Origin of the sequence: Paractinoplanes ferrugineus (genome assembly GCF_016862195.1) — a bacterium.
GTDB classification, from domain to species: domain Bacteria; phylum Actinomycetota; class Actinomycetes; order Mycobacteriales; family Micromonosporaceae; genus Actinoplanes; species Actinoplanes ferrugineus.
Genome location: NZ_BOMM01000069.1, coordinates 1 through 57,671 on the forward strand (window position 1 = coordinate 1; position 57,671 = coordinate 57,671).

General features: G+C 70.5%; 48 protein-coding genes and 1 tRNA gene (1 of these 49 running past the window's edge). 14 read left to right on the plus strand and 35 right to left on the minus strand.

Going from position 1 to position 57,671, the window contains the following annotated elements; all coding sequences use genetic code 11:
- Positions 1 to 615 precede the first annotated feature (615 nt).
- The 8 genes from whiA to rsgA all read right to left on the minus strand — a co-directional run bounded on the left by whiA (position 616) and on the right by rsgA (position 12,824).
- A complete protein-coding gene (whiA, locus tag Afe05nite_RS36715; RefSeq protein ID WP_203821919.1) occupies positions 616 to 1,596 on the minus strand; it encodes a DNA-binding protein WhiA in 981 nt (326 codons plus the stop codon).
- Between the two features lie 56 nt (positions 1,597 to 1,652).
- A complete protein-coding gene (locus Afe05nite_RS36720) occupies positions 1,653 to 2,612 on the minus strand; it encodes a gluconeogenesis factor YvcK family protein (protein ID WP_203821920.1) in 960 nt (319 codons plus the stop codon).
- Positions 2,609 to 3,520, minus strand: a complete 912-nt coding sequence (gene rapZ / locus Afe05nite_RS36725; protein WP_438869517.1) for an RNase adapter RapZ — start codon at positions 3,518 to 3,520, stop codon at positions 2,609 to 2,611. The genes Afe05nite_RS36720 and rapZ overlap by 4 nt, the downstream gene beginning before the upstream one ends.
- A gap of 116 nt (positions 3,521 to 3,636) precedes the next feature.
- Positions 3,637 to 5,961, minus strand: coding sequence for an excinuclease ABC subunit UvrC (gene uvrC, locus Afe05nite_RS36730; protein WP_203821921.1), 2,325 nt, complete (start codon positions 5,959 to 5,961; stop codon positions 3,637 to 3,639).
- 92 nt (positions 5,962 to 6,053) lie between these two features.
- Positions 6,054 to 6,590 carry a Rieske (2Fe-2S) protein gene (locus tag Afe05nite_RS36735; protein WP_203821922.1) on the minus strand — a complete coding sequence of 179 codons (537 nt, stop codon included), beginning with the start codon at positions 6,588 to 6,590 and terminating at the stop codon, positions 6,054 to 6,056.
- Positions 6,591 to 6,855: 265 nt separating this feature from the next.
- On the minus strand, positions 6,856 to 9,822 hold the full coding sequence (gene uvrA / locus Afe05nite_RS36740) for an excinuclease ABC subunit UvrA (RefSeq protein WP_203821923.1): 2,967 nt from the start codon (positions 9,820 to 9,822) through the stop codon (positions 6,856 to 6,858).
- Between the two features lie 142 nt (positions 9,823 to 9,964).
- A complete protein-coding gene (locus tag Afe05nite_RS36745; RefSeq protein ID WP_203821924.1) occupies positions 9,965 to 11,761 on the minus strand; it encodes a hypothetical protein in 1,797 nt (598 codons plus the stop codon).
- 25 nt (positions 11,762 to 11,786) lie between these two features.
- Entirely contained in the window at positions 11,787 to 12,824 is a 1,038-nt protein-coding gene (gene rsgA / locus Afe05nite_RS36750) for a ribosome small subunit-dependent GTPase A (RefSeq protein WP_203821925.1), read from the minus strand.
- Between the two features lie 179 nt (positions 12,825 to 13,003).
- Between rsgA and Afe05nite_RS36755 the strand changes: the two genes are divergently transcribed.
- The 4 genes from Afe05nite_RS36755 to Afe05nite_RS36770 all read left to right on the plus strand — a co-directional run bounded on the left by Afe05nite_RS36755 (position 13,004) and on the right by Afe05nite_RS36770 (position 15,572).
- The gene (locus Afe05nite_RS36755; protein ID WP_203821926.1) at positions 13,004 to 13,699 is read left to right on the plus strand and encodes a maleylpyruvate isomerase family mycothiol-dependent enzyme; all 696 of its coding nucleotides are present in this window, start codon (positions 13,004 to 13,006) and stop codon (positions 13,697 to 13,699) included.
- Positions 13,700 to 13,701: 2 nt separating this feature from the next.
- Positions 13,702 to 14,349: an MBL fold metallo-hydrolase gene (locus Afe05nite_RS36760; RefSeq protein ID WP_203821927.1), complete on the plus strand. Its 648-nt coding sequence runs from the start codon at positions 13,702 to 13,704 to the stop codon at positions 14,347 to 14,349.
- A gap of 183 nt (positions 14,350 to 14,532) precedes the next feature.
- Positions 14,533 to 14,982: a sigma-70 family RNA polymerase sigma factor gene (locus tag Afe05nite_RS36765; protein WP_438869537.1), complete on the plus strand. Its 450-nt coding sequence runs from the start codon at positions 14,533 to 14,535 to the stop codon at positions 14,980 to 14,982.
- Positions 14,979 to 15,572: a hypothetical protein gene (locus Afe05nite_RS36770; protein WP_203821929.1), complete on the plus strand. Its 594-nt coding sequence runs from the start codon at positions 14,979 to 14,981 to the stop codon at positions 15,570 to 15,572. Before Afe05nite_RS36765 ends, Afe05nite_RS36770 begins: the two co-directional genes overlap by 4 nt.
- On the opposite strand, the gene Afe05nite_RS36775 is transcribed toward Afe05nite_RS36770, so the two are convergent.
- Positions 15,569 to 16,231: a hypothetical protein gene (locus Afe05nite_RS36775; protein ID WP_203821930.1), complete on the minus strand. Its 663-nt coding sequence runs from the start codon at positions 16,229 to 16,231 to the stop codon at positions 15,569 to 15,571. The two genes, Afe05nite_RS36770 and Afe05nite_RS36775, sit on opposite strands and share 4 nt — an antisense overlap.
- Positions 16,228 to 16,737, minus strand: a complete 510-nt coding sequence (locus Afe05nite_RS36780; protein WP_203821931.1) for a SigE family RNA polymerase sigma factor — start codon at positions 16,735 to 16,737, stop codon at positions 16,228 to 16,230. The genes Afe05nite_RS36775 and Afe05nite_RS36780 overlap by 4 nt, the downstream gene beginning before the upstream one ends.
- Positions 16,738 to 16,856: 119 nt before the next feature.
- On the opposite strand from Afe05nite_RS36780, the gene Afe05nite_RS36785 reads away from it, so the two are divergent.
- Genes Afe05nite_RS36785 through Afe05nite_RS36795 form a run of 3 tightly spaced genes read left to right on the plus strand, consistent with a single transcriptional unit; the run spans position 16,857 to position 19,364 of the window.
- Positions 16,857 to 18,371, plus strand: a complete 1,515-nt coding sequence (locus Afe05nite_RS36785; RefSeq protein ID WP_203821932.1) for an NCS1 family nucleobase:cation symporter-1 — start codon at positions 16,857 to 16,859, stop codon at positions 18,369 to 18,371.
- Positions 18,371 to 19,105 (plus strand): aspartate/glutamate racemase family protein, encoded by a 735-nt coding sequence (locus Afe05nite_RS36790; protein WP_203821933.1) that lies wholly within the window; start codon positions 18,371 to 18,373, stop codon positions 19,103 to 19,105. Before Afe05nite_RS36785 ends, Afe05nite_RS36790 begins: the two co-directional genes overlap by 1 nt.
- A gap of 34 nt (positions 19,106 to 19,139) precedes the next feature.
- On the plus strand, positions 19,140 to 19,364 hold the full coding sequence (locus tag Afe05nite_RS36795; protein WP_239118471.1) for a DUF397 domain-containing protein: 225 nt from the start codon (positions 19,140 to 19,142) through the stop codon (positions 19,362 to 19,364).
- On the opposite strand, the gene Afe05nite_RS36800 is transcribed toward Afe05nite_RS36795, so the two are convergent.
- Entirely contained in the window at positions 19,361 to 19,843 is a 483-nt protein-coding gene (locus Afe05nite_RS36800) for a cupin domain-containing protein (RefSeq protein ID WP_203821934.1), read from the minus strand. The genes Afe05nite_RS36795 and Afe05nite_RS36800 overlap by 4 nt on opposite strands.
- Before the next feature lie 141 nt (positions 19,844 to 19,984).
- Between Afe05nite_RS36800 and Afe05nite_RS36805 the strand changes: the two genes are divergently transcribed.
- Positions 19,985 to 20,164: a hypothetical protein gene (locus Afe05nite_RS36805; protein ID WP_203821935.1), complete on the plus strand. Its 180-nt coding sequence runs from the start codon at positions 19,985 to 19,987 to the stop codon at positions 20,162 to 20,164.
- Here the strand turns inward: Afe05nite_RS36805 and Afe05nite_RS36810 are convergent.
- A complete protein-coding gene (locus tag Afe05nite_RS36810) occupies positions 20,161 to 20,859 on the minus strand; it encodes a GntR family transcriptional regulator (protein WP_203821936.1) in 699 nt (232 codons plus the stop codon). The genes Afe05nite_RS36805 and Afe05nite_RS36810 overlap by 4 nt on opposite strands.
- A 101-nt stretch (positions 20,860 to 20,960) precedes the next feature.
- On the opposite strand from Afe05nite_RS36810, the gene Afe05nite_RS36815 reads away from it, so the two are divergent.
- Positions 20,961 to 21,560 (plus strand): ATP-dependent Clp protease proteolytic subunit, encoded by a 600-nt coding sequence (locus tag Afe05nite_RS36815; protein ID WP_203821969.1) that lies wholly within the window; start codon positions 20,961 to 20,963, stop codon positions 21,558 to 21,560.
- A 28-nt stretch (positions 21,561 to 21,588) separates the two neighbouring features.
- Here Afe05nite_RS36815 and Afe05nite_RS36820 read toward each other — a convergent pair whose 3' ends face one another.
- The gene (locus Afe05nite_RS36820) at positions 21,589 to 22,014 is read right to left on the minus strand and encodes an uL11 family ribosomal protein (protein ID WP_203821937.1); all 426 of its coding nucleotides are present in this window, start codon (positions 22,012 to 22,014) and stop codon (positions 21,589 to 21,591) included.
- Positions 22,015 to 22,138: 124 nt separating this feature from the next.
- Positions 22,139 to 22,918 carry a lytic transglycosylase domain-containing protein gene (locus Afe05nite_RS36825; RefSeq protein WP_203821938.1) on the minus strand — a complete coding sequence of 260 codons (780 nt, stop codon included), beginning with the start codon at positions 22,916 to 22,918 and terminating at the stop codon, positions 22,139 to 22,141.
- A 148-nt stretch (positions 22,919 to 23,066) separates the two neighbouring features.
- On the opposite strand from Afe05nite_RS36825, the gene typA reads away from it, so the two are divergent.
- Positions 23,067 to 24,932 (plus strand): translational GTPase TypA, encoded by a 1,866-nt coding sequence (gene typA / locus Afe05nite_RS36830; RefSeq protein WP_203821939.1) that lies wholly within the window; start codon positions 23,067 to 23,069, stop codon positions 24,930 to 24,932.
- Between the two features lie 251 nt (positions 24,933 to 25,183).
- Here the strand turns inward: typA and Afe05nite_RS36835 are convergent, their stop codons facing one another.
- From Afe05nite_RS36835 to rpsA, 4 genes are all read right to left on the minus strand, one after another.
- The gene (locus Afe05nite_RS36835; protein ID WP_203821970.1) at positions 25,184 to 26,182 is read right to left on the minus strand and encodes a TerC family protein; all 999 of its coding nucleotides are present in this window, start codon (positions 26,180 to 26,182) and stop codon (positions 25,184 to 25,186) included.
- Positions 26,183 to 27,336: 1,154 nt separating this feature from the next.
- On the minus strand, positions 27,337 to 29,451 hold the full coding sequence (gene uvrB / locus Afe05nite_RS36840) for an excinuclease ABC subunit UvrB (RefSeq protein ID WP_203821940.1): 2,115 nt from the start codon (positions 29,449 to 29,451) through the stop codon (positions 27,337 to 27,339).
- 299 nt (positions 29,452 to 29,750) lie between these two features.
- Positions 29,751 to 30,935: a dephospho-CoA kinase gene (gene coaE, locus Afe05nite_RS36845; protein ID WP_203821941.1), complete on the minus strand. Its 1,185-nt coding sequence runs from the start codon at positions 30,933 to 30,935 to the stop codon at positions 29,751 to 29,753.
- Between the two features lie 71 nt (positions 30,936 to 31,006).
- Positions 31,007 to 32,515 carry a 30S ribosomal protein S1 gene (gene rpsA, locus Afe05nite_RS36850; protein WP_203821942.1) on the minus strand — a complete coding sequence of 503 codons (1,509 nt, stop codon included), beginning with the start codon at positions 32,513 to 32,515 and terminating at the stop codon, positions 31,007 to 31,009.
- Positions 32,516 to 32,807: 292 nt separating this feature from the next.
- On the opposite strand from rpsA, the gene Afe05nite_RS36855 reads away from it, so the two are divergent.
- Positions 32,808 to 33,632, plus strand: a complete 825-nt coding sequence (locus tag Afe05nite_RS36855; RefSeq protein WP_203821971.1) for a class I SAM-dependent methyltransferase — start codon at positions 32,808 to 32,810, stop codon at positions 33,630 to 33,632.
- A 58-nt stretch (positions 33,633 to 33,690) separates the two neighbouring features.
- Here the strand turns inward: Afe05nite_RS36855 and Afe05nite_RS36860 are convergent, their stop codons facing one another.
- On the minus strand, positions 33,691 to 34,047 hold the full coding sequence (locus tag Afe05nite_RS36860; RefSeq protein ID WP_203821943.1) for an ArsR/SmtB family transcription factor: 357 nt from the start codon (positions 34,045 to 34,047) through the stop codon (positions 33,691 to 33,693).
- Positions 34,048 to 34,216: 169 nt separating this feature from the next.
- Positions 34,217 to 35,698 (minus strand): hypothetical protein, encoded by a 1,482-nt coding sequence (locus tag Afe05nite_RS36865; RefSeq protein ID WP_203821944.1) that lies wholly within the window; start codon positions 35,696 to 35,698, stop codon positions 34,217 to 34,219.
- 74 nt (positions 35,699 to 35,772) lie between these two features.
- Here Afe05nite_RS36865 and Afe05nite_RS36870 point away from each other — a divergent pair, with 74 nt between their 5' ends.
- Positions 35,773 to 36,468 carry an NUDIX hydrolase gene (locus Afe05nite_RS36870; RefSeq protein WP_203821945.1) on the plus strand — a complete coding sequence of 232 codons (696 nt, stop codon included), beginning with the start codon at positions 35,773 to 35,775 and terminating at the stop codon, positions 36,466 to 36,468.
- On the opposite strand, the gene polA is transcribed toward Afe05nite_RS36870, so the two are convergent.
- The 10 genes from polA to Afe05nite_RS36920 all read right to left on the minus strand — a co-directional run bounded on the left by polA (position 36,469) and on the right by Afe05nite_RS36920 (position 47,684).
- The gene (gene polA, locus Afe05nite_RS36875) at positions 36,469 to 39,162 is read right to left on the minus strand and encodes a DNA polymerase I (RefSeq protein WP_203821946.1); all 2,694 of its coding nucleotides are present in this window, start codon (positions 39,160 to 39,162) and stop codon (positions 36,469 to 36,471) included.
- Positions 39,163 to 39,216: 54 nt separating this feature from the next.
- Positions 39,217 to 39,981 (minus strand): amino acid ABC transporter ATP-binding protein, encoded by a 765-nt coding sequence (locus tag Afe05nite_RS36880; protein WP_275407539.1) that lies wholly within the window; start codon positions 39,979 to 39,981, stop codon positions 39,217 to 39,219.
- Positions 39,978 to 40,979, minus strand: coding sequence for an amino acid ABC transporter permease (locus Afe05nite_RS36885; protein ID WP_203821947.1), 1,002 nt, complete (start codon positions 40,977 to 40,979; stop codon positions 39,978 to 39,980). Before Afe05nite_RS36885 ends, Afe05nite_RS36880 begins: the two co-directional genes overlap by 4 nt.
- A 1-nt stretch (position 40,980) precedes the next feature.
- Positions 40,981 to 41,904, minus strand: a complete 924-nt coding sequence (locus Afe05nite_RS36890; protein ID WP_203821948.1) for an ABC transporter substrate-binding protein — start codon at positions 41,902 to 41,904, stop codon at positions 40,981 to 40,983.
- Between the two features lie 21 nt (positions 41,905 to 41,925).
- The gene (locus Afe05nite_RS36895; RefSeq protein WP_203821949.1) at positions 41,926 to 42,636 is read right to left on the minus strand and encodes an ABC transporter ATP-binding protein; all 711 of its coding nucleotides are present in this window, start codon (positions 42,634 to 42,636) and stop codon (positions 41,926 to 41,928) included.
- Positions 42,626 to 43,498, minus strand: a complete 873-nt coding sequence (locus tag Afe05nite_RS36900) for an ABC transporter ATP-binding protein (RefSeq protein WP_203821973.1) — start codon at positions 43,496 to 43,498, stop codon at positions 42,626 to 42,628. The genes Afe05nite_RS36895 and Afe05nite_RS36900 overlap by 11 nt, the downstream gene beginning before the upstream one ends.
- Before the next feature lie 19 nt (positions 43,499 to 43,517).
- Entirely contained in the window at positions 43,518 to 44,582 is a 1,065-nt protein-coding gene (locus Afe05nite_RS36905; RefSeq protein WP_239118475.1) for a branched-chain amino acid ABC transporter permease, read from the minus strand.
- 59 nt (positions 44,583 to 44,641) lie between these two features.
- Positions 44,642 to 45,592 (minus strand): branched-chain amino acid ABC transporter permease, encoded by a 951-nt coding sequence (locus tag Afe05nite_RS36910; protein ID WP_203821951.1) that lies wholly within the window; start codon positions 45,590 to 45,592, stop codon positions 44,642 to 44,644.
- An 85-nt stretch (positions 45,593 to 45,677) separates the two neighbouring features.
- Entirely contained in the window at positions 45,678 to 46,835 is a 1,158-nt protein-coding gene (locus Afe05nite_RS36915; RefSeq protein WP_203821952.1) for a branched-chain amino acid ABC transporter substrate-binding protein, read from the minus strand.
- A 225-nt stretch (positions 46,836 to 47,060) separates the two neighbouring features.
- A complete protein-coding gene (locus tag Afe05nite_RS36920; RefSeq protein WP_203821953.1) occupies positions 47,061 to 47,684 on the minus strand; it encodes an ANTAR domain-containing response regulator in 624 nt (207 codons plus the stop codon).
- A gap of 144 nt (positions 47,685 to 47,828) precedes the next feature.
- Here Afe05nite_RS36920 and Afe05nite_RS36925 point away from each other — a divergent pair.
- Positions 47,829 to 47,902: transfer RNA gene (locus Afe05nite_RS36925), tRNA-Leu, on the plus strand.
- Between the two features lie 1,196 nt (positions 47,903 to 49,098).
- Here Afe05nite_RS36925 and Afe05nite_RS36930 read toward each other — a convergent pair.
- Positions 49,099 to 49,659, minus strand: coding sequence for an RNA polymerase sigma factor (locus tag Afe05nite_RS36930; protein ID WP_203821954.1), 561 nt, complete (start codon positions 49,657 to 49,659; stop codon positions 49,099 to 49,101).
- Positions 49,660 to 49,778: 119 nt separating this feature from the next.
- Here Afe05nite_RS36930 and Afe05nite_RS36935 point away from each other — a divergent pair, with 119 nt between their 5' ends.
- Positions 49,779 to 50,618, plus strand: a complete 840-nt coding sequence (locus Afe05nite_RS36935; protein WP_239118472.1) for an HdeD family acid-resistance protein — start codon at positions 49,779 to 49,781, stop codon at positions 50,616 to 50,618.
- Between the two features lie 12 nt (positions 50,619 to 50,630).
- Here the strand turns inward: Afe05nite_RS36935 and Afe05nite_RS36940 are convergent, their stop codons facing one another.
- From Afe05nite_RS36940 to gltB, 4 genes are all read right to left on the minus strand, one after another.
- Positions 50,631 to 51,515, minus strand: a complete 885-nt coding sequence (locus Afe05nite_RS36940; protein WP_203821955.1) for an acyl-CoA thioesterase — start codon at positions 51,513 to 51,515, stop codon at positions 50,631 to 50,633.
- Positions 51,512 to 52,954, minus strand: a complete 1,443-nt coding sequence (pyk, locus tag Afe05nite_RS36945; protein WP_203821956.1) for a pyruvate kinase — start codon at positions 52,952 to 52,954, stop codon at positions 51,512 to 51,514. Before pyk ends, Afe05nite_RS36940 begins: the two co-directional genes overlap by 4 nt.
- 584 nt (positions 52,955 to 53,538) lie before the next feature.
- Positions 53,539 to 55,011 carry a glutamate synthase subunit beta gene (locus tag Afe05nite_RS36950; RefSeq protein WP_203821957.1) on the minus strand — a complete coding sequence of 491 codons (1,473 nt, stop codon included), beginning with the start codon at positions 55,009 to 55,011 and terminating at the stop codon, positions 53,539 to 53,541.
- Positions 55,004 to 57,671, minus strand: the 3' portion of a protein-coding gene (gene gltB / locus Afe05nite_RS36955; RefSeq protein WP_438869531.1) for a glutamate synthase large subunit. 1,925 nt of this gene lie beyond the right edge of the window; only the last 2,668 of its 4,593 coding nucleotides appear in the window; its start codon lies off the right edge, out of view; its stop codon occupies positions 55,004 to 55,006. The genes Afe05nite_RS36950 and gltB overlap by 8 nt, the downstream gene beginning before the upstream one ends.

Here is a 57,671-nt window from a genome sequence, read left to right on the forward strand (position 1 = left end):
CCGGCACGGCTCGCGGGCGGAAACGGCACGGCTCACGGGCGGAGACTGCCGCGCCCGCAGGGGGAACCGACAGGCCCGCAGGCGCAGGCGACACGACCCACGGGCGAAGCCGCGCACGGCCTGCAGGAGGAACCGGCACCGCTCACGGGCGTAGGCGACACGGCCCACGGGTGGAACCGGCCGCGTCTGCAAGATGGATCGGCATGGGATCACGGGCAGAGGCGACACGGTCTACGGGCGGAGCAGGCGTGCGCCCTGCAGGAGGAACCGGCACGGACCGCGGGCGGAACCGGCACGGACCGCGGGCGGAGACAGCACGGACCGCGGGCGGAGACGGCACGGCTCATGGGCTGAGACAGCACGGACTATGGGCGGAGACGGCACGTACCGCGAGCGGGAAGGGTGGGGGCGGAGGAGCGGGCGGGCGGAGGAGCGGGCGGGCGGAGGAGCGGGCGGAGAAGGACGACGGCGGGGGTGGGGGCCGCGGGGGCGCATCGCGCGAGAGGCGCGCTGCGGCCGGGGAAGCGGGGAGGTCGCGGTGCTCGGCGGGGCCGGGGCAGCCCGTATCTCCGAAAGAGGGTGAGGGGGACGCCCGGCCTTGGCCCGGGGGTTCGCTCAGCAGGCCATCATCTCGGGGGTGACGGCGGCTTCGGTGTCGGGGATGCCCAGGTCGCGGGCGCGTTTGTCGGCCAGGGCGAGCAGACGCCTTATGCGTCCGGCGATCGCGTCCTTCGTCAGTGGGGGGTCGGCGAGGGCGCCCAGTTCCTCGAGGGAGGCCTGGCGGTGTTCGAGGCGCAGCCGGCCGGCGCTCGTCAGGTGGTTGGGGGCCTCGTCGGCGAGGATTTCCAGGGCGCGGGTGACGCGGGCGGCGGCGGCGACCGCGGCGCGGGCCGAGCGGCGCAGGTTGGCGTCGTCGAAGTTGGCCAGGCGGTTGGCGGTGGCCCGGACCTCGCGGCGGACCCGGCGTTCCTCCCAGGCCAGCACGCTGGAGTGGGCGCCGATGCGGGTGAGCAGCGCGGCGATCGCGTCGCCGTCCTTGATGACGACCCGGTCGACACCGCGGACCTCGCGTTCCTTGGCGGTGATGCCGATGCGCCGGGCGGCGCCGCGCAGCGCCAGGGCGGCCTCCGGGCCGGGGCAGGTGATCTCCAGGGCGCTGGACCGGCCGGGCTCGGTGAGCGAGCCGTGCGCCATGAACGCGCCGCGCCAGGCCGCCACCGCGCAGCACACGTTCGCCGACACGACGTGCGGCGGCAGGCCGCGCACCGGGCGGCCGCGCACGTCGAGCAGGCCGGTCTGGCGGGCCAGGGCCTCGCCGTCCTTGACGATGCGCACGATGTAGTGGCTGCCCTTGCGCAGGCCGCCGGAGGCGAGCACGTGCACCTCGCTGGGGTAGCCGTAGACGTCGGCGATCTCGCGGCGCAGCCGGCGCGCGACGGCACCGGTGTCGAGCTCGGCCTCGACCACCACCCGGCCGGAGACGATGTGCAGGCCGCCCGCGAACCGCAGCAGGGCCGCCATCTCCGCCCGACGGCAGCACGGCTTGGGCACGTCGACCCGGCTCAGCTCGTCCTTGACCGCTGCCGTCATCGCCATCGTGTCGTCACCTCATGCGCCGTTCGTGATCAGTGTGTGCCGCGGTACGCCTGTACTTAACGAGCGGCGCCCAATACTGGCACCAGTGCAACGCCCAACGACTCAGGATCATGCCTCGGGCTGCCGTCCGCAACGGCCAAGGGTGCCAACACCAGATGGGCACCGAGGGTTTCGGCCGCGCGCCGAACCGGCTCAGGTTCACCCACCCACTTCGTGTCGGCGAGCACCGTGTCGGCCCGGAAAGCGGGGAGATACCAGGTCAGGGCGGCCAGGTGGTCGGCCACCGACAGGCCCAGCGTCTCGTTGTCGGCGGACAGGTTGAGCGTCACCAGCTTGCGGGCGGCGCTGGTGACGATCGCCTCGGCCAGCCGGGGCGTGAGCAGATGCGGCAGCACACTGGTGTACCAGCTGCCGGGACCGAAGATCAGCCAGTCGGCGTCGCGGATCGCGTCGAGGGCCTGCTCGCAGACCGGCGGGTCGGCCGGTTCGATGCGGACCGCCTCGACGTGCCCGAGCGCCACCGCGACCGCGTGCTGGCCCCGCACCGTGACCATCTCGCCGGGCCGGGCCGGATCGGCGCCGAGCACGTCGGCCTCGATGCCGACCGCGTGCCGGGCCATCGGCAGCACCCGGCCGTGCGCCCCGACCAGGGACGCGGCGTGGTCGAGGGCGGCCACCGGGTCGGCCAGCATCTCCATCAGCCCGAGCAGCAGCAGGTTGCCGACGGCGTGGCCGGCGAGCGAGTCGCTGCCGGCGAACCGGTATTGCAGCACGTGCGCGGTCAGCTGCCGGGCGGGATCGTCGTCGGCCAGCGCGGCGAGGGCCTGGCGCAGGTCGCCCGGCGGCAGCAGGGCGTCCCGTTCGGCCCGCAGCCGGCCGCTGGAGCCGCCGTCGTCGCCGACCGTGACGACCGCGGTGATGTCGAGTTCCAGTTCCCGGGACGCGCGCCGCAGAGCACGCAGCGAAGCGCCCAGACCGTGCCCGCCGCCGAACGCGACGACCCGGACGGGCGTCACTCCCGCCCCAGGTCGCGGTGCGAGGGGTGGGCGGACAGGCGCATGTCACGCAGCTGCGCGGTCAGTTCCTCGGTGATCGCGACGCTGCGGTGCTTGCCGCCGGTGCAGCCGACGGCCACCGTCAGATAGCGCTTGCCCTCCCGCTCGAAGCCGGGCGCGGTCGAGGCGATCAGCGACGCGTAGTTGCTGACGAACGCGTTGGCGCCCTCCTGGTCGAGCACGTACTTGCTGACCGCGTCCTCCAGGCCGGTGTGGTCGCGCAGGTCGGGCACCCAGAACGGGTTGGGCAGGAAGCGGGCGTCGAGAACGTAGTCGGCGTCGGGCGGCAGGCCGTACTTGAAGCCGAACGACAGCACCGTGATCCGCAGCCGCCGCACGTCCTCGCCGCCGAACAGCTCCTCGACCCGGCGGCGCAGCTGGTTGACGTTGAGGTGGCTGGTGTCGATGATCACATCGGCCTGCTCGCGGGCCTCGGCGAGCAGCTGGCGCTCGGCCGCGATGCCGTCGGCGAGCCGGCCGTCGCCCTGCAGCGGGTGCGACCGGCGCACCGACTCGAACCGGCGGATCAGCACCTCGTCGTCGGCGTCGACGAACACCACCCGCGGCGAGAAGCCGCGTTCCTTGAGCGCGCGCACCGCGCCGGCCAGGTCGGTGGAGAAGGCTCGGCTGCGCACGTCGAGCACCATCGCTGTACGCCGCGCCGCCCCGCCGGCCTGGAACGCGAGCTGAGCCATGTCCAGCATCAGCGCCTGCGGCAGGTTGTCCACCACGTAGAAACCCACATTTTCCAGGGCCCGGGCCACCGTGCTGCGCCCGCCGCCGGAAACGCCGGTCACGACCACCAGGTCGGTGGTCACCTCGTCCGGGTCCACAGCGCCAGCCGTGAACTCCGGCAACGACTCCGTCACGCACGCCTCCCGCGTCGCTTCGCTCGCCCTCGCGAGCGACACAACATCCTAGGCCGAACCGGTTGCCCCGATCCGGACCCCGTCCACTATTCGGGTCAACAGGTCAGCCGGAGCAGTTAATCCGTTTTGTCGTCGGACATGGCCGCTCGCACCGCCGACGTCTTGACCGGCGCCGGCGGCGGCACGCTGCTCCCGGCCCGCCTGCGCGTCGCCCCCGGCCGGGTGCGCCCCGCCCCGCCGGCGGGAACGGACCCCTCCGGTTCGGCCTCGGTCCCGACCTCGGCCGGCCCGCTCGACGCCGGGTCCCGGGTGGGTTGCCCGCCCGCGCCGGGCGGCATGTCTCCGCCGGCCGGGGACTCCGCGCCGGACCGGGTGTCTCCGCCGGCCGGCGATTCCACGCCGGGCTGGGGGTTGCCGGGCTGGGGGTTGAGGGTGGCGAGCAGCGTCTCGGCGGTGCGCTTGCCGACGCCCGGCACCTCGGTGATCTCCTCCACAGTGGCGGCGGCGAGACGCTTCAGCGACCCGAAATGCCGCAGCAACGCCTTGCGCCGGGTCTCCCCCAGCCCCGGGATGTCGTCGAGCTGCGAGCCGGTCATCCGCTTGGACCGGCGCTGCCGGTGGAACGTGATGGCGAACCGGTGCGCCTCGTCCCGGGCCCGCTGCAGCAGATAGAGGGCCTCGGAGGTGCGCGGGAGGATCACCGGGAAGTCCTCGCCCGGCACCCACACCTCCTCCAGCCGCTTGGCCAGCCCGCACAGCGCGACGTCGGTGATGCCGAGCTCGGCGAAGACCTCGGCCACGGCGTTGACCTGCGGCTGTCCACCGTCGACGACGACGAGCTGGGGCGGATAGGCGAAGCGGCGCGGCTTGCCGGTCAGCGGATCCACGCCGGGCAGCTCGTGCGGGGCGGGCTCGCCGTCGCCGTCGCCGGGGTGGGCCGGATCGCCGGGGTGGGCCGGATCGCCGGCGGCGGCCAGGACCTCGTCGTCGGCCGCGGCGGACCCGGGGTGGTCGCGGGGGGCGTCGGCGCCGGGCTGGGCGCGGTAGCGGGCGAAGCGGCGCCGCATCACCTCGCTCATCGCGGACAGGTCGTCGGTGCCGCTGCCGTCGGCGTTGCCGCGCACCGCGAAACGACGGTATTCGCTCTTGCGGGGCAGGCCGTCCTCGAAGACCACCATGGACGCGACCACGTCGGTGCCCTGGATCTGCGAGACGTCGAAGCACTCGATGCGCAGCGGGGCGGTGTCGAGGCCGAGCGCGTCGGCGATCTCGTCGAGGGCCTTGCTGCGGGTGGTGAGGTCGCCGGCCCGGCGCAGCTTGTGGCGCTGCAGTGACTCGCCGGCGTTGCGGGCCACCGTCTCCATCAAGGACTTCTTGTCGCCGCGCTGGGGCACACGCAGTTGCACCCGGCTGCCGCGGTGGTCGGAGAGCCAGTCGGCGAGGGCGTCGGCGTCCTCGGGCAGGGCCGGCACGAGCAGTTCGCGGGGCACGTCGCCCTCGCCCTGCTCCCCGCCGTACATCTGCGAGCAGAAGTGGTGGACCAGGTCGGCGGTGCTGAGGTCCTCCACCTTTTCCACCACCCAGCCGCGCTGGCCGCGGACCCGGCCGTCGCGCACGTGGAACACCTGGACGGCGGCCTCGAGGGGGTCCTCGGCGAACGCGACCACGTCGGCGTCGGTGCCGTCGCCGAGCACCACGGTCTGCTTCTCCATGGCGCGGCGCAGGGCGGCGATGTCGTCGCGCAGCCGGGCGGCCCGTTCGAAGTCGAGGGACTCGGAGGCCCGCATCATGTCGCGCTCGAGCCGCTTGACGAAGGAGTCGGTGCGCCCGGCCATGAAGTCGCAGAAGTCGTCGACGATGGCCCGGTGCTCCTCGGCGCTGACCTGGCCGGTGCAGGGGGCGGAGCACTTGCCGATGTAGCCGAGCAGGCACGGGCGGCCGATCTGGCCGGAGCGCTTGAAGACACCGGCCGAGCAGGTGCGGGCCGGGAAGACCCGCAGCAGCAGGTCGAGGGTCTCGCGGATGGCCCAGGCATGCGAGTAGGGCCCGAAATAGCGCACGCCCTTGCGCTTGGCGCCGCGCATCACCTGCAGGCGGGGGTATTCCTCGTTGAGCGTGACGGCGAGGAACGGATAGGACTTGTCGTCGCGGTATTTGACATTGAACCGGGGGTCGAACTCCTTGATCCAGCTGAACTCCAGCTGTAAGGCTTCAACCTCCGTGCCGACCGTTACCCAATCGACGGCGGCGGCGGTCGTCACCATCTGCTGCGTGCGAGCGTGCAGCGACCAGGTGTCCGCGAAATAGGAGTTCAGGCGGTTCCGCAGATTCTTCGCCTTGCCGACGTAGACCACACGGCCGGTCTGGTCGCGGAAGCGGTAGACGCCGGGCGATTCGGGGATCGTTCCGGGCGCCGGGCGGTATGTCGACGGGTCTGGCACGGGTCAACAGTAATGCTGGGGTCTGACATGATTACCCGACCGGAGGTCCGTTGCCGCCGCCACGGCGTCGGACCTCCGGCCGCTTCGTTTTCTCAGGCCTTGACGATGTTGTCGCCGTCCACCTTGACCTTGGTCTCGGCGAGGGCCTTGGTGGCCGGGCCGGTGGTCGGTTCGCCGGTGTCGATGGAGAATTTGCTGCCGTGGCACGGGCAGGTGATCACGCCGCCGTCCACCTTGCTGACGTCGCAGCCGGCGTGCGTGCAGACCTTGCTGAACGCCTTGAACGTACCGGCCTTCGGCTGGGTGATCACGAGGTCGCCGGAGATGATGCCGCCGCCCTCGGGGATGTCGGCCGTGGACGCGAGGGCGCTGCCACCGGTCGCGCCCGCGGTGCTGCCCGCCCCCGCCGTGCTGCCGGCTCCCTCGGCACTGCCGGCCGGGGCCGGCTGGTTGGAGAAACCGGAGCCGTTCGTGTTGGTGGTGCTGGTGCCGCAGGCGGCAAGCACAGCCGTGGTGCCGAGTGCGCCGGCACCGAGCAGGACGAGCCGGCGGGTCGAGGCCGTGGCCGGACGGCCGGGCGGCTCCTCGGCGGGAAGCACGTTGTCGGTCCTCGTCTGCACGTCTGTCATCGGTTAGCCCTCCAGTGCATGTCCGCGAGAGTGGTCACGCGGCGTCCCAGGTATGTACGCGGTCGCGGCCGAGCCGGTTCAGGCTTTCCGGGAAATTGTCCGCCCGTGCGGCGGCGCTTTCTCCGGTTTTGGACGCCTTCGCCCGGCGCCTTTGCCGGATGTCTACACCTATGACCCGGACGCCGATCGAGCCTATGGGGCCCGACCGGCGCCGTTGCTATGAGTCACCTGTGATCTTGCTGGAACTTTACGCTTCAACCAGCTCTCACACCGCGGCCTTCGCCTTCGCCCGGGTCGCCCGGGGCTTGGCCGGTGCTTTCGCGGCCGCCGGCTGACCGTTGGCCTTGGCCGCCCGGGCCGTCGCCGCGGTCGCGCCGGCCGGCTCGCCGTCGAGGCCGAGCATGTTCCGCAGGTATTGCCCGGTGTGGCTCTCCGGCACCTCGGCCAGCTCCTCCGGCGTGCCGGTGGCCAGCACGAGACCGCCCTTGCTGCCGCCCTCGGGACCCATGTCGATCAACCAGTCGGCGGTCTTGATCACGTCGAGGTTGTGCTCGATGGTGATCACCGTGTTGCCCTTGTCGACCAGGCCGTTGAGCACGATCAGCAGCTTGCGGATGTCCTCGAAGTGCAGGCCGGTGGTCGGCTCGTCGAGGACGTAGACGGTGCGGCCGGTGGACCGCTTCTGCAGCTCGGAGGCGAGCTTGACGCGCTGCGCCTCGCCGCCGGACAGGGTCGGCGCGGGCTGGCCCAGCCGGACGTAGCCGAGGCCGACGTCGACGAGGGTCTTGAGGTGCCGGTGGATGGACGTGATCGGCTCGAAGAAGGCCGCGCCCTCCTCGATCGGCATCTGCAGCACCTCGGAGATCGTCTTGCCCTTGTAGTGCACTTCCAGGGTCTCCCGGTTGTAGCGGGCCCCCTTGCACACCTCGCACGGGACGTAGACGTCCGGCAGGAAGTTCATCTCGATCTTGATGGTGCCGTCGCCGGCGCAGTTCTCGCAGCGGCCGCCCTTGACGTTGAACGAGAACCGGCCCGGACCGTAGCCGCGCACCTTCGCCTCGACGGTCTCGGCGAACAGCTTGCGGATGTTGTCGAACACCCCGGTGTAGGTGGCCGGGTTGGAGCGCGGGGTGCGGCCGATCGGCGACTGGTCGACACCGACCACCTTGTCGACGTTCTCCAGGCCGCTGATCCGGGTGTGCCGGCCCGGCACCATCCGGGCACCGTTGATCTGGTTGGCCAGCACCGTGTAGAGGATGTCGTTGACCAGGGTCGACTTGCCGGAGCCGCTGACCCCGGTGACGGCGATGAACTGCCCGAGCGGGAAGGCCACGTCGAGGCCCCGCAGGTTGTGCTCGCGGGCGCCCTGCACCACCAGCTCGCGGCCCTTGGTCTGGGGGCGGCGGGTGGCCGGGGTCGGGATCGACTTGCGGCCGGACAGATAGGCGCCGGTCGGCGACTTCTGGTTCTTCAGCAGGCCCTCGACCGAGCCGCTGTGCACGATCTCGCCGCCGTGCTCGCCGGCGCCCGGGCCGATGTCGACGATCCAGTCGGCGGTGCGGATGGTGTCCTCGTCGTGCTCCACCACGATCAGCGTGTTGCCCAGCTTCTTCAACCGCACCAGGGTCTCGATGAGCCGGTGGTTGTCGCGCTGGTGCAGGCCGATCGACGGCTCGTCGAGGACGTAGAGCACCCCGACCAGGCCGGAGCCGATCTGGGTGGCGAGCCGGATGCGCTGCGCCTCGCCGCCGGACAGGGTGCCGGCGCCGCGGTCGAGCGACAGGTATTCCAGGCCGACGTCGACGAGGAACCGCAGCCGGGCGTTGATCTCCTTGAGCACCCGCTCGGCGATCATCTTCTGCCGGTCGTCGAGCTCGATGGTGGCCAGCAGCTCGGCGCAGTCGCCGATCGAGAGGTTGCAGACCTCGGCGATGCTCTTGCCGGCGATCGTGACCGCCAGCACCTCGGGCTTGAGGCGGGTGCCGGAGCAGACCGGGCACGGCACGTCGCGCATGTAGCCCTCGTACTTGTCGCGGGACCAGTCGCTCTCGGTGTCGTTGTGCCGGCGCTCGATCCACTGCACCACACCCTCGAACCCGGTGTAGTAGGAGCGCTCACGGCCGTACTTGTTGCGGTAACGGACGTGGACCTGGTCCTCCGAGCCGTACATGATCGTCTTCTGCGCGCGCGACGGCAGCGACCGCCACGGGGTGTCGATGGAGAACTTCTCGCTCTTGGCGAGGGCCTCCAGGATGCGCAGGAAGTATTCCTGGGTCTGCCCGCCCGACCACGGCTGGATGGCCCCGTCGCGGATGCTCCGCTCCTCGTCGGGGATCAGCAGCTCGGGGTCGACCTCCTTCTTGGTGCCGAGGCCGGTGCACTCGGGGCAGGCGCCGTAGGGTGCGTTGAACGAGAACACCCGGGGCTCGAGGTCCTCGATCGCCAGCGGGTGGTCGTTGGGGCAGGCGAGGTGCTCGGAGAAGCGCCGCTCCCGGGCCGGGTCGTCCTCGGCCAGGTCGACGAAGTCGAGCAGGACGATGCCACCGGCCAGGCCGAGCGCGGCCTCGACCGAGTCGGTCAGGCGCTGCTTGCTCGACGACTTGACGCTGAGCCGGTCGATCACCACCTCGATGGTGTGCTTCTCCTGCTTCTTGAGCTTCGGCGGCTCGGTGAGCGGGTGCACCACGCCGTCGACCCGGGCCCGCGCATAGCCCTTGGCCTGCAGCTCGGCGAACAGGTCGACGTATTCGCCCTTGCGACCGCGGATCACCGGGGCGAGCACCATGAACCGGGTGCCCTCGTCCATGGCGAGGACCCGGTCGACGATCTGCTGCGGGGTCTGCTTGCTGATCCGCTCGCCGCAGACCGGGCAGTGCGGGATGCCGGTGCGGGCGAACAGCAGGCGGAGGTAGTCGTAGACCTCGGTGATGGTGCCGACGGTCGACCGCGGGTTGCGGGAGGTCGACTTCTGGTCGATCGAGACGGCCGGGGACAGACCCTCGATGAAGTCGACGTCGGGCTTGTCCATCTGCCCGAGGAACTGCCGCGCGTACGACGACAGCGACTCGACGTATCGCCGCTGACCCTCCGCGAAGATCGTGTCGAACGCGAGGCTGGACTTGCCCGAGCCGGAGAGCCCGGTGAAGACGATCATCGCGTCGCGAGGCAGGTCGAGGTTGACGTCGCGCAGGTTGTGCTCGCGCGCGCCTCGAATAATCAAACGGTCGGCCACCAGCCAGCCTCTCCGTACAGGTGTTTGAAACGAGCCGCGGCAACTCTAGCCATGGGGTATGACAAGTTTTCGCCGGAACCGGCCCTCGTAGGTGCAGCGCCTCTCACATGCCGCACATTCCCGCACTTCAGGCGGCCTAAGCTCACCCCTCTGAGTGAACGGGCAGATACCGTACGTCCCAGATCTCGACGCCGCCGACCAGTTGCGGCTGACCCAGCGTCTCGACGAGCAGGGCCCGGAGCACGTCGACGTTCTTGTCGTGCGGCACGAGCACGACCACGGCCGCCCGCCAGTAGGTCAGGTCCTGCTTGAAGCGGATCTTCATGCCCTCGGTCACCGTGGGCAGCTTGCCGCTCTCCCGCACCTGCCACAGCAGCCGCGACGTCCACCGCGGCGGCGCGTTCCACGAGCCGGTGTCATCGGTGGGCGGGTTGGCCGGGCCCATGAAGTAGCCCCGCGGGGTGGCGTAGCCGAAGTTGTTGAGCGCGGCCCAGCGCTGGCCGGTGCGGCCGGTGGTGACGTCCGGCAACGGCACCGTGACCAGGGTGCGGTCGTCCGGCACGTACTGCTTGTAGGTGCCGGCGGTGATGAACTCCGGCAACGGCTCGGCGCCGACGATCGGCAGCGGTTTCGGGGCGAGCGGCACCATCGCGAGCACCAGGCCGGCGACGAACAGGCGCCGCCCGGTGACCGACATCCGCGGCATCCGGTCGGCGGCCAGCGCCAGCAGCACCCCGGCGATGAAGGTGGGCACCATCGCGAACCGGGTCACGCTCACCAGGTCGATGATCGGCACGTGGCTGACCAGGCCGAACGGCAGCTTGATCGAGGTGTCCTCGCCGTAGACGCGCAGTCGCGGGCCGAACGAGATGAGCAGCAGCACCAACGCCGAGATCGCCGCCGCGCGGGCCGCCACCGACCGCCGCAGCACGATCACCGCCACGATGATCATGACCAGCCCGAACGGGCCGTAGAACGTGTTGTCCTCGGTCGCGCTGACACTCATGTGCCGGGTCAGCGCCGCGTTCCCGGCAAGCGACTGACGGGCGAACCCGACCACCGAGTAGAGGTCGGTGACGAACATGTCCGGCGCGAACGGCTGGCCGTGGTAGTGGCCGCGGTGGAAGAACTGGAAGTACAGCGGGTAGGCCAGCAGGGCCCCGGAGACCACCGCCGCGACGCCGAGACCGGGCAGCAGATGCCGCGCGTCACGCAGGGCGGGACGCGGTCGCATGGCCGCGTACGCGACGACGAAGACGGCCAGCGCGAGGGCGGCGAACAGCAGCGCCTCCTCGTTGATGAACACCTGCACGACGATCAGCGCGGCCAGGATCAGGCCGCCGCGGACGGCCCGGCCGGGCTCCCGCAGCCGCAGCACCTGCAGCACGATGAACGGGATCACGAAGTTGCTGACGAAGTTCACGTGCCCGTTGGCGTGCGACACCATGGCCGGCGAGAAACCGCACCACAGGCCGCCGATCCAGGCCGCGACCCGGCTGCTCACCAGATGCCGGGACAGCACCCAGTACCAGGCCCAGGCGGTGCCGGCGAGTCCGGCGGTGATCAGGAACGCGACCGAGACGCCGCCGCCGAGGAAGTGGGTGACCGGCGCCATCGGCAGACTCAGGGCCAGCAGCGCCGTGTTGGCCATCATGTTGACGCCGTCCGGCACGTTCAGCCGGTAGGTGTAGAACGGGTTGTCGCCGTTGAAGACGACCCGCTCGGCGTGCCCGAGGAAGAACAGGAAGATGCCGTGGTCGTCGTCGTTGCTGGCGAGCACCCGGCCGTTCGGGTCGCGCCAGAGCTGGACCATGACGACCAGCGACAGGCTCACGTAGCTCAACAGCGACCACAGGTCCGCACGCCGGCGGGGCGCCGTTACCTTCTCCTGCGGCTCGGGGGCCGCCGTTTCCTCGACGACCTCGTCCACCGCGCGCATCGCAGCATTCTTGCAGAAGGGCGCTTCACGTACGGCGTCGGCGTTGACCGGCGGCCGCGACCGCCCGGGACTGCTTGCGCGCGCTCTCCACCTCCACCTCGTGGTGCAGCTTGCGCCAGCTGGCCAGCCGGCGGGGGGCCAGCGAGCCGTTCTCGACGGCGGCGGTGACCGCGCATCCCGGCTCGGCGCCGTGCCCGCAGTCCCCGAACCGGCAGTGCGCGGCCAGCTCGGCGACGTCGGCGAAGGCCCGGTCGAGCCCGCCCGCCGTGTCGAGCAGGCCGACGCCGCGGATGCCGGGGGTGTCCAGGACCGCCCCGCCGCCGGGCAGCGGCACCAGGTTGCGGTAGGCGGTGGTGTGCCGGCCCTTGCCGTCGGCGTCCCGGATCGCCTGCACCGGCATCACGGCGGTGCCGGTCAGGGCGTTGACCAGGGTCGACTTGCCGGCCCCGGAACGGCCCAGCAGCGCGAGGGTGCGGCCGCCGGTCACGTACGTACGCAGATGGTCGATCCCGGCCGACCGCCGGGTGCTCACCGCGACCACCGGCAGGCCCGGCGCGAGCTCGGCGAGCTGCCGGACCACCGCGTCCGGATCCCTCGAGGTGTCGCACTTGCTCAGCACGAGCAGGGGTTTCGCGCCCGACTCCCAGGCCAGGGCGAGCAGCCGTTCGACCCGGGCGGAGTCGGGTTCGGGGTGGATCGGCTCGACCACCGCGACCGTGTCCATGTTGGCGGCCAGCAGCTGGCCGGTGGCGTCCTTGTCGGAGGTGCGGCGGATCAGCGCGGTGCGCCGGGGCAGCACCGACTCGATGGTGACCCGGCGGTCCGGCCATCGGCGGGTGACCACCCAGTCACCGGCACACGGCAGGTCGACCGGGTCGTTCGCGGCGGCCAGCAGCACGGCGCCGGCCAGGGTGGCCCGGCTCACGCCGCTCTCGCCGAACACGGTGCAGACCCCGCGGTCGGCCCGCAGCACCCGGGCGGGCGCGGCGTCGGATCGGTCGAACGGACGGTACGAGGATGCGAAAAGGTCATCCCACCCGAGGCGGGACAGATCGTGCGACATGACAAAAGCCCTTTACGGCAAGGGAGGGCGCTAGGCGCAAGCCTCCGGGTGAAGGGACGCAACACGGTCGTAGAGCACGTTCCTCACCTCCCCGCGAGTCGATCGGCGCGTCTGCACACAGACGGTACGACTGCCCGCTGCGCGGCGAAACCGAATTCCGTGCCGATAGGCTGAGCGCCGTGACCATGGATCCGCTGGTGCTGCTCACCGACGTCGACCAAGCCACCGAGGCACTGATCCGGACGGCGTCGGACCTCGACCCGACGGTGGTGTCGACACCCTCGCTGCTGCCCGGCTGGACGGTCGGGCACGTGCTCACCCACGTCGCCCGCAACGCCGACGCCCTGACCCGGCTGCTCACCGGCGCCCGCACCGGCACCGCCGCCGGGGCGTACGCGCCGGGCCAGCGCGCCGAGGAGATCGAGGCCGGCGCCGACCGGCCGCTGCGCGAGCAGATCGCCGACATCCGGTCGTCGCACGACCGGTTCGCCGACGCGTGCGCGGCCATGCCGGCCGAGGCCTGGCCGTTCCGCCTGGAGTTCATCGGCATGTCGGCGGCCGGCATCCCGTGGATCCGGCTGCGTGAGGTCGAGGTGCACCACGTCGACCTGGCCCTGGGCCACACCCCGGCGGACTGGTCCGACGCGTTCGCGCTGCGCCTGCTCAAGGAACTGGTCACGGGCTCGCGAGGCCCGGCCATGGTGCTGCGGCCGTTCGGCATCGAACACGCCCTGACCATCGGCGACGCCGCCGGCGCGCCGGTCGTCTCCGGCCCGACCAAGTCGATCGCCGCGTGGCTGGCCGGCCGGGGCGACGGCGCCGACCTGACCGTCTCGCCCGAGGGCGAGCTCCCGACTCCCACGAGATGGACGTGACCATGCCCTACACCGGAGACGTCACCCGCGGCGGCCCCGCCGCGACCCGCGCCCTCGAGCACCTGAGCATCACCAAGCTGTCGGTCGGCCCCATGGACAACAACGCCTACCTGCTGCGCTGCGGCGACGACCAGGTGCTCATCGACGCCGCCAACGACGCGCCCGCGCTGCTCGAGGTGATCGGCGCCGCCGGCCTGAGCGCGGTGCTCACCACCCACCGGCACGGCGACCACTGGCAGGCCCTGGCCGCGGTGGTCGAGGCGACCGGCGCCCGCTCCCTGGCCCACACCGCCGACGCGGCGGAGATCCCGGTGGTCACCGGCACCCTCGACGACCGCGACAAGGTGCCGGTCGGCGACTGCGAGCTCGAGGTGATCCACCTGGTCGGCCACACGCCGGGCTCGATCGCCCTGCTCTACCGCGACCCGAGCGGCCACGGCCACCTGTGGACCGGGGATTCCCTGTTCCCCGGCGGTGTCGGCAACACCCAGAAGGACGAGACCCGCTTCCGGTCCCTGATCGACGACGTCGAGCACAAACTGTTCGACCGCCTGCCCGACGACACCTGGTTCTACCCGGGCCACGGCAAGGACTCGACACTCGGCGCCGAGCGCCCGCACCTGGCGGAGTGGCGCGAACGCGGCTGGTGATCGCGCCGCACAGGTGGCCGGGCTCGAGCGGAGCGGCCGACGCCGTCCCGGGCGCCACCACGACGGCCGCCACAGTGGAGAGCAGAACGGCGAACGCTCCCGAACTGACTATGCAACAGAACCGGGGTCGGCCGGTGTAATCAGGGTGTGCGGGGATTTCCGGGGGCCGACTTCGAGGCCTATGTGCGTGCGGTCGGTCCTGGGCTGCTGCGGTTCGCCCACGTGCTGACGCTGCAGCGGGCCGAGGCCGAGGACCTTGCCCAGGAGACGCTCATCCGGGTGGGACTGGCCTGGTCGCGGGTGCGGCGGGACGGCAATCCGGTCGGCTACGCCCAGCGCACGCTGCTCAACCTCTTCCTCAACAACCGGCGCCGGCGGGCCGACATCCCGGTGGCGGCGGTGCCGGAGCGCGGGGCGCAGGACGGCCGGCTGGCGGCGGTGGACGCGGCCGATGGCGTACGCGATCTGCTGGCCTCCCTGCCGGTGAAGCAACGGGCCGCGGTTGCCATGCGTTATGTCCTGGATCTGCCCGATGAGCAGATCGCCGAACTGCTCGGGTGCAGTCCGCAGACGGTCCGCTCGCAGGTGTCGCGCGGGCTGGCGGCCTTGCGCGCCCAGGAGGAGCCGAGATGAGCTGGGATATTCCGGTCACCGAAGGCTTTATCAGGAAAGTCCATGAGGGCGTACGCCGGCGCCGGCGGGCCCGACGTGCGGCGGTCGCGGCCGGAGTCGCCGTGCTGGGCGTGACCGGTGGGGCGGCGCTCATCACGGTGGACCGCACGACGGACCGGACGCCACCGCCACCGGCGGCGGCCCCCGCGATCGGTCCGCTGCTCGACGGTTTCGCGATCAGCTGGCTGCCCACCGGCACCGTCCGCACCGGCACCGACAGCTACTTGCGGCGCGGGCTCACCGACACCGGACCGGACGCGTTCACCGTCACCAGCCGTCGCTTCGACCGGGGGGTCGGGATCGGGATGTGGGTGAGCGTGCTGCGTCCCGATCCCGGCGTGGACGACGCCGACGTGGCCGGCTGGGCCGCCGACGGCAAGCAGAAGGAGAAGACCTTCGCGGTGCCGGCCGGCACCGCCTGCCTGATGGCCGACGGCACCGGGCGCGGAGCGGTGATCACCACCCCGGGCGGGGTGGTGATCACCGTCGAGGCGAACGGCGCGTTCACCGCGACCGAGGTCGAGTCGGTCGCGCGCGGGATCGCCCCTTAACCGACGCCCTGGACCGCGTCCTCCAGGACGTGCAGGCCGGCCCCGAACTCGACGATCTCGTCGGTGCTCCACCCGCTGGCGTCCCAGATCTGGGCCTGGAGCCAGATCCCGTTCGGCTGCTTCACCCACAGGTTGCGGGAGTCACCGCCGCCCTCCGGAGTGTTGATCACACCCGGCTTGCCGGCGACTGTGATGTTCGTACCCGCCGGGGTCTGCTTGTCGTCCTTCGACTGGAGCATCACCGCGATCTTGCCGACGAAGTTGTTGATCTCCTTGTCCTTCGTCCCGATCGGGGCGAAGGTCAGCACCGTGTCGCTGGCGCCCTGCAGCTCCCAGCCGGCCGGCACCTTGTCGATCGTGAAGCCCTTCGGCTGCTCGCCCTGGTAGGCGACGAGCTTGGTGGTGACCACCGGCTTGCGGGCCGGGGCGGTGGCCGGGGCGGCCTGCTGGGCCGGGGACGTGGTGGCCTGGTCGTTGGTTCCGTAGGAGACCACGGCGGCCAGCGCGGCCACGGCGAAGACCGACGCGCCGGCCCCCCGCACCGCACGGCGGCGGCGCAGGGCCCGCTTGGCGCGGGTGAGATCGGTGTCCGCCTGCTGGGCCGAGGTTGCGCCGGCCGAACCGGCGATCATGGACAGACGGTCTTGCAGATCCTTCATCGGATCACTCCTGTCAGCGGAAGTTGCATGACCTCCCGGAGCCGGTCGAGGGCTCGGGCGGTCTGGCTCTTCACCGTTCCCTCGGAGCATCCGAGGGCGTCGGCGGTGTCGGCGACGTCCAGGTCGTAGAAGTACCGGAACACCAGCGCGGCCCGCATCCTCGGCGGCAGCCCGCGCAACGCGGTGCGTAGCCCCTCGGTGCGGTCGTCCGGGTCCGGCGACGGGGCGTGCGCGCGGTCCGGCAGCTCGGCCACCGGCCGCTCGTGGCGGCGCCACCACCGGCGTTTCTCGTCGGTCAGGGCGTTCACCAGGGTGCGGCGCAGATAGCCCTCCGGGTTGTCCGCGCGCCGGAACGCCGGCCAGGCGACATACAGCTTCGTCAGGGTGGCTTGGACCAGATCCTCGGCCAGATGTCCGTCACCCGCGGTCAGCAAGGTCGCCGTACGCACCAACCCGGCGCGCTTCTCGAGCACGAAGCTGTGGAACTGCTCGTCACGCTGCGTCATTCACGGGCCCTCCTTCGCTCTCACAGCCACTTGACGATCCGCGGTCGGGAAGGGTTGCACGAGCGAAGATATACAGTTCCGCAAATCCGGGTGAAACAGCGGCTACTTAGCGTGCTTGCATGGCCGACATCACCTCGAGCACGCCAAAGGACCTGGTCGAAGCCGCCGGCATGCCGGTCGGCAGCGGCGTCATCAGAGCGGGGTACGACCCCCGGCTCACCAACGAGGATCTCGCCCCGCTGGAGAACCAGCACTGGGGGTCCTACAACATCTTCGCGTTCTGGATGTCCGACGTGCACAGCGTGGGCGGCTACGTGACGGCGGGCAGTCTGTTCGCCCTCGGGCTGTCCAGCTGGCAGGTGCTCGTCTCGCTGGTAGCGGGCATCACCATCGTCTACTTCTTCTGCAACCTGGTGGCGAAACCGTCGCAGGCCACCGGAGTGCCCTACCCGGTGATCAACCGGGCGGCGTTCGGGGTGCTCGGGGCGAACGTGCCGGCGATCATCCGGGGGGCGATCGCGGTCGCGTGGTACGGCATCCAGACGTACCTCGCCTCGGCGGCCCTCGATGTGGTGGTCCTGAAGATCTGGCCGGGGCTCAGCCCGTACGCAGATGTGGATCTTCATGGGTTTCTGGGGTTGCCGCTGCTCGGCTGGTGCACCTACGCGATTCTGTGGGTGCTGCAGGCGGCGGTGTTCTGGACCGGCATGGAGACCATCCGCAAGTTCATCGACTTCTGCGGCCCGGCCGTCTACGTCGTGATGTTCGTGCTCGCCGGTTACCTGATCTACAAGGCCGGCTGGGGTTCGATCAACCTGTCGCTGGGTGACGTGAAGTATCACGGCTGGGACGCCGTCCCGGTCATGCTGGGCGCGATCGCCCTGGTGGTGTCCTACTTCTCCGGGCCGATGCTCAACTTCGGCGACTTCTCCAGATACGGGCGGTCGTTCAAGGCCGTCAAGACCGGCAACCTGCTCGGGCTGCCGCTGAACTTCCTGATGTTCTCGATCCTGGTCGTGGTGACCGCCTCGCTGACGATCCCGGTCTTCGGTGAGCTGATCACCGACCCGGTCTCGACGGTGGCGCGCATCGACAGCACCTTCGCGATCGTGCTGGGCGCGCTCACCTTCACCATCGCCACGATCGGCATCAACATCGTCGCCAACTTCATCTCGCCGGCGTTCGACTTCTCCAACGTCTCCCCGCAGCGGATCAGCTGGCGGGCCGGCGGCATGATCGCGGCGGTCGGCTCGGTGCTGATCACCCCGTGGAACCTCTACAACAACCCGGACGTCATCCACTACACGCTGGAGACGCTGGGCGCGGCGATCGGCCCGCTGTTCGGGGTGCTGATCGCCGACTACTACCTGGTGCGCAAGCAGCGGGTGGACGTGGACGACATGTTCACGATGGCACCCGAGGGGCGGTACTGGTACAGCAAGGGCTACAACCCGGCGGCGATCATCGCGACCGCGACCGGCGCCGTCATCGCGGTGATCCCGGTGCTGGCCACGAACGCTCCCGGCATGCACACCACCGCCCAGTACAGCTGGTTCATCGGGATGGGCCTGGGCTTCCTGGTCTATCTCACGCTGGCCACCCGTTTCGAAGTGGCGGCGAGGAGCCGGGTCTGATGCGCATCCGGGTCGTCAACCCCAACACGACGGAGTCGATGACCGCGCTGATCGAGGCGAACGCCCGGGCCGTGACCGGTCCGGGCGTCACCCTCGACGCGGTCACGTCCACGATGGGCCCGGCGTCGATCGAGAGCCACTACGACGAGGCCCTGGCCGTTCCCGGGCTGCTCGCGGCGATCACCGCGGGCGAACGGGACGGCGCCGACGGTTACGTGGTCGCCTGCTTCGGCGATCCCGGGCTCGACGCCGCCCGCGAGCTCACCGACGCCCCGGTGATCGGCATCGCCGAGGCCGCCATGCACGCGGCCACCCTGGTCGGGCGCGGGTTCAGCGTGGTCACCACCCTGGCCCGCACCCGGGGCCGGGCCTGGGACCTCGCCGCCCGCTACACGCCGGCGGGAGCCTGCCGCGGGGTGCACGCCTGCGACATCCCGGTGCTGGCCCTGGAGAACGACCCGACCGTCCGGCGGCGGGTCGTCGACCTGGCCCGCCGGGCTCTGGCCACCGACGGCTCCGACGTGATCGTGCTGGGCTGCGCCGGGATGGCCGGGCTGTGCGCGGCGGCCACCGCCGAACTGGGGGTGCCGGTCATCGACGGGGTCGCGGCCGCGACCGTACTCGTGCAGGCGCTCCTGACCTTGAAGGTCGGCACGTCCGGCCACGGCGAGTACGCCCCGCCGCCGCCGAAGCCCTACATCGGGTTACTCGAGGTCTTCAACCGGACAAAGTGACGACACGATCCGGGCGAGGCGTCAGGATGGGGCCGTGACCGCCAAGGGATACCAGGAAGTCTTCAACCGCGACACCGCCGAGTGGCGCACGGCCGACCACGGCGACGGCGACGGCAGCCGGGTCGAGGTGGCCCTGCTGCCCGACGGCGGCTGGGCGGTGCGCGACTCCCGGGAGCCCGGCGGCCCCGTCCTGTTCTTCACCCCGGCCGAGGTGCGGGCGTTCGTGGCCGGGGTGAAGGACGGCGAGTTCGACACCTAGAGCCAGTGGTTGTCGTGCTCCAGGTAGAACTCCGTGCGCTCCTGCTCGCTCATCTCGCCGAGCCGGGCCAGCCCTTCGAAGTAGCCCTCCCGGGGCGCCCCCGGCGAGAAGTGCAGCAGCATCGACGCCGGCTCACCTGACCGGTTCTTGAAGCCGTGCACCCCGCCCGCGGGCACGTGCACCCAGTCACCGGGGGCGGCCTCGATCCACCGCTCGCCGTTGTAGATGCTCATGACCCCGGTGAGGATGTAGAACGACTCGGTGATGCTGCGGTGGAAATGCGGGTCGGGTCCGGTGACGCCGGCTTCGCACTCCCAGCGGTAGAGGCCGAACAGCCCGCCGGTGGACTCGCCGGTGGCCAGGTAGTGCACGCGTGTCCCGTTGGTGGGGTAGACCAGCTCCGGCACCGTGCCGTCCGGCCGGTAGCGCGCGCTGCTCTCCCCGTCGTCCCCGTGGTAAAGCGGTGGTGGATAGCTCATCGTCCTATTCAACGCCGGAGGCGGCACGCTCGCCGCCCCGCTCGTCGCGCCTTTTGCCCTTCTTGTAGGCAATCGGTGTTCGAGATCCGCCGACCGGGGGTAAGTCGGCGGGGACAGCAACCACCACGGGAAGGACGCGAGATGCCCGAGCCCGACCGCTACCCGCCGCTCGACCCCGGAGCGCCGATTCCGGACGACCCGGGTGAACTCTCCCCGGACACACCCGACACGCTGCCGCCCGCCCCGGTCGAACCGGCCCCGCCGACGCAGCCGCAACCGGCCGTCATCCCCGACCCGGGTGGCGTCCCCGAACCGGCCTAATCCTCGTCGAACAGGCCCGTGTCGTGCGGCAGGGCGCCGATCGCCGCCTGCAGCCGATGATGATGCTCGGCGAAGACGGCGGTCAGCGCCGCCGCGTCGCGCGCCCGGAACGCGGCCAGCATGCCGGCGTGATCGGCGTGCAGCAGCGCCCGGTCGGCGCTGTCCAGATGGGTCATCGGCTGCAGCGGCTCGGTCATGTTCCAGGCCGTGTCGAGCATGTGCAGGAGCCGCCGCATCCGGCACGGGCGCAACAGCGCCAGGTGGAAGCGGCGGCTCTCCCGGTGGTAGAGCCGCCCGTCGAAGGCGACCACGGCCGCGTCGAGCGCCCCGTGCGCGGCCAGCGCCTGCCGGTCGTCGTCCTCGGTGGCCAGCTCGACCGCGGCCCGCAACGCCGCCGTCTCCAGAGCCTCCCGCACCAGGTAGATCTCGGTGAACTCGCCGGCGGTCATGGTCGCCACCCGGTAGCCGCCGTTCGGCCTGTGGTCGACCAGCCCCTCCCCGATGAGCGTCATCAACGCCTCGCGCACCGGGATGCGACTCACCCCGAACGCGGCCGCGACCGCGTCGACCGGGATCGCCGACCCCGGCGGCACCTCCCCGTCGAGGATGATGCCGCGCAACTCGCCGAGGACCCCGCCGAGCGGCCTCCCGCCCAGCCGCGAGATCAATATCGACCGGCGGCGCGGACCCTGCATGCCGAGACCCTAGAACCCCCGCGTTACAGGGCCGCTACGACGACCACCTGACTGTGTGTCCCGCATCACTCCCCGATCCGACTAGGCTCGGCGTGGTGAACATGCGACACGATCCGCACTGGGGCCAGCCCACGCCACCGGTCCCGCCCGGCACGGCCGGCATGCCCGGATGGCTCGAGGAACGCCTCTTCGACCAGCGGATCGTCATGATTCGCGGCCAGCTCACCCCCGAGGCCGCCACCAGCATCTCGGCCGCCCTGCTCACCCTGGACGCGGCCGGGCCCGCCCCGGTGCAGCTGCACGTGGCCAGCGACGGCGGCGAGCTGAGCGCTGCCCTCACCGTGATCGACGTGCTCGACACCATGAACGCGCCGGTGCACGCCCTCGTCACGTCGCAGGCGTCGGGCGCCGTGGTGGCGGTGCTCGCGGCGGCCGGCCGGCGCTCCGCCTACCGGCACGCCCGGTTCAAGCTGTCCGAGCCGCGCGCGGCCGGCGTGACCGGCACCGCCGACGAGGTGACCCGGGCCGCCGGCCAGCACCTGCGCGAGCTCGAGGAGATCGTGCTGCGCCTGGCCGAGGTGACCGGCCAGTCCCGCAGCCGGATCGAGGACGACCTGTCGGCGGGACGCGTGCTCAGCGCCGAGGAGGCGGTCGCCTACGGCCTGCTCGACGAGATCATGAAAAACGGCTCCCGGGGCTGACCCCGGGAGCCGTTCGACAAGCCAGGTGTTACTGCGCGACCTTGACACCCATCGAACGGGCGGTGCCGGCGACGATCTGCATCGCCGCGTCGACGTCGTTCGCGTTGAGGTCGGGGAGCTTGCGCTCGGCGATCTCCTTGATCTGGGTGGCGCTCAGCGTGCCGACCGTCTGGGTCAGCGGGTTGGAAGCGCCCGACTGGATGCCCAGAGCCTTGCGGATCAGGAAGCTGGTCGGCGGCGTCTTGTAGGCCAGCGTGTGGCTGCGGTCCTCGTAGACGGACACGACGACCGGGATGATCTCGCCCCGGTTCTTCGAGGTGGCCTCGTCGTACTCCACCTTCACGGCACGCATGTTGGCCCCGGTCGGACCGAGCATCTTGCCGAGGTCGACCATCGCGGCGTTACCCGCCTCAAGCGCGAGGGTTACCTCATGGGTCTTTTTCTTGGGCGGCATTGCGTAGGGCTCCTTAGGGTGAGCTGCACAAGCCGATCGCAGCTCGCCAGCATCATCAACACACGACTAACCCGGGGATTCTAATACAGCCCCCGGGAGCACGCCAAAAGTGTAACGCCCGGGCTCAGTACTTATCGCACTGGCACCGCGTCATCAGCGACCGGACCGCCGCGACGTATTCCGGATTGGGAAGTTCCTTGCCCGACGCCGCCGCCTCGATCCCGCCCTGGCCCGCGTTGTAGCCGGAGATCACGACGTTGAGCAGGCACCACGACGAGTGGGTCTTGCACTTGGCCGCACTCAGGTTGTAGCTCCCGCCGAAGTAGCGGTCCCCCACCCACTTCGTCATCCACGCCAGGTAGTTGGCCCCCGCGTCCGCGTTGTCCTGGTATCTCGACGCGTCGTAGGTGAGCCCGAAACGCCCGTTGATCATGTCGACCGTGTTCGGCATGACCTGCATGACCCCGGCGCCGCCGTCACAGTTGTGGATGTTCGACTGCCAGCCGCTCTCCTGCCACGCCACCGCCTTGACGAGGGGGTAGTTGAGCTTGAGCTGGGGCGCCTCGGTGCGCCAGTAGACCCGCCCCGAGGCCGCCTTCAGCGCCGCCTTCACCTTGCTCTTCGACACCGCTTTGGTCTTGTCGTAGTGCGCGCACTCCGGTAGCTGGCTCCAGAAAGCGGGCTGGGTCGGCTCGGCACTCTTCGGCTTCTTGGCCGGCGGAGCGGGCGCGGACGTCGTGGGCTCGGCCGACGGCGACTCGGTGACCAGGTCGAACGTCGGCTCCGCCGAGGGCGGCGCGGCGACCGCGACCGGTTTGTCGGAGTTGTCACGACCGGTCAGCCCGCAGCCACCGGCCACGATCAGCGCCACGACCGCCGCCAGAACCTTCAACCGATGAGCCATCGACGAAACCCCTCCCCCTGAGCTGTCGAGCGGGAACGCTAACAGTTGACGCCCGGCAGCCGCTGCCCCGGCAAGCGGACAAAAAAGACGAGATCCCCGGTCACACCCCGGACCCGGTCCAGCAACCAAGACCGGTGACAATAGGTGTATGCAGACCCGCACCGACCTACGCAACGTCGCCATCATCGCTCACGTCGACCATGGCAAAACCACACTGGTCGACGCCATGCTGCGCCAGGGGAGCCAGTCCCACGCGCGGGGCGAGATGGCCGACCGCGCCATGGACTCCATGGACCTGGAGCGGGAAAAGGGCATCACCATTCTCGCCAAGAACACGGCGATCAGCTACCAGCCCGCCGAAGGCGACCCGGTCACCATCAACATCATCGACACGCCCGGCCACGCCGACTTCGGTGGTGAGGTCGAGCGCGGCCTCACCATGGTCGACGGCGTCGCCCTGCTGGTCGACGCCTCCGAGGGCCCGCTGCCGCAGACCCGGTTCGTGCTCCGCAAGGCGCTCGCCGCCAAACTCCCGATCATCCTGATCATCAACAAGGTCGACCGGCCGGACGCCCGGATCAAGGAGGTCGTCGACGAGACCTACGAGCTCTTCCTCGACCTCGACGCCGACGAGCACCAGATCGAGTTCCCGATCGTCTACGCCTGTGCCCGCGACGGCATCGCCTCCCTGACCCAGCCCAAGGACGGCACCGTCCCCGAGGACAGCACCGACCTCGAGGTGCTGTTCAACACCATCCTCGAGACCATCCCGGCGCCGACCTACACCGAGGGCGCGCCGTTGCAGGCGCACGTCGTCAACCTCGACTCGTCGAACTTCCTCGGCCGGCTCGCGCTGTGCCGGGTCCACGAGGGCACCATCCGCAAGGGCCAGACCGTGGCCTGGTGCAAGACCGACGGCACGATCAGCAACGTCCGGATCTCCGAACTGCTGATCACCGAGGGCCTCGACCGCAAGCCGGCCGAGAGCGCCGGCCCCGGCGACATCATGGCCATCGCGGGAATCGCCGACATCATGATCGGCGAGACCCTCGCCGACGCGGAGAACCCGATCCCGCTGCCGCTGATCACCGTCGACGAGCCGGCCATCTCGATGGTCCTCGGCACCAACACCTCGCCGCTGGTCGGCAAGGTCAAGGGGGCCAAGGTCACGGCCCGGATGGTCAAGGACCGTCTCGACCGCGAGCTCATCGGTAACGTCTCGCTGCGGGTCCTGCCGACCGAGCGCCCCGACGCCTGGGAGGTGCAGGGCCGAGGTGAACTCGCCCTGGCCATCCTGGTCGAGCAGATGCGCCGCGAGTCCTACGAGCTCACCGTCGGCAAGCCCCAGGTGGTCACCAAGACCATCGACGGCAAGGTCCACGAGCCGGTCGAGCGACTGACCATCGACGCCCCCGACGAATACATGGGCGCCATCACCACCCTGCTGTCCACCCGCAAGGGCCGGATGGAGGAGCTGATCAACCACGGCACCGGCTGGCTGCGGATGGAATGGCTGGTCCCGGCGCGCGGCCTGATCGGCTTCCGCACCGAGTTCCTCACCGAGACCCGCGGCACCGGCATCATGCACCACCTGTTCGAGGACTACGAGCCGTGGTTCGGCGAGCTACGCACCCGTAACAACGGCTCTCTCGTGGCCGACCGAGCCGGGGTGGTCACCCCGTTCGCGATGATCAACATCCAGGAACGCGGTCAGCTGTTCGTCGAGGCGACCACCGAGGTCTACGAAGGCATGATCGTCGGCGAGAACTCTCGCGAGGACGACATGGACGTCAACATCACCAAGGAGAAGAAGCTCACCAACATGCGCGCGGCGAGCGCCGACAACACCGAGAAGGTGATCCCGCCGCGCAAGCTGTCCCTGGAGCAGGCCCTCGAATTCTGCCGCGAGGACGAGTGCGTCGAGGTCACCCCGGCCGCCGTCCGCATCCGCAAGGTCATCCTCGACCAGCAGACCCGCGGCCGCCAGGCGGCACGTCGCAAACACCAGCAGTAAGAACCGGACAGATACGCCCGGCGGGGTTCCCGACCGCACCAGCGCGGAACCCCGCCTCCGGCGGCTGCCGCCCGCAATCAGCCCGATGGGCCCGGCTTCTGCCGCGCCCATCGGGCTGTGCGTTTCTCAAGACCTTTCCCCGACCGCGTTCGGGGTCTCCGCCGGCCTTGCGCGCCCCATCCGGCTGGCATCCCGGCCCGGTGTGGTTCGCGGCTCTCGTTCGGCTTGCGGCTTTCGCGTGGTTTGCGACGCTACGGATGCTGGGCCGGCTGCGGGTCCCGCTTCTTGTCGCGAGCCGACTTGGCCAGGCTGGCGACCGTGGCGATGCCCAGCGTGCCGATGATCACGAGCAGGGACAGCCAGATCGGGATCTCCGGCGCCCAGTGGACGCCGTCGCCGCCGTTGATGAACGACAGGCTGTTGGTGTGCAGCGCCTCGAGGAACAGCTTCACGCCGATGAACGCGAGCACGGCGGCCAGTCCGTAGTTGAGGTAGACGAGGCGTTCCAGCAGGCCGCCCAGCAGGAAGTAGAGCTGCCGCAGGCCCATCAGGGCGAAGATGTTCGCCGTGAAGACCAGGTAGGGCTCCTTGGTGATGCCGAAGATCGCCGGGATGGAGTCCAGCGCGAACAGCAGGTCCGTGGTGCCGATCGCGATCGTGACGATCAGCAGGGGCGTGAACAGCCGCTTCCCGGTCTGCGTCAGCACCGTCATGCGCCCGTCACCGAACGACGAAGACACCGGCAGCAGCTTCTTCGACCACCGGATGAGGATGTTCTCCTTGAAGTCGTCCTCGTCGTTCTGGCCCTCCTTCAGCAGGTTGATCGCCGTGTAGACGAGGAACGCGCCGAAGATGTAGAAGACCCACGAGAACTGGGAGATCAGGGCGGCACCGGCGGCGATGAACAGGCCGCGCATGAGCAGCGCCAGCACGATGCCGATGAGCAGCACCTTCTGCTGGAACTGCCGGGGCACGGCGAACCGCCCCATGATGATGACGAAGACGAAGAGGTTGTCGACGCTCAACGAGTATTCGGTCAGCCAGCCGGTGTAGAACTCGCCGGCGTACCGTCCGCCCGCGGTGATCCAGACACCCACACCGAACGCGACCGCGAGCCCGACGTACAGGGCGACCCACCGGCTGGATTCCTTCACCGAGGGCTCGTGCGGTCGCCGGCCGATGATCAGAAGATCGACGGCGAGAACGGCGACGAGGGCGACGAGTGTGGCAATCCACACCCAAGCAGACACAGACAACGCGGACCTCCGGCAGACACGATCAGGCGCTGCGGCCACCCGGGATCGAGTGAGCGCAGCGACGTGCACTGTCGGAGGTCTCTTCCGCCGCTTGTGGCGACCACCGGCCCCGGGCCGAACCCGCCGAGGCGGGGCCTTCCGTGCTGACGAGACCGATGCGAGGGAATACTCCCCTCCTACGGCAGCCATTCTGTCTCATGACGGGACCGAACGGCAGGGCGCCCCGGCAAACCGTGTTCGGTCTCTCCCCCGAACCGCCCGTACCGGACACGTCCATGGGCCAAGCGTAACGCCTGCCGGTCGACACATGGCTATACAGCAAGGGTTGTTAAGCCTGATCAGCCTGTGACCAGACGTGCCACTTCCACGGCTTCCTAGGAGGCTAGCCCAGCCCCCTCAGCCTCCGGCGCGCCGGCTCTGGTCCGGGGCATGACCTTACAAACAGCGAGCCTGCGGACACGTTGAGCGCTCTCGGCTTCGAGTCGTCCTCGTCGCTGACGACGCTCCCCTCCTGCCGCGGCGAGCCGTTCTCCGCCCACCCAGGGCCAGCAAAGTGGGCCCCAGCGGGTCCGCTATGCGACACCGAAGAAGCAACTCGACCGCCCGGGAATGCCGCCACCGCCCTGCCATCCGACCAGACCAGCCCGATCAAGCTGCCCAGCAACGCCGAGCCGCGGCTCACCCCATGACCGAAGCGGCCACCCGTCTCATCCGGGCCGACCCGGGCCGACCCAAGCCGATCAACGCCGCCGAGCCGCCGAGCCGCCGAGCCGCCGAGCCGCCGAGCCGCCGAGCCGATTGTCGGAAAACAACCGAGCGCGGCGTTGGCGCGGGCGTTGACCCGGCCGGCCCTAACCGATCACTACCGCAGGCCGCCGCCCAGCCGCTCGGCACCGTCAAAAGCTGCCCAGCTCGACCCCCACCCCCTCACCCGGGCCGTAGCTGGACCGGCCGGCCGGCTGGGTGGAGGGGCAAGGGCTGATTGGGGGCCAAGCCGGGTGGGGGGCCAAGCCGGGTAGGGGCGAGCCGGGTAGGGGCGAGCCGGGTAGGGGCGAGCCCCTGTCGGGCCGGCGGGAGCCCGCCCGACGGGAGCCCCGGCGGAGTCCACCCGGCGGCCGGGTGGGGCCGGCGCGCGAGGTTGCGGACCGTTATTTCACTCCGGCCATGTCCATGCCGCGCAGTTCCTTCTTGAGCTCGGACATCTCGTCGCGGATGCGGGCGGCCAGCTCGAACTGCAGCTCGCGGGCGGCGGCCAGCATCTGGTCGCTGAGGTCCTGGATGAGCTGGGCCAGTTCGGCGCGGGCCATGCCTTCGCGGGCCGGGGCGTTGGAGGCGCGGGCCTTCGACCTGGTCTCGGGCACGGGGGCCTTGCCGCGGGAGATCTGCCGGCCGCCGCCGCCGACCATCGGGCCGACGGTGGCCTCGGTGTCCTCGGCCTCACGGTAGATGTCGTCGAGGATGTCGTGGATCTTCTTGCGCAGGGCCTGCGGGGTGATGCCGTTGGCCTCGTTGTGGGCGACCTGCTTGGCCCGGCGCCGGTCGGTCTCGTCGATCGCGTCGCGCATCGACGGGGTGATCTTGTCGGCGTACATGTGGACCTCGCCGGACACGTTTCGCGCCGCGCGGCCGATGGTCTGGATGAGCGACCGGCCGCTGCGCAGGAAGCCCTCCTTGTCGGCGTCGAGGATGGCGACCAGCGACACCTCGGGCAGGTCGAGGCCCTCCCGCAACAGGTTGATGCCGACCAGTACGTCGTAATCGCCCTTGCGCAGTTCCTTCAACAACTCGACCCGGCGCAGGGTGTCCACCTCGGAGTGCAGATAGCGCACCCGGATGCCGTTCTCCAGGAGGTAGTCGGTGAGGTCCTCGGACATCTTCTTGGTGAGCGTCGTGACCAGCACCCGCTCGTCGCGCTCGGTGCGCAACCGGATCTCGTGCATGAGGTCGTCGATCTGGCCCTTGGTCGGCTTGACCACCACCTCGGGGTCGATCAGACCGGTGGGCCGGATCACCTGCTCGACGAACTCGCCCTGGGCCTGCTGCATCTCCCACGGGCCGGGGGTCGCCGACAGGAACACCATCTGGCCGACCCGCTCGAGGAACTCGTCGAAGCGCAGCGGCCGGTTGTCGGCGGCGCTGGGCAGCCGGAAGCCGTGCTCGATGAGGATGCGCTTGCGGGAGGCATCCCCCTCGTACATCCCGCCGATCTGCGGGATCGTCACGTGCGACTCGTCGATGACGGTGATGAAGTCGTCGGGGAAATAGTCGAGCAGGGTGTACGACGGTTCGCCGGGCGAGCGGCCGTCCATGTGCATCGAATAGTTCTCGATGCCGTTGCAGAAGCCGACCTGACGCATCATCTCGATGTCATAGGTCGTGCGCATGCGCAGCCGCTGCGCCTCGAGCAGCTTGCCCTGCCGGTCGAGTTCGGCGAGCCGCTCCTCCAGCTCGGCCTCGATGCCCCGGATCGCCCGTTCCATGCGCTCGGCGCCGGCCACGTAGTGCGTCGCCGGGAAGATGATCAGCTCGTCGACCTCGCGGACCACGTCACCGGTGAGCGGGTGGAGGTAGTAGAGCTTCTCGATCTCGTCGCCGAACAGCTCGACCCGGATGGCCAGCTCCTCGTACGCCGGGATGATCTCCAGGGTGTCTCCCCGGACCCGGAACGTGCCGCGCTGGAAGGCCATGTCGTTGCGGGCGTACTGGATGTCGACCAGGCGGCGCAGCAGCTTGTCGCGGTCGGTCTCCTCGCCGACCTTGAGCTTGACCGCGGTCTCCACGTATTCCTGCGGGGTGCCCAGGCCGTAGATCGCGCTCACCGTGGCCACCACGACCACGTCACGGCGGGTCAGCAGCGACATGGTCGCCGAGTGCCGCAGCCGCTCGACCTCCTCGTTGACCGACGAGTCCTTCTCGATGTAGGTGTCGGACTGCGCGATGTAGGCCTCTGGCTGGTAATAGTCGTAGTAGCTGACGAAGTATTCGACCGCGTTGTTGGGCAGCAGCTCACGGAACTCCTTGGCGAGCTGCGCGCACAGGGTCTTGTTGGGGGCGAGCACGAGCGCGGGCCGCTGCAGCCGCTCGATCAGCCACGCGGTGGTCGCACTCTTGCCGGTGCCGGTCGCGCCGAGCAGCACCGTGTGGCGGTCGCCCTGGCGCACCCGGCGCTCCAGCTGATCGATGGCCGCGGGCTGGTCACCGGCGGGCTGAAACTCGCTGATGACCTCGAAACGGTTCTCCAGCAGGGGGATGTCGAACGCCATGGGGACAACCGTACGTCGGGGGTATGACAAGTTCTGGCCGACGCCGTGCGCAGGGTGCACATTCGGCTGCGACGAACGCCATTGGCAGCGCTTGCACGCCTCGCCTAGCCTGTTCGGGTAGGCCGCTCGCGGCGGCCGACCGGCTCGATGACAGGCCACCAAAACGGCTTGTCCGGCCGGCCCACGGTCGATGCGCCCCGGCATTCCGGCGCGCGCACCCGTGGTGGTCGCGCATTGCGCTGACCAGCCGCCGCGAGCGCCCTTCCAACGGCGGCAGGACCGGCAGAACGAGCACGGAGCTACGGGGTGGGCCGCCACCCGGTGGCCTCGGCCCAGTCGTCGGCGGCTTGCGCCTCCTCGTCGAACCACGGCTCCTTGGCTTCGCCGTAAGCGATGCGGTCACTGTGCGACGCCGCCCAGCACGCCTTGGCCGCCGCGTAGGCCTCGCGGGCCGCCGGCACGGCGCGCAGGTGGTCGCGCATCAGCAGGGCGAACCGCCAGCCCGGCGACCCCGCCACCCGTACGTGCAGGTGGACCGGCCGGCCGGGGTCGGCGGTGCCGTGCATCCGTTTGGGCCAGGTGCGGCCGGGCAGGCCGCGGGCGTTGTCGGTCCAGTCGCCGGGGCGGCGGGGGAAACCGGCCTGGGTGAGCCGGTCGGCGAGCGCGTCGGCCTCGTCGAGGGTGGGTACCGCCAGCATGAGATCGATGATGTCCTTGGCCGGCAGCCCGGGGACCGCGGTCGAGCCGATGTGCGTCACCGGTGCTCCGTCGCCGAGCGCGTGCCGGATGCGGGCGATCAGCCGGGCGGCCTGGGCCGGCCAGGCCGGGTCGGGCTCGACGACGCGCAGCTCGGGGCCGAGGCGGGCGGCGGTGCCGTGCCGCAGATGCTCCTCGAACGGGCGCAGCCGGTCGCGGACCAGCGCGTCGACCCGCACGTGCAGGTCGTCGAGGGTCCCGTCGTTGACCAGTAGCACGTCGGCGGCGGCCCGGCGCTGCTCGTCGCCGGCCTGGGCGGAGATGCGCGCGACGGCCTGCTCGGCGGTCATCCCCCGGGTCTCGACCAGGCGGCGGATGCGCACGTCACGGTCGGTCTCGACGACGATGACGAGGTGGAACGACGACGCCTGACCGGTCTCCACGAGCAGGGGGATGTCGTTGACGACGACGGCGTCGAGCGGGGCGGCGTGGGCCAGCTCCACGGCCCGGGTGCGTACCCGGGGATGAATGATCTTCTCGAGCCGGCGGCGGGCCTCGTCGTCGCCGAAGATCTTCGCCCCCAGCGCCGGCCGGTCGAGCGCGCCCTCGGCGGTGAGCACCCCGGGGCCGAAGGCGTCGACGACGGCCGCGAGCCCGGCCGTGCCCGGTTCCACCACCTCGCGGGCCAGCACGTCGGAGTCGATGAGCACGGCGCCGTTGTCCACGAGGCGTTTCGCGACCGCGCTCTTGCCCGCGCCGATCCCGCCGGTAAGTCCCACCCTCAGCACGGGATCAGGATATGGCGAAAGGGCCGCCCCGACCGAAGTCGGGACGGCCCTTTCGCGGAAAGGCTAGTGCCTCAGTTCTTGCCGCCGGCGAGCTTCTCGCGCAGAGCGGCGAGGGCCTCGTCGGTGGCCAGGGTGCCGGCCGGCTCCTCGGCGGCGCGCGCCGGGGCCGGCGAGCTCGACGAGGAGGTGGTGCCGGTGGGCGCACCGGCCGCCGCGGGCGGGGCCGGGTTGAGCGCGGCCTCGGCGTCGGCCTCGCGGGACAGCTGCACCTGCTTGGTGTGGGCCTCCCAGCGCTCGCGGGCGTCGGCGTACTGCTTCTCCCACGTCTCGCGCTGCTTGTCGAAGCCCTCGAGCCACTCGCCCGTCTCCGGGTCGAAGCCCTCCGGGTAGATGTAGTTGCCCTCGTTGTCGTACGTGGCGGCCATGCCGTACAGCGTCGGGTCGAAGTGCTCCTCGCCCTCGACGAAGTTCTCGTTGGCCTGCTTGAGCGACAGCGAGATGCGACGACGCTCGAGGTCGATGTCGATGACCTTGACCAGGACGTCGGAACCCACCTGGACGACCTGCTCGGGCAGCTCGACGTGCCGCTCGGCCAGCTCGGAGATGTGCACCAGGCCCTCGATGCCGTCGTCGACGCGGACGAACGCACCGAACGGGACCAGCTTGGTGACCTTGCCCGGCACGATCTGGTTGATCGCGTGGGTGCGGGCGAACTGACGCCACGGGTCTTCCTGGGTCGCCTTCAGCGACAGCGAGACGCGCTCGCGGTCCAGGTCGACGTCGAGAACCTCGACCTCGACCTCCTGGCCGACCTCGACAACCTCGGACGGGTGGTCGATGTGCTTCCAGGAGAGCTCGGAGACGTGCACCAGACCGTCGACGCCGCCGAGGTCGACGAACGCGCCGAAGTTGACGATCGAGGACACGACGCCCTTGCGGACCTGGCCCTTCTGCAGCTTGTTGAGGAACTCGGTGCGAACCTCGGACTGCGTCTGCTCCAGCCAGGCACGGCGGGACAGGACCACGTTGTTGCGGTTCTTGTCCAGCTCGATGATCTTGGCCTCGAGCTCACGGCCCACGTAGGGCTGGAGGTCGCGCACGCGACGCATCTCGACCAGCGAGGCCGGGAGGAAGCCGCGGAGACCGATATCGAGGATGAGGCCACCCTTGACGACCTCGATGACGGAGCCGCGAACGACGCCGTCGTCCTCCTTGATCTTCTCGATCGTGCCCCAGGCGCGCTCGTACTGCGCGCGCTTCTTGGACAGGATCAGGCGGCCTTCCTTGTCCTCCTTGGTGAGAACAAGAGCCTCGATGTGGTCACCGACCGACACCACTTCCGCGGGGTCCACGTCATGCTTGATCGACAACTCACGCGAGGGGATCACGCCCTCGGTTTTGTAGCCGATGTCGAGCAGGACCTCGTCCCGATCGACCTTGACGACGGTGCCTTCGACAATGTCGCCGTCGTTGAAGTACTTGATGGTCTCGTCGATGGCGGCGAGGAACGCTTCCTCGGACCCGAGATCGTCGACGGTGACCTTGTTGGCGCTCGAGGTGGCCTCGATGCTGCTCGTCATGTGGACAGTTGCTCCGAACGGATGGTGTCGTGGTGTCTCTCGCGTCCCGCGGAACTGCCGGCGGGCACGACACAAACCGAATTAGTCGATCATGTCGCGACCGACGACCACGGAGCCTGCTCCCTGCCGAGGCACACGATCCGCGAGCGCATCGACTAGCTTACCGTGCGCATTACCACAGGTTGCAAGCCCTCCTGACGACGGCGGCACATTGTTCGGGGGAAACCTCGTAGCATGCCCGTTATGTGCCGAATCGGGACGGCGCCACGCGCTGCCGTACCGTTGCGGCGTGATCGAGACCCCACCCCCGAACCGCCGCGAGATCACCGACGACGAGAGCCGGGTCGCCAGCCGCTCGTGGTGGGATCTGGACGCCGACGAATACCAGTCCGAGCACGGCCGCTTCCTGGGCGATCTCGACTTCGTGTGGTGCCCGGAGGGCCTGCGGGAGGCGGACGCGGGGCTGTTGGGCGAGGTCAAGGGCAAGCGGGTGCTGGAGCTGGGGGCCGGCGCCGCGGCCGGCGCGCGGTGGCTCGACGCGCAGGGCGCGGACGTCGTCGCGATGGATCTCTCGGCGGGCATGTTGCGGCACGCGCGGGCCGGGGCCGAGCGATCAGGTGTACGGGTACCGCTGCTGCAAGCCGACGCGCTGGCCCTGCCGTTCGCGGACAGCGTATTCGACATCGTGTGCACCGCCTTCGGGGCGATCCCGTTCGTGGCCGACTCCGGCGCCGCGATGCGGGAGGTGGCCCGTGTCCTGCGTCCGGGGGGTACCTGGGCCTTCTCCATCACCCACCCGATGCGCTGGATCTTCTGGGACGAACCCGACGAGACCGGTCTGATCGCCCGGAACTCGTACTTCGACCGGACCCCGTACGTGGAGATCGGCGACGACGGCGTGCCCACCTACGTCGAGCAGCACCGCACCCTCGGCGATCGGATCCGCGAGCTGGTGGCGGCCGGTTTCGTGCTGCGCGACCTGGTCGAGCCCGAGTGGCCGGCGGACCACGACCAGGTCTGGGGCCAGTGGAGCCCGCTGCGGGGCCGGCTCTTCCCCGGCACCGCCATCTTCGTCGCCGACCTGCCCGCGCCGCCGCCCGCCGCCACGCGGCACTGACCGGCCATCGCCTCGCGGCACCGGCAGGCCATCGCCTCGCGGCACCGGCCGGCCGGGGTCAGATGAACGTGCCGGCGTCCAGCAGGGCGGCCAGCACGGTCAGGCCGGCCGGGATCAGCCGGTAGTAGACCCAGGTGCCGCGCCGGTCGCTGTCGACCAGCCCGGCCTCGCGCAGCACCCGCAGGTGATGCGAGATCGTCGGGCCGGTGAGATGGAACTCGCCGGTCAGGTCGCAGACGCACACCTCGCCGCCGCCCGCCGAGGCGATCATGGAGAGCAGCCGCAGCCGCACCGGGTCACCGAGCGCCTTGAACATCGGAGCGAACCGGCTCGCCTGCGTTGCATTCATCGGAGCGTGCGCCAGCGGCGCACCCTCGGCCGCCATCGCGGTCTCGTCGATCGATTCGCTCAACATCCTCTGTCCCCGTCCACGACCCCACCACTGGCCAGCAGCCGCCGCGCCGAACATTACCGCCCCGCGCCATTGATCGTCACCGCCTGTCCTACGGCTTGTCGGTGCGATCCGGCAATGGTGCGGCGGCAACACTCAGGACTTTGTCCGCTGCCGTACAGCCGCCGTCGAGCTACGGCACGGTCGTGGCGGTCCGGACCACCTCCGGTTGCCGGGTCACCTGGACCACGTGGGCGATCGCCCGCGCGACCCGATCCCGCCGGCTCGCCGCCCGGATGCGTCTGTGCAGCTCGACCCAGAGCTCCGGAGCCCCGGCGCCGAGCGCGGCCGCCAGCCAGCCGTGGGACAGCGCGCCACCCAGCGCGGCTCCCCCGGTCACCAGGCCGGTACGCAGGAAGCCGCCCTCCGTCTCGATCGTCACCACGCCCGCGAGGGCCGACGCGACCAGCCGGATGTGCCGTTCGAGCGGCCGCAGGTGATTCCCGTCCAGGCCGCCCGGCACCGCCCGCAACTCGGCCGAGCCGCGCTGGAAGTCGGCCGTGCCGCGCAGCTCCAGCAGCACCCGGAACGCGTCCTCGATCCGCTCGCGCATCGCGCCGAAGGTGGCCAGGACGTCGGCCGGGGGCGCGTCCGCACCGTTGCGCACGACCAGGTCGAAGGTCGGCGGCAGGCCGGGCTCGGCGCCGGGCCCGGGCTCGCCCCGGCCGACCCGGTAGAAGGCCAGCGCGACCTCCTGGGCGAGGGTGGCCCGGGCCAGCGCGTCTGCCCCGCCGGCCGAGGCCACGCTCGTCGAGAAGGCGCTGGACGCGACCCCGGCCGAGCCCGCCAGCCGGGCGTTGTAGAGGGTGTCGACGCACTCCCGCACCATCCGCAGGGTGTCCGGGCCGCCCACGATCACCTCGGCCGGGCGGCCGTCCGGGTCACCCGGCCACGGATGGCCGCTGTGCACGTGGCTGCGCACCCGGAAGACGTCCGGGGCGCCCGACCGCACCAGGGCGCTCACCGCGTCGATGAGGTCCGGGAAGCCGTCCCGCCGATCGAGGCCGGTGGCCGACAGCACCCGCCGGACGGCCGACGCGGGATCGGCCAGTGCGGGCATGGCGGTCTCGAGCGAGGGGAAGTCGTCGGCCGCGGCGTCGGCGCTCCGGCTGCCGGCCAGCTCGGTCCAGACCCGGCGGAACGGCGTCCGGATCTCCGGCGGCGCGAGCCCGATCATCGGTTCGCTGTCGCCGGCCAGCAGTCGCCGCGCCGCGCCGGCCGCCGCGCCGCTGCCCGCCCGGTCGGCGCCGTAGTCGAGCAGCGAACTGACGAACCCGCCGTCCCGGGTGTCCATCCGCGTCAGCATCGCCGCCGTGGCGTGCCGGTAGCTGGGCTGGCGGTACAGGTGCAGCCGGATCGGCAGGGCCACCACGCCGGGCTTGCGGCGGAACAGGTCGTCGCGGGCGGCGACGAGGACGTCGGCCACCTTCAGGAAGGCGAGCGAGTCGAACGCGTACGACTGGGGTACGACGATGTCGCGGCCGAGCGCCAGGGTCACGAGCACGTCGGCGAACGCCTGCAGGGACTCCTCCTGCCGGACGAACGGGCCGGTGGCGTCGCGCCCGGTCCGGATGGAGTCGAACGACTCGATGAACTGACCATCATTTACCGACAATGTGGACAACCTCGATCTTCGCGGCCGGGCCTTGGCCTCGACAGTAGGCAACGCGATCTACGAAGGAGTGATGGGTGGACGACGACTTCCGGCGGAGCCGCTACGCGGAGCTGCTCGACACCCGGCCCGAGTGGTTCACCAATCCGCCCGGCGCCCCGTTCGAGATCCTCACCGACCCCGGCGAGATCGCCGAGGCCGAGGCGGTCGTGGCGGCCCGGCTGGCGCGCGCGGGCCGGCCCGCGTCCGAGGCCGCGACCGGCGTGGTCTATGCCGACCAGTACGGCATGGTGGTGCGCGACGCCGTGCGGGCGGGCGGGGACTACGGCACCTATCGCCGCTACGTCGCGCCGGACGACACGCCCGGCGTCGTGGTCCTCCCCCGGTTCGGCGGTGACGTGGTCCTGCTGCGTCACTTCCGGCACAGCACCCGCGACTGGCACCTGGAGCTCCCGCGCGGCGACGGCACCCCCGGCGCCGATCCGGCCGACGACGCCCGCCGCGAACTACGTGAGGAGATCGGCGCCGACGCCGCGACCCTGCGGGACCTGGGCGCCGTGCACGCCGACACCGGCCTCTGCGGCACGCCGGTGCGCCTCTTCCACGCCGAGCTGGCCGGGCCACCGGTCGTCGCGGACGCCGGCGAGGGCATCGCGGCGGTCGAGCTGGTGACCCCGGCGGTGTTCGCCGGCCTGATCGCCGACGAGACGATCACCGACGGGTTCACCATCAACGCCTATGCCCGCGCGGCGTTGCGCGGCCTGCTCAGCTGATCAGTGGTCGGCGCCGTTCCAGTCGCGGCCCGCGCCGACCGAGACCTCGAGCGGGACGGACAGCGGGTAGGCGCCGCCCATCTCCCGGCGGACCAGCTCCTCGAGGGTCTCGCGCTCGCCCGGTGCCACGTCGAACACGAGCTCGTCGTGCACCTGCAGGAGCATGCGTGACCGCAGCCCGGCGTCTTCGATCGCTTTCTCCACGCGGAGCATGGCGACCTTGATGATGTCGGCGGCCGACCCCTGGATGGGGGCGTTGAGCGCCATCCGCTCGGCCATCTCGCGCCGCTGGCGGTTGTCGCTGGACAGGTCGGGAAGGTAGCGCCGGCGGCCGAGGATGGTGGCCGTGTAGCCGTCCTGGACGGCCCGTTTCACGACCGCCTGAAGGTAGTCACGGACGCCGCCGAAGCGCTCGAAGTATTCGTCCATCAGGGCACGCGCCTCGTCGACCGCGATGGTGAGCTGATTGGACAGGCCGAACGCCGACAGACCGTACGCCAAGCCGTAGTTCATCGCCTTGATCTTGCGGCGCTGGTCGGGGACGACCTCCTCGACGGGCACGTGGAAGACCGACGACGCGGTGGCCGCGTGGAAGTCGAACGCCGAGTTGAACGCCGCGATCAGCGCCTCGTCACCGGAGAGGTGCGCCATGATGCGCATCTCGATCTGGCTGTAGTCGGCGGTCAGCAACTGCTCGAGGCCCGCGCCGACGACGAACGCGCGGCGGATGCGCCGGCCCTCCTCGGTGCGGATCGGGATGTTCTGCAGGTTGGGGTCGGTCGACGAGAGCCGGCCGGTGGCGGCCACCGTCTGGTTGAACGTGGTGTGGATGCGGCCGTCGTCGGAGACCGACTTGAGCAGGCCGTCGACCGTGGACTTCAGCTTGGCGACGTCGCGGTGGCGCAGCAGGTGGGCCAGCAGCGGGTCGCCGGTCTGGGCGAACAGGCTCTGCAGCGCGTCGGCGTCGGTGGTGTAGCCCGACTTGATCTTCTTGGTCTTGGGCAGGCCGCGCTCCTCGAACAGGATCTGCTGCAGCTGCTTGGGCGAGCCGAGGTTGAACTCGCGGCCGACCACCTCGTGCGCGGCCTGCTGGGCGGCCTTCACCTCGGCGGCGAAGTGCGACTCGAGCTCGGAGAGATAGTCGGTGTCGGCGGCGATGCCGAGGTGCTCCATCTCGGCGAGGACCTCGGACAGCGGCTGCTCGACCTCGGTGAGCAGTTTCTGCGACTCGCCGCCCTCGCGGGACAGCTCCTCGGTCAGCACGTCGGCCAGGTCGAGCGTGGCCCGGGCGCGCAGCATCAGCGTCTCCTCGGCGGCGCCCCGGTCGTCGCCGAGGCCCTCGAAGGTGAGCTGACCGGTCTGCGGCTCCTCGACCCGCAGCTCACGCTTGAGATAGCGCAGGGCCAGGTCGGTCAGGTCGTAGGTGCGCTGGTCGGGTTTCGCCAGGTAGGCCGCGAGCGCGGTGTCGACGCGGACGCCGGTCAGGGTCCAGCCGTGGGCCCGCATGGCCAGCGAGGCGGGCTTGGCGTCGTGCAGCACCTTGGGCCGGTCGGCGGCGGCGAGCCAGGCGGCGACGGCCTTCTCGTCGGACTCGTCGAGCACAGCCGGGTCGAACCAGGCGGCCGGCCCGTCGCCGGTGGCCACGCCGACGCCGGTCAGGGTGCCGGTGCCCCGCCCGAACGTGCCGGTGACGGCGACGCCGACCGGGGCGGCCTGGGCGTGGGCGGCGAGCCACGGGGCGACCTGGCCCGCGCCGAGCACCGAGGCGGCGATGTCGAAGCCGGCCTCGGCCTCGGGCTCGACCGCGTCGAGGTAGGCGTAGAGCCGCTCGCGCAGCACCCGGAACTCGAGCGCGTCGAAGACCTGGTGGACGGCCTCGCGGTCCCAGCCGTGCCAGCGCACGTCCTCGGGGCGGGTGGGCAGCTCGAGGTCCGTGCGCAACGCGTTGAGCTCGTAGTTGAGCATCACCGAGGACAGGTGGGCGCGCAGGTTGTCGCCGGCCTTGCCCTTGATCTTGTCGGCGGCGGCGACGACGCCCTCGATGCCGCCGAACTCGGTGATCCACTTGGCCGCCGTCTTGGGCCCGACGCCGGGGACGCCGATGAGGTTGTCGCTGGTCTCACCGACCAGCGCGGCCTTGTCGCGGTAGAGGTGCGGCGGGACGAGCTGCTTCTCCTCGACCAGGGCCGGGGTCATCCGCCAGACCTCGGAGACGCCGCGGCTCGGGTAGAGGACCGTGGTGTGCTCGTCGACCAGCTGCAGCGCGTCGCGGTCGCCGGAGGAGATGAGCACCTCCATGCCGGCGGCGCGGGCCTGGGTGGCGAGCGTGGCGATGACGTCGTCGGCCTCGAAGCCGGCTTTCTCGACGTAGGGGATGCGCAGCGCGTCGAGGACCTCTTTGATCAGCGGGACCTGCCCCGGGAACTCGGGGGGCGTCGCCGACCGGCCGGCCTTGTATTCCGGGTATCTCTCGGTGCGGAAGGAGCGGCGGGAGACGTCGAACGCGACCACGATGTGCGTCGGCTTCTCGTCGCGCAGCATGTTGATCAGCATCGACGTGAAGCCGAACACCGCGTTCGTGTGCTGACCGGTGACCGTGCTGAAGTTCTCCTTGGGCAGCGCGTGGAACGCGCGATAGGCCAGGGAGTGGCCGTCCAGCAGCAGCAAACGGGGGGTCAGGGCGTCGTCGCTCACGTCAGGGAACTCTAGACCTGAGGTACGACACGAACGCTGACCGCCCCGTCGCCTTTACAGCACTTTGCTGAGGAATGCCTTTGTTCGTTCGTGCTTCGGATTACCGATGATCTCCGCCGGCGCGCCCTGCTCGACGACCACGCCACCGTCCATGAACACGACGTTGTCGCCGACCTCCCGGGCGAAGCCGATCTCGTGGGTCACCACCAGCATCGTCATGCCGTCCCGGGCCAGGTCCTTCATCACGTCCAGGACCTCGCCCACCAGCTCCGGGTCGAGCGCGCTCGTCGGCTCGTCGAAGAGCATCAGCTTCGGGCGCATGGCGAGCGCCCGGGCGATCGCCACCCGCTGCTGCTCGCCGCCGGAGAGCATGCCCGGGTACGCGTCGATCTTGCTACCCAGGCCGACCCGCTCGAGCAGGGCCGCCGCCCGGTCGCGTACCTCCGACTTGTTCTCCCGTTTCACCCGGCACGGCGCCTCCATCACGTTCTGCAGGGTCGTCATGTGCGGGAAGAGGTTGAACCGCTGGAAGACCATGCCGATCGCCCGCCGCTGCTTGGCGACGTCGGAGTCCTTCATCTCGTGCAGCTTGCCACCGCGCTCGTGGTAGCCGATCAGGTCGCCGTCCACGAAGATCTTGCCGGCGTTGATCTTCTCCAGGTGGTTGACGCAGCGCAGGAACGTCGACTTGCCGGAGCCCGAGGGCCCGAGCACGCAGCACACCTCGCCCGAGCGCACCACGAGGTCGATGCCCTTGAGCACCTCGAGCGAGCCGAACGACTTGTGCACGTTGTCGGCGCGGACCATCTCCTCGGTCATGTCGCCCCGCCTTCCACCGCAGAGGAGCCCTGTTCGGCCTGGATCGCCCGCAACCGCTGGCGCGCCCGGCCGGCCGTGCCGTAGCCCCGGCCGAAGTGCCGCTCCACGAAGTATTGCGCCACCATCAGGACGGTACAGATGAGCAGATACCAGATCACCGCGGCGATGAGCACCGGCAGCACCACGAAAGTGCGTGCCTTGATCGCGTTGAGCTGGAAGAACAGCTCGTAGGTGACCGGTACGAAGGCGACCAGCGACGTGTCCTTCACCATCGCGATGACCTCGTTGCCGGTCGGCGGCACGATCACCCGCATCGCCTGCGGCAGCACCACCCGGCGCAGCACCTGGCCGCGGGAGAGACCCAGCGCCGTCGCCGCCTCGGCCTGGCCGGGGTCGATCGACTGGATGCCGGCCCGCACGATCTCGGCCATGTAGGCGGCCTCGGACAGGCCCAGCGCCAGCATGCCGGCCACGAACCCGGCCAGCAGGTCGGTCGCCTTGATGCTGTAGAACTGCGCGTTCAGGTCGTTGATCCCGAACAGCTTGCCGATCTGCTGGTCGAACGGCAGTCCGAAGCCGATCCGGGTCCACAGGATGTTCAGGTTGCCGAACAGCACACACAGCACGAGCCGCGGCACCGCCCGGAAGAACCAGGTGTAGCCGAACGCGACCGTGCGCAGGATCCAGTTGTCGGACAACCGCATGATCGCGATCAGCACGCCCAGCACGACGCCGATCACCATCGACGTCACCGTCAGCAGCAGGGTGCCGCGCAGGCCCTCGAGGACCGGCTCGGTGAACATGACGCCACGCTTGCCGGGCTCGTACGAGCTGAAGATGAACGACCAGCGGAACTGGTCGTTGGTGAAGATGAGGTGCAGGAACATCGCGACCAGGATCGCGATGACGGCGATCGCGAGCCAGCGTCCGGGGCGCCGCACGGGCACGGCCTTGATCGCTTCAGGCCGTACCCGTTCGGTTTGCGAGGGGACCGACATCTCAGACGGTCGGGTTCACCGCGGGGTCGGTGATGCCGCCCGCGTCGACGCCCCACTTGCCGAGGACCGTCTTGTAGGTGCCGTCGGTGATCAGCGCCTTGAGCGCACCCTGGATGGCGGCGCCCATGGTGTCGGCCTGGTCCTTCGGCAGCACGTAGCCGTACGGGGCCGAGTCGTAGATCTCGCCGACCAGGGCCAGCTGGCCGTTGGTCTGCTTCACCGCGTACGCGCACACCGGGGAGTCGGCCAGCATGGCGTCGTCCTTGCCGGTGACCACGGCGTTGGTGGCGTCCGACTGGGCCTGGTACTGGTCGATCGTGATCTTGGCCTTGCCCGCCTCGGTGCACTTCTTCGACCGGGCCGTGATGTCGTCGACCTGCACGGTCGCGGTCTGCACGGCGATCTTCTTGCCGCAGGCGTCGTCGGCGTTGACGGTGGCGCCGGCCTTGGCCGCCCACTGGGTGCCGGCCGAGAAGTAGGAGACCATGGTGGCCTCCTTCAGGCGGTCCGCGTTCACCGTGAACGAGGAGACGCCGACGTTGTACTTCTTGCTCGCGACGCCCGGGATGATGCTGTCGAACGAGGCCGGCTGCCACTCGGCGGTCAGGCCGAGCTTGGCCGCCACCGCGTTGAACAGGTCGACGTCGAAGCCGATCACGGTCTTGCCGTCGGAGTCGAGGAACTCGCTGGGGGCGTAGGTGGAGTCGGTGCCGATCAGCAGCTTGCCCGCCGACTTGATGTCGGCCGGAACCTTCGCGGCCAGTGCGGCGTCGACCGAGGTGCTCGCCGACGTGCCGGCACCGGGCGTGGTGCCGCTGCCGGTGTCGTCGCCGGACTCCGAACCGCAGGCGGCGAGCGAGGTGGTCAGCGCTGCCGCGAGGGCCAGACCGAGGATCGCCCGACGGCCAGGGGTGGTGCGGAACATGGATGTCTCCTCATGAATCGGTTAGGCGACGCCTAGGTAGGCGTCCTTGACCGCGGGGTCGTGCAACAGCTCGGCGCCGGTGCCTTCTTTCACGATCCGGCCGGTCTCGAGAACGTACGCCCGATGGGCCCGGGAAAGGGCCTGTTGGGCGTTCTGTTCCACGAGCAGCACGGTGGTGCCCTGCTGGTTGATCTCCACGATGATGTCGAAGATCTGCTGGATCAGCATCGGGGCGAGCCCCATCGACGGCTCGTCGAGCAGCAGCAGCTTGGGCCGGCTCATCAGCGCGCGACCGACCGCGAGCATCTGCTGCTCGCCGCCGGACATCGTGCCGCCGGACTGCTTCTCCCGCTCCTTGAGCCGCGGGAACAGGCCGAACACCCGCTCCAGGTCCTTGTCGATCTCCGGCCGGTTACGCCGGGTGTAGGCACCCATCTCGAGGTTCTCCCGCACCGACATGCCGGGGAAGATGCCCCGGCCCTCCGGCGACTGCGAGACGCCCCGGATGACCCGCAGGTCGGCCCGCATCTTGGTGATGTCCTGGCCGTCGAAGCTGATCGAGCCCTTCAGCACCGGGCGCAGACCGGAGACGGCCCGCATGGTCGTCGACTTGCCGGCGCCGTTGGCCCCGATCAGCGCGACGATCTCGCCCTCGTCCACGGTCAGGCTGATCCCGTGCAGGGCGACGATCCGCCCGTACGCCAGGGAGACGTCCTTGAGCTCAAGCAGCATCGGCGGGCACTCCCAGGTATGCGGCGATGACCTTGGGGTTCTCCCGCACCTCGGCGGGGGTCCCCTCGGCGATCTTCTTCCCGAACTCCATCACCACGATCCGGTCGGTGACGCCCATGACGAGCCGCATGTCGTGCTCGATCAGCAGCACCGTCACGCCGGTGTCCCGGATCTTGCGGATCAGCGCGAGGAGCTCCTCCTTCTCGGCCGGGTTGAAGCCGGCGGCCGGCTCGTCCAGGCAGAGCAGGCCGGGCTCGGTGGCCAGCGCCCGGGCGATCTCCAGGCGGCGCTGCTCGCCGTACGAGAGGTTGCGGGCCAGCTCGCCCGCGCGTACGTCGATGCCGACCAGCCGCAGCAACTCCGTCGCCTTGGCCCGCGCGGCCCGCTCCTCGAGGGTGTGCCGGGACAGACCGAAGAACCGCTGACCGGTACGCCGGGCCTGCTGCGCCAGCCGGGCCAGGCCCCCGGTCGCGGTGACCTCGGCCAGCTCGTGCCGCTTGACCGGCACCCGGTAGACCCGCAGCAGCGCGCCCACCACGCTCGTCTTGTGCCGGGCGTCCGCGCCGACCAGGACGTTCTCCAGCGCGGTCATCTCCGGGAAGAGCCGGATGTTCTGGAACGTCCGGGCGATGCCCAGTCGGGTGATCTTGTAGCGCTTGCGGCCGGCCACCGACTCGCCGTTGAAGCGGATCGCGCCCTTGGTCGGCTTGGCCACGCCGGTGATCGCGTTGAAGCACGTCGTCTTGCCGGCGCCGTTCGGGCCGATGAGCCCGAGGATCTCGCCCTCGCGCACGACGAAGTCGACTCCGTCGAGCGCCACGACACCGCCGAAACGGATCGTCACGTTGTCGACCTCGAGCATGGCGCGAGGTGGCGTCTGCTCAGGCAACGGGGGCCTCCTTCGCTCGATCCTCGAGTTCGACGGTGCGCCGCCGGCTCGGCAGCAGACCCTGCGGCCGGAAGATCGTCATGACGATCAGAGCCACTCCGAAGATCAGCAGACGGTAGTCGGTGAACTCGCGGAACCGCTCCGGCAGGTAGGCCAGCAGGATCGCCCCGACCGCCACCCCGAGCTGGTTGCCGGCGCCGCCGATGACCACCGCCGCCACCCAGAGGATCGACGTGAACAGGTCGAAGCCCTGCGCGTTGATGAACGTCTGCTTGCTGAAGAACAGCGCGCCGGACAGGCCGCCCAGCGCCGCGCCGATGGCGAACGCCCACAGCTTGTACTTGAACGTGGGCACGCCCATCAGCTCGGCGGCCTCCTCGTCCTCGCGGATCGCGAGCCAGGAGCGGCCGACGCGGCTGCGCTCGAGCCGCCGGACGCCGAGCATGCAGATGATCACCACGGTCAGTGCCAGCCAGTAGAAGCCGATCACGCTGGAGACGCTGAAGACCGGGCGTCCCTCGTGGATGGTCGGGAACCACGTCATCCACGACGGCCAGTCGGCCTCGGACGGGGTGGGGACCGCGTTGATGCCCCGGTTGCCGTTGGTGATGTCGGAGTTCAGCGCGAAGACCCGGATGATCTCACCGAAGCCCAGCGTCACGATCGCCAGGTAGTCGCCCCGCAGCCGCAGGGTCGGCCAGCCCAGGATCACGCCGGACAGCATGGCCACCGCGATCGCGATCGGCACGCAGACGATCCAGGGGTACTTCACCACGACCGGCGAGTTCGGCGAGCCGAGGATGGCCACCGTGTAGGCGCCGACCGCGTAGAAGCCGATGTAGCCGAGGTCGAGCAGGCCGGCGAGGCCGATCACCACGTTCAGGCCGACCGCCACCAGCACGTACACCGCGCAGAGGAACAGCACCGAGGTGAAGTCGGTGTCCGGGGTGGTGATCAGCGGGATGTCCAGCCCCGGCAACGAGTAGAGCAGGGCGATGAACGCGATCAGGACCGCGATCCGCCAGGGGCGGGGCAGGCTGGACCAGCGATCGCGGATGCCGATCGCGGCCTTCGCCCGCCGCTCGTCGGCCCGCCGCGCGGATTCGAGAAGCGCATTCATGCTCGAGCCCTTCCGAGTGACTCACCTAGCAGGCCGTTGGGCCGGAACAGCAGGACGACCACCAGGACCAGGAACGCGACCACGTCCATCCACTGGTTGCCGAAGACGCCGGCACCGTAGTTCTCCACCACGCCCAGCAGCAGGCCGCCGAGCAGGGCGCCACGCAGGTTGCCGATGCCACCGAGCACGGCCGCCGTGAACGCTTTGATACCGATCAGGAAGCCCACCGAGTAGGTGGTGAGACCGACCTTGACGTCGTAGAGCACCGAGGCGGCCCCGGCCATCGCGCCGCCCAGGATGAAGATCAGCATGATGACACGGTCCTTGTTGACCCCCATCAGTGCCGCGACCTCGGGGTTCTGCGCCACCGCGCGGACTCCCCGGCCCAGTCGGGAACGGTTGATGAAGGTGTCCAGACCGACCCACATGAGCAGTGCGCTGAAGATGATGCCGAGCTGGAGGTTGGTGACGTCGGCGCCGAAGATCGAGAACTGGACCTTCGGGAAGACCAGGCTCGGCATTCCCCGCGGCTGCCGGTTGGTGATCGCGCCGGCCGCCTCCATCAGCGCCACCGAGGCGCCGATCGCGCTGATCAGGAAGATCAGCGGCGGTGCGTTGCGCTTGCGCAGCGGACGGTACGCGACCCGCTCGACGACCAGGGCCGTCGCGCCGGACGCCGCGCCCGCGGCGAGCACCGCGGCGAGGATGAGCCCGAGCACGCCCAGGGTGCTGGGGGCGGCCGCGCCGACCCCGAAGCCCAGGGCCGCCCAGATGATCGTGGTGGTGAAGGTGCCGATCATGAACACTTCGGAGTGGGCGAAGTTGATCAGTCGCAGCACGCCGTAGACCAGGGTGTATCCGAGCGCCACCAGGGCGTAGATCGACCCCTGCGTGAGCCCGGTGACGGTGAGCGCCGCGAGGTTGTCGAGCACAAATTGAAAGTTCAAGTGGACTCCAGCGCGAATGTCATACAGGACGTGCGGCCGGGAGGGTCACCCCCGGCCGCACGTTGCTGCTATGTAGCGGTCCTGATCAGGACGTGGGCGTCCGCTCGAGCGCCACGATCTGGCCGCCCTTGACGGTGTAGGCCCACACGGCCACCGCGGACGGGTCGATGTCGCCGTCCGCCTGGAACTTGAACTTCGTGGTCACACCTTCACCGGTGTAGCCGTCCACGAAGGTCTCCAGCTTCTCGCGGGTGGTGTTGCCCGCCTTGATGCCCTGCAGCAGGATGTTGGCGGCGTCGAACGCCTCCGCGCTGTAGGTGCTGGCCTCGTGGCCGGTCGCGGTCTTGTAGTCGGCCGCGAACGTGCCACCGGCCTTCTCCGGCGGAACACACGGGCAGGTCAGGATCGCGCCCTCAGCGGCCGTCGCACCGGCACCCTCGACGAACTTCGGGTCCTTCACGCCGTCACCGGCGACGAACTTGGCCTTGCCGCCGGCCTCGCGGAACTGCTTGAGGAACGGCGCCGCCTCGCGCAGGTAGCCACCCCAGAAGATGGAGTCGGCACCCGACTTGTTGATCTCCTGGACCAGCGTGCCGAAGTCGGTCTGCTGCTCCTTGACCACGCCCGAGCCGATCACGCCGGCGGCGAGGGTCGTCTTGACCTGGTCGGCCAGACCCTTGCCGTACTCCGACGCGTCGTCGATGACGTAGGTCTTCTGGACCTTCATGACGTTCTTCATGTAGAGCGCCGCGCCCGGACCCTGCGACGCGTCGTTGCCGAGCGCCCGGTGGAAGGTCTTGTCGCCCTGCTTCGACAGCGCCGGGTTGGTCGCCGACGGGGTGATGATGACGACGCCCTCCTTGCTGAGGATCGGGTTCGCCACCTTCGACTCACCGGAGAACGCCGGACCCACGGTGCCGAGGATCTTCGCGTCCTGGACCACCGAGGTGGCCAGACCGGACGCCTGCGCCGGGTCCCCGGCCGAGTCCTTCTCGACCAGCGTGACCTTGCAGTTCGCGTTGGCCTTGTTGTATTCATCGACCGCGAGCTTCGCGCCGTCGCGGATGTTGATTCCCAGCTGAGCGTTGCCGCCCGTGAGTGCGCCGAAGAACGCGATCTTGCTGTCGCAGCTGGACGCGGACGTCGTGTCGCCGCCGTCGTCGTCCTTGGCACAAGCGGCCGCGCCGACCAGCAGGCCGACCATGGCTACGCCACCGATAGCGCGTGCGAGAACCTGCCTCAAGGTTGGAACCCCTCCTCCAAACGAACCCACCGAGCCACCGTGGGCCGATTGGCACTTGCGTGCACGTCCGACCACGTGGCGCCCGTCATGGGCCGGGACGCTATCCCACGATGCGAGCCTGCAAAAGCCCTCGTTCTGGCTTTCACCGAACCGTTACGTGCAGCGCCGCCCCGGCGCGAGGAGGTGTTACATCAGTCGTGTTTCGTCAAGATCACCTAAACGAGATCAACTTGTGGCGGTCTGGGCCCCGCCCGCCTCCTGGCCCTCCGCCAGGATCCGGTCCGCGACCTCCCGCATCGTCATCCGATGGTCCATCGCGGTGCGCTGGATCCACTTGAACGCCTGCGGTTCGGTCATCTGGAATTTCGTCATCAGCTCGCCCTTGGCCCGCTCGACCGACTTGCGCGTCTCGAGACGGTCGGTCAGGCCGGCCACCTCGGACTCCAGCGCGGCGATCTCCGAGTAACGCGAGAGGGCGATCTCCACCGCCGGCACGAGGTCGGATTTCTGGAACGGTTTGACCAGGTAGGCCATCGCACCCGCGGCTCGGGCGCGCTCGACCAGGTCGCGCTGACTGAAGGCGGTCAGGATCACGACGGGAGCGATGCGCCCGCCGGCGATGCGTTCGGCGGCTGCGAGGCCGTCCATGATCGGCATCTTGATGTCGAGGATGACGAGGTCGGGACGGAGGTCTTCGGCCAGCCGGACGGCGGTCTCGCCGTCGCCGGCCTCGCCGACCACGTCGTAGCCCTCCTCGACCAGCATCTCGGCCAGGTCCAGCCGGATGAGAGCCTCGTCCTCGGCGATCAGCACCCGTTTGCGATCGGCCCCAGCCTGCGTGTCGGCCACGGAACCCCTACCCCCAACACTCCCGAAGTCGCGACACCCCGGTATGTGGGTGTCGCCTCCCTAAGCGTAGTGGGTAGGCTGTCGGAAGCTCATCCTGGCGTGGCCACTTCCGGTGGCCGATCGTGCCGGCGGTGCGGCCGGCCGGCCCCTGTATTCCAACCGGCAGAGAAGATGGTCTCAAACACCATACAGTGTGGGTTCGAATCCCACCGGGGGCACAACAATCGCGATAATCCCGCGCACTGATCGCCGGGTCATTCGCATTACCGCGCCATTCGGCGCCCCGCTCGTCCCGCGCCTGCCGGCAAACCTGCCCGCGCCGACCCACCACCGGCGCTGTCGCATGATCCATTTCGAATACGCGCATCCCGCGGAATCCTCCCGTCGCCGCCGCCGAGAACAGGAAACTTTGCATTCCCGGCCCGGCCGGCGAAAGATTTCTTCACCGGCCGCCGGTTAAATGCTCGCGTTCATTCACGCCTATCTCGTTACGGCCCGGTAAAGGAATCGGCACTCGTCGGGACAGCGGGTCGCCCGGCTCCCGGTGATGCCCGATCCCGCATCGACGGAATGTCCGGACGAGCGCCCGGCCCCGATCCCCGCGGCCCCGATCCACCCGGTTCCGACGGGCCCGATCCCGAGCCGCCCGATCCCGAACCACCCGATCCCGAGCCGCCCGTTCCGGATCCGACCGGCGCCGACGCGCCCGGTGACGTCGGACCCGCCGGCGACGCGGAACCCGGCAGCGGCGAGGCCGGCTCGCTGCGGCCGGATCGCGACGCCGACGGCGACAGGCGGGAGCAGAAGCCGGCGATCCCGTTCTCTCCCCCGGCCACCGTCACCAGCCGCCGCCGGCTCTCCCGGTCCAGCGGGGCCCGCCCCGGCCGGCCGTGCCACGCCTCGCACCAGCCCAGCACGACCACGTCGGGCGAGAGTCCGGGCGAGGGTGAGCGGGTGGTGGACGGAGCCGGGACCGGCGTGGCGGACCCGGACGGGGCCGGCGCGGGCCCCGGTGGACCTGTTCTCGGCGCCGGTACGCCCAGCGCCGAGAACAGGCGGTGCGCGTGCTGCTGGGCAGCCATGGGAAGACTGCCTGACCGGGCCGCGACGGCGGTACCGCCGAGGACGAGGAGAGCCAGACCGGCAGTCGCCGTGACGACCGCGGTCCGCACCCTCGCCGGCCGACGCGCGGCCCGGTCAGCACGGGCGCGATGCGCACGGAAGGCGGCGACCGCGGCCCGTTCGCCGGTGAGCTCCGGTTCCGCGGCGGGGGCACGTGCGGCGTCCAGGAGCGTTCTCAGTGCGGCGAGATGGGGTCCGGGCAGGTCGCCGGCGACCAGTCGGTCGGCCTCGGCTGGGCCGATGCGGTGGGTTCTTCTCGTACGCATCGCATGAAGAAGAGCGCGCGGGAGCCTCATCCTGTTACACCCGTCATCGCGGTGGCGAGCCGGCGCAGCCCGCGCATCGTGGCGATGCGCACCGCGCCGGGCCGTTTGCCCAGCACCTGGGCGGCGGTGGCGACGTCCAGCCCGGCCACGACGCGCAGCATCACGGCCTCCGCCTGGTCGGCCGGCAGCGTCGCGATCAGGCCCACCGCCCAGGCCGTACCCGCCTGGTCGGCGGCGACCGCCGCGGCGTCCGGGCCGACCGGATCGGCTGTCGAATCTGGCCGGGGCCGCCGGGCCTGGCGGCGCTTCTCGTCGAGGGCCCGGTGCCGGGCGATCCGGAACAGCCAGCCGCGGAACGACCCGACGTCGCCGTGGAACCGGTCGAGATCGCGGATCACCTGCAACCAGGTCTCGCTGGCGACGTCCTCGGCCTGGTCCCCCACGACCACCCGCAGATAGCGCAGCACGGCCGGCTGCAGGTCGCGCCAAAGCGCGGCGAACCCCCGCGGGTCACCGTCCTGAGCGGCGCCGAGGGCGTCCGTCAGGTCGATGTCGGCGGGCGGTCGCGCGGGGGCGTGACGGCGCAAGGACAGTCTCCTGGGGGCTGGGGCTGCCCGCAGGCATACCCCGCCCGAATCTGCCCGAACCCCGGTCCGGCACTCGGCCCGGATGTTGTCATGGCAGGGACACCTTCGCTGGAGGGCTCATGTTGTGGTCCGGTTCCTCGCCCCGGTCGGTCGTGCGCGCGAGCATGTGGGGCTTCCTGCTGTTCGCCGGGGTGGCGTGGCTGGCGATCAGCTGGAGCGTGCTGCGGCTGGAACCGGTCGGGGTGGCCGACGTGGCCGGGCCGGTGGTGCTGTTCGGGGCCCTGTGCGAGGGCGTCCGCGCGCTCGCCGGCACCCGCACCTGGTGGCTGAACGCGGGCATGGCCGGGCTCTTCACGGTGACCGGGGCGATCATGCTGGCCGACCCGGGCTCCGACTACGCGACCCCGGCGTCCCTGGTGGGCTGGTTCCTGATGGTGCGGGGCGCGGTGGACATCGCGGTGTCGACCATGAACCGGGGCACCGACCGCACCTGGGGGCTGATGCTGGCGGTCGGGGTGGCGCAGGCCGGGTTGGGCTTCTACGCCGCCGGGCCGCTGGCGCGCTCGGCCGACCCGCTGATCCTGCTGCTCGGCGGGGCCGGGGTGCTGCGCGCGGTCGCCGATCTGGTGACGGCGCTGCGGTTACGGGAGACCTCCGCCGTACACCATGATGTCCTGCGGTTGTCGCCCGAACGCGAAGCGGGAGTGGCCGGTTTCTCGGCCGGTCTGGCCGATTACGAGGCCGCCGCCCCGCCGGCCGGCCGGGCGAAGCACCGGGCCGCCGACAAGACGTTCCACGACGAGGTGCTGCGGACCACCGCCGACCTCGACTTCATGCTCGCGCAGGCCGGGGTGCCGCCGGCCGGACCGGCCCGGCCGAGTGACGACGTGGACCTCCCGGCGGTCCCGGAGACCGCCGAGGGGGCGCACGAGGCTGTCATCGGGGACGAGAAGCACTAGCCCCCGGGCTGCCTACTTGCGCTCGCCGACCCGGCGCAGCAGGCCCTCCTGGACCGCGCTGGCGATGTGCCGGCCGTCCTCGGTGAACATCCGGCCGGTGGCGAGGCCCCGGCTGCCGGAGGCGGACGGGCTGGTGCAGTCGTAGAGGAACCACTCGTCGGCGCGGAACGGCCGGTGCAGCCACAGCGCGTGGTCGAGCGACGCCCCGATGACCCCGCCCGGCCCCCACACCTCGCCGTGCACCGACAGCACCGAGTCGAGCAGCGAGAGGTCGGAGGCGTAGGTGAGGGCGCACGCGTGGATCAGCGGGTCGTCCGGCAGCTTGCCGTCGATCCGCATCCAGACCCGCTGCTCGTCGCTGGCCACCCGGTCACCCGGCGGCACCCAGCCCGGCCAGCCCACGTAACGCACGTCGATGGCCTGCGGCGACGACGCGAAGATGCCGGCCCGGGACGGGTACTTGCGGACCCAGTCGGCCATCGTCGGCACCTCGCCGGGGCCGGGCACCCCGACCGGCGCCGGCAGGAAGTGATCGAGACCCTCCTCGAGCACCTGGAACGACGCCGACATGAAGAAGATCGTCCGGCCGTGCTGCTGCGCGGTGGACCGGCGCACCGAGAACGAGCGCCCGTCCCGGATCGTCTCGACGGTGAACCGGATCGGCTCGGTCGGGTCACCCGGGCGCACGAAATAGCCGTGCAACGAGTGGACGAACCGGGCCGGGTCGACCGTGCGGCCCGCCGCCACCAGAGCCTGACCGGCGACCTGGCCGCCGAAGACCCGCTGGGCGCCGGTCTGCGGGCTCTCCCCGACGAACGTGGCCGCGTCGACCTGCTTGAGATCGAGGATCTCGAGAAGCTGGTCGACGGCAGCCTGTCCGTGCAGAGGCAACGTCACGCGTTCACCAGGGCGGGGTCGACCAGCGACCCGAGCTGGTGCACCCGCAGGGTGTTGGTGGAACCCGGCGCGTTCGGCGGGGAGCCGGCCACGACGACCACGTAGTCGCCGGGCTTGGCCAGGCCGAGCCCGAGCATCTTCTCGTCGACCTGCCGGAACATCTCGTCGGTGTGCTGCACGAAGTCGGTCAGGAACGTCTCCACACCCCAGCTCAGCGCCAGCTGGTCGCGCACCTCGGGGATCGGGGTGAAGGCGAACAGCGGGAGCTCGCAGTGCAGCCGGGCGAGCCGGCGCACGGTGTCACCGGTCTGCGAGAACGCGACGAGCGCCTTGGCGCCGATGTTGCGGGCGATCTGCGAGGCGGCGACGCTGAGCGCGCCACCGTGCGTGCGCGGGTCGTGCTGCAGACGCGGCACCGGGATCGAACCGCCCTCGGTGGTCGACACGATCTTGGCCATCGTGCTCACCGTGAGCACCGGGTACTTACCGACCGAGGTCTCCCCCGAGAGCATCACCGCGTCGGTGCCGTCGAGCACCGCGTTGGCGACGTCCGAGGCCTCGGCGCGGGTCGGCCGCGAGTTCTCGATCATCGAGTCGAGCATCTGGGTCGCCACGATCACCGGCTTGGCGTTCTCCCGGCACAGCTGCACGGCGCGCTTCTGCACCAGCGGCACCTGGTCGAGCGGCAGCTCCACACCCAGGTCCCCGCGGGCGACCATGACGCCGTCGAAGGCGAGCACGATCTGCTCGAGGTGGTCGACCGCCTCGGGCTTCTCCACCTTGGCGATCACCGGGACGGTCTTGCCCTCCTCGGCCATGATGCTGTGCACCAGCTTGATGTCCTCGGGCGAGCGCACGAACGACAGCGCCACCAGGTCGACCCCGAGCGACAGCGCGAAGCGCAGGTCGGCCTCGTCCTTGTCGCTCATCGCCGGCACGCTGACCGCCACGTTGGGCAGCGAGACACCCTTGTTGTTGCTGACCGGGCCACCCTCGATGACCAGGCAGCGGATGTCGTTGCCCTCGACCGCGGCGACCTCGACGGCGACCTTGCCGTCGTCGATCAGGAGGCGGTCACCGACCTTGACCTCCTGCGGAAGCTTCTTGTAGGTGCAGGACACCCGGTCCGGCGTGCCGAGCACGTCGTCGCTGGTGATGGTGACCAGGTCACCGGTGGACCACACGTGCGGCCCGTTCGCGAACTTGCCGAGCCGGATCTTGGGGCCCTGCAGGTCGGCGAGCACAGCCACCGCCCGGCCGGTCTGCGCGGCGGCCTCGCGGACCAGGTCGTAGACCTTCTGGTGATCCTCGTGGCTGCCGTGGCTGAAGTTCATTCGGGCCACGTCCATGCCCGCCTCGACCAGCCCGAGCATGCGCTCGGGCGAGGCGGTGGCCGGACCCATGGTGCAGACGATTTTTACGCGACGTGTCACAGCCATCAGGCTAGTCTCTCTTTCGGATCGGCCCGTTGGCCGACCCTCGTCAACAGGATGAACTCTGCGGGCGGCGTGGGTCCTCGGGACAGACTCTCCTGGTGCCTGGAGGGCGCGCAACGCCGTCATGTGGCGGGCTTCAACGACCGCGTGCGACAGCTTATCGGTCCCCGCTGGGCGAGCGCGCCGACAACCCCTCCTCAGGGCCTTCAGCTGCGGGTTTCAGGACCAACGGCCCCACATTCCAGCAGTACGGTCTTGCTCCTCGCGCCGATCGTCCCCGCCCCGCCGAGCCACGCGACCGCCGAGCGGCGAGACGCCGCCACGCGCCTCTCGCGTGCGGCCCCCGCCGCCGCCGAGCAGGCGAACGCTTCCGCCGACCGGACAAAACGGACCGGCGGCGCCCGGAACGCATCAGGTCGAGGAAATAGCGCCCGACATGCGGAGTTTGGAGGGTTTCCTGCTGCTCAGCGCCACGATCGCCGGGAATTGCCGGAAGACGGGGTCATCGGAGCGATCCGGCCGGGCGGCCGCGGTCCGACCGGGGTCGGACGCCGAGGGGCCGGCCCGCGGACGGGCCGGCTCGCTCGTCAGGCGCTCAGGGGCTGGGCATCGGACCGCACCGGGGCCGGCAGTTCGCCCTTCGCACCCAGGTAGGAGTGGATGGCGGCGGCGGCGGACCGGCCCTCGGCGATGGCCCAGACGATCAGGGAGGCGCCCTTGTGGGCGTCGCCGGCCACGAACACGCCCGGGGCCGCGGTCTGCCAGCCGGCGTCGGCGTCGAGGACGCCACGGCGGTTGCGGTCGATGCCGAACTGCTCGAGCAACGGCTGCTGCTCGGTGCCCTCGAAGCCGATGGCCAGCAGCACCAGGTCGGCCTTGACGTCGCGCTCGCTGCCGGGCACGACGGACACGGTGCGTACGCCGTCGACCCGCTCGACCATGACCTCGGCGATGCGGATGGCGGCGACGTTGCCGTTGCCGTCGTCGACGAACTCCTGGACGGCGACGCCGAAGACGCGGTCGCCGCCCTCCTCGTGGGCCGGGTAGTTGCGCAGGATGACCGGCCAGGTCGGCCACGGGTGCCGGTCGGCGGCACGGGCGTCGGGCGGCACCGGGTACTGGTCGAGCTGGACCACGTCGGCCGCGCCCTGCCGGTGGGCCACGCCCAGGCAGTCGGCCCCGGTGTCGCCGCCGCCGATGATGACGACGTGCTTGCCGGCGGCGTCGATCGGGGTGGTGTCCTGCAGGCCGGCGACCATCCGGTTGGCCGGGACGAGGTGGTCCATGGCGAGGTGGACGCCGTTGAGCGAGCGGCCGGGCGTCGCCGGGGTGTCCCGGCCGGCCAGGGCGCCGGTGGCGAGGAGCACCGCGTCGAAGCGTTCACGCAGGTCGTCGGCGGTGATGTCGACGCCGACGTGGACGCCGGTCTGGAACACCACACCCTCGGCCTCGAGCTGGGCCAGCCGGGCGTCGATCACCGACTTCTCTATCTTGAAGTCGGGGATCCCGTACCGCAGCAGGCCGCCGATGCGGTCGTCGCGCTCGAAGACCGTGACCGCGTGCCCGGCTCGCGCCAGTTGCTGGGCGGCGGCGAGACCGGCCGGGCCGGAGCCGACCACCGCGACCTTGTAGCCGGACGCGGCCGGCGCCGGCTGCGGCTTGACGTAGCCGAGGTCGAACGCGTGGTTGGCGATCTCCACCTCGACCTGCTTGATCGTCACCGGATCGTCGGCGATGCCCAGCACGCACGCGGCCTCGCACGGCGCCGGGCAGAGCCGGCCGGTGAACTCCGGGAAATTGTTGGTGGCGTGCAGCGCCTCGGCCGCCGCCTGCCACGCCCCGGTACGCACCAGGTCGTTCCAGTCGGGGATGCGGTTGCCCAGCGGGCAGCCCTCGTGACAGAACGGGATGCCGCAGTCCATGCAGCGGGTGGCCTGGTCGCGGATGAGCTCCTCACCGGCGGGCGGGTAGACCTCCCGCCAGTCGCGGATGCGCACCGGCACCGGCCGCCGCTTGGGCAGCTGCCGCTCGTAGCGGAGAAAACCGTTCGGATCAGGCACTCTTGACCCCCATTACCGCCTCGTCGACATTGCGACCGGCGGCTTCGGCGGTCCTGATCAGTTCCATCACGCGCTTGTAGTCGCGCGGCACCACGGCGGTGAACCGCTCGACCGCGGCCGGCCAGTCGGCGAGCAGCCGGTCGGCCACCGCCGAGCCGGTCTCGGTGCGGTGCCGCTCGACCAGGCCGCGGAGCACGACCTGCTCGTCCTCGGTGAGCGGGGTCAGCTCGACCAGCTCCGGGTTGACCCGGGTGGGCGAGAGGTCGAGCACGAACGCCGTGCCACCGCTCATGCCGGCGGCGAAGTTGCGCCCGGTCGGGCCGAGCACCACGACCGTTCCGCCGGTCATGTACTCGCAGCCGTGGTCGCCGACGCCTTCGACGACGGTCGCCGCGCCGGAGTTGCGCACCGCGAACCGTTCGCCGGCCCGGCCCCGCAGGTAGACCTCGCCGCCGGTGGCGCCGTAGAGGATGGTGTTGCCCGCGATGATGTTGTCCTCGGCCACGAACGGGGCGTTCTCGGCGGGCCGCACGATCACCCGGCCGCCGGACAGGCCCTTGGCGACGTAGTCGTTGGTGTCGCCGATCAGCCGCAGGGTGACACCCCGCGGCAGGAACGCGCCGAACGACTGCCCGCCGGTCCCGCGCAGGGTGAACGAGATGGTGTCGTCGGGCAGGCCGGCGCCCCCGAAGCGGCGGGTCACCTCGCCGCCGAGCATCGCGCCGACGCTGCGGTTCTCGTTGCGGACGGTGAGCTCCTCGGCCACCTTGGCGTCCCCGGTCAGGGCCGGCTGGGCCAGCTCGATCAGCTTGTTGTCGAGCGCCTTGTCGAGGCCGTGGTCCTGGGCCACGATCCCGCGGCGGGCGGCCCCCTCGGGCAGCTCCGGCACGTGCAGCACGGGGGCGAGGTCGAGGCCGTGCGCCTTCCAGTGGTCGAGCGCCGGCCGGACGTCGAGGACCTCGGCGTGACCGATGGCCTCGTCGACCGAGCGGAAGCCCAGCGACGCCAGGATCTCCCGGGTCTCCTCGGCGAGGAACATGAAGAAGTTCTCGACGAACTCGGGCTTGCCGGTGAAGCGTTCCCGCAGCACCGGGTTCTGCGTGGCGATGCCGACCGGGCAGGTGTCGAGGTGACAGACCCGCATCATGATGCAGCCGGAGACGATCAGCGGCGCGGTGGCGAAGCCGAACTCCTCGGCGCCGAGCAGCGCCGCCACGACCACGTCACGGCCGGTCTTGAGCTGCCCGTCGACCTGCACCGTGACCCGGTCGCGCAGCTTGTTGAGCAGCAGCGTCTGCTGCGCCTCGGCCAGGCCCAGCTCCCACGGGGAGCCGGCGTGCTTGAGCGAGTTCAGCGGGGACGCACCGGTACCGCCGTCGTGGCCGGAGATCAGGATGACGTCGGCCTTGAGCTTCGCGACACCGGCCGCGACCGTGCCGACCCCGATCTCGCTCACCAGCTTGACGTGCACCCGGGCGGCCGGGTTGACGTTCTTCAGGTCGTGGACCAGCTGTGCCAGGTCCTCGATGGAGTAGATGTCGTGGTGCGGCGGCGGCGAGATGAGGCCGACGCCCGGGGTGGCGTGCCGGGTCTTGGCGATCCAGGGCCACACCTTGTTGCCGGGCAGCTGGCCGCCCTCGCCGGGCTTCGCCCCCTGCGCCATCTTGATCTGCAGGTCGTCCGCGTTGACCAGGTATTCGCTGGTCACGCCGAAGCGGCCGGAGGCGATCTGCTTGACCGCGGAGCGCCGGGCCGGGTCGTAGAGGCGCTCGACGTCCTCGCCGCCCTCGCCGGTGTTGGACTTGCCGCCGAGCCGGTTCATGGCGATGGCCAGGGTCTCGTGCGACTCGGCCGAGATGGAGCCGTACGACATGGCGCCGGTGGCGAACCGCTTGACGATCTCGGTGGCCGGCTCCACCTCGTCCAGCGGAACCGGGGTGCGGTCCTTGAACGAGAACAGCCCGCGCAGCGAACCGGCCTGCGCGGCCAGCTCGTCGACCTTGGCCGTGTACCTGCGGAAGACGTCGTACTGCTTGGACCGGGTGGCGTGCTGCAGCAGGAACACCGTCTCCGGGTTGAACAGGTGCACCTCGCCCTCGCGCCGCCACTGGTATTCGCCGCCGACCTCGAGCCGGCGGTGGGTGCGCTCGGCCGGGTTGGCCGGGTAGGCCTTCTCGTGCCGGGTCCTGACCTCGTCGTGGATCTCGGCGAGCCCGGAGCCGCCGATCCGCCCGCTGGTGCCGGCGAAGTAGCGCTGGAGCAGCTTGTTGTCGAGCCCGACGGCCTCGAACACCTGGGCGCCGCAGTACGACGAGACGGTCGAGATGCCCATCTTGGACATGATCTTGAGGACGCCCTTGCCGAGCGCCTTCACGTAGTTGCGCACCGCCACCCGCGGGTCCAGGCCGGCCAGTGAGCCGGTCGCGATCAGGTCGTCGACCGTCTCGAACGCCAGGTAGGGGTTGACCGCGGCGGCGCCGTAGCCGATCAGCACGGCGGCGTGGTGGACCTCGCGGCAGTCACCGGCCTCGACCACGAGTGCCACCTGGGTGCGGGTCTGCTCGCGCACGAGGTGCTGGTGCACGGCCGCGGTGAGCAGCAGCGACGGGATCGGCGCCAGGTCGGCGTTGGAGTCGCGGTCGGAGAGGACCAGGATGCGT

Coding starts and splice junctions, on each gene's coding strand:
- Afe05nite_RS36810 (WP_203821936.1), bottom strand. CDS start 20,859: ATGCAGGGTCCGCGCCGCCGGTCGATATTGATCTCGCGGCTGGGCGGG.
- Afe05nite_RS36760 (WP_203821927.1), top strand. CDS start 13,702: ATGCCCTACACCGGAGACGTCACCCGCGGCGGCCCCGCCGCGACCCGC.
- Afe05nite_RS36815 (WP_203821969.1), top strand. CDS start 20,961: ATGCGACACGATCCGCACTGGGGCCAGCCCACGCCACCGGTCCCGCCC.
- Afe05nite_RS36935 (WP_239118472.1), top strand. CDS start 49,779: ATGTTGTGGTCCGGTTCCTCGCCCCGGTCGGTCGTGCGCGCGAGCATG.
- pyk (WP_203821956.1), bottom strand. CDS start 52,954: ATGGCTGTGACACGTCGCGTAAAAATCGTCTGCACCATGGGTCCGGCC.
- Afe05nite_RS36885 (WP_203821947.1), bottom strand. CDS start 40,979: ATGTCGGTCCCCTCGCAAACCGAACGGGTACGGCCTGAAGCGATCAAG.
- Afe05nite_RS36785 (WP_203821932.1), top strand. CDS start 16,857: ATGGCCGACATCACCTCGAGCACGCCAAAGGACCTGGTCGAAGCCGCC.
- rpsA (WP_203821942.1), bottom strand. CDS start 32,515: ATGACGAGCAGCATCGAGGCCACCTCGAGCGCCAACAAGGTCACCGTC.
- Afe05nite_RS36880 (WP_275407539.1), bottom strand. CDS start 39,981: ATGACCGAGGAGATGGTCCGCGCCGACAACGTGCACAAGTCGTTCGGC.
- Afe05nite_RS36895 (WP_203821949.1), bottom strand. CDS start 42,636: ATGCTGCTTGAGCTCAAGGACGTCTCCCTGGCGTACGGGCGGATCGTC.
- uvrB (WP_203821940.1), bottom strand. CDS start 29,451: ATGGCGTTCGACATCCCCCTGCTGGAGAACCGTTTCGAGGTCATCAGC.
- Afe05nite_RS36900 (WP_203821973.1), bottom strand. CDS start 43,498: ATGCTCGAGGTCGACAACGTGACGATCCGTTTCGGCGGTGTCGTGGCG.
- whiA (WP_203821919.1), bottom strand. CDS start 1,596: ATGGCGATGACGGCAGCGGTCAAGGACGAGCTGAGCCGGGTCGACGTG.
- Afe05nite_RS36790 (WP_203821933.1), top strand. CDS start 18,371: ATGCGCATCCGGGTCGTCAACCCCAACACGACGGAGTCGATGACCGCG.
- Afe05nite_RS36820 (WP_203821937.1), bottom strand. CDS start 22,014: ATGCCGCCCAAGAAAAAGACCCATGAGGTAACCCTCGCGCTTGAGGCG.
- typA (WP_203821939.1), top strand. CDS start 23,067: ATGCAGACCCGCACCGACCTACGCAACGTCGCCATCATCGCTCACGTC.
- rsgA (WP_203821925.1), bottom strand. CDS start 12,824: ATGTCGCACGATCTGTCCCGCCTCGGGTGGGATGACCTTTTCGCATCC.
- Afe05nite_RS36890 (WP_203821948.1), bottom strand. CDS start 41,904: ATGTTCCGCACCACCCCTGGCCGTCGGGCGATCCTCGGTCTGGCCCTC.
- Afe05nite_RS36780 (WP_203821931.1), bottom strand. CDS start 16,737: ATGACGCAGCGTGACGAGCAGTTCCACAGCTTCGTGCTCGAGAAGCGC.
- Afe05nite_RS36825 (WP_203821938.1), bottom strand. CDS start 22,918: ATGGCTCATCGGTTGAAGGTTCTGGCGGCGGTCGTGGCGCTGATCGTG.
- Afe05nite_RS36805 (WP_203821935.1), top strand. CDS start 19,985: ATGCCCGAGCCCGACCGCTACCCGCCGCTCGACCCCGGAGCGCCGATT.
- Afe05nite_RS36800 (WP_203821934.1), bottom strand. CDS start 19,843: ATGAGCTATCCACCACCGCTTTACCACGGGGACGACGGGGAGAGCAGC.
- Afe05nite_RS36860 (WP_203821943.1), bottom strand. CDS start 34,047: ATGTTGAGCGAATCGATCGACGAGACCGCGATGGCGGCCGAGGGTGCG.
- Afe05nite_RS36770 (WP_203821929.1), top strand. CDS start 14,979: ATGAGCTGGGATATTCCGGTCACCGAAGGCTTTATCAGGAAAGTCCAT.
- Afe05nite_RS36735 (WP_203821922.1), bottom strand. CDS start 6,590: ATGACAGACGTGCAGACGAGGACCGACAACGTGCTTCCCGCCGAGGAG.
- Afe05nite_RS36745 (WP_203821924.1), bottom strand. CDS start 11,761: ATGCGCGCGGTGGACGAGGTCGTCGAGGAAACGGCGGCCCCCGAGCCG.
- Afe05nite_RS36775 (WP_203821930.1), bottom strand. CDS start 16,231: ATGAAGGATCTGCAAGACCGTCTGTCCATGATCGCCGGTTCGGCCGGC.